The 57,671-nt window shown below is 58.7% G+C and carries 46 protein-coding genes, 2 rRNA genes, 1 other RNA gene and 3 pseudogenes (2 of these 52 running past the window's edge); 25 read left to right on the top strand and 27 right to left on the bottom strand.

Annotated elements, in window-relative coordinates:
* The 5 genes from carA to grpE all read right to left on the bottom strand — a co-directional run.
* Positions 1–1,053 carry the 5' portion of a glutamine-hydrolyzing carbamoyl-phosphate synthase small subunit gene (gene carA / locus ACYZTU_RS04950; protein WP_449643159.1) on the bottom strand. It extends 84 nt beyond the left edge of the window, so the window shows 1,053 of its 1,137 coding nt (coding positions 1–1,053); it begins with the start codon at positions 1,051–1,053; its stop codon lies beyond the left edge, outside the window.
* A 259-nt stretch (positions 1,054–1,312) separates the two neighbouring features.
* Positions 1,313–2,119: a 4-hydroxy-tetrahydrodipicolinate reductase gene (dapB, locus tag ACYZTU_RS04945; protein ID WP_461968449.1), complete on the bottom strand. Its 807-nt coding sequence runs from the start codon at positions 2,117–2,119 to the stop codon at positions 1,313–1,315.
* Between the two features lie 9 nt (positions 2,120–2,128).
* Positions 2,129–3,253, bottom strand: a complete 1,125-nt coding sequence (gene dnaJ, locus ACYZTU_RS04940; RefSeq protein ID WP_461968447.1) for a molecular chaperone DnaJ — start codon at positions 3,251–3,253, stop codon at positions 2,129–2,131.
* 297 nt (positions 3,254–3,550) lie between these two features.
* Positions 3,551–5,467, bottom strand: coding sequence for a molecular chaperone DnaK (dnaK, locus tag ACYZTU_RS04935; RefSeq protein WP_131060791.1), 1,917 nt, complete (start codon positions 5,465–5,467; stop codon positions 3,551–3,553).
* A 102-nt stretch (positions 5,468–5,569) separates the two neighbouring features.
* Positions 5,570–6,136: a nucleotide exchange factor GrpE gene (gene grpE, locus ACYZTU_RS04930; RefSeq protein WP_461968445.1), complete on the bottom strand. Its 567-nt coding sequence runs from the start codon at positions 6,134–6,136 to the stop codon at positions 5,570–5,572.
* A 241-nt stretch (positions 6,137–6,377) separates the two neighbouring features.
* On the opposite strand from grpE, the gene recN reads away from it, so the two are divergent.
* Positions 6,378–8,051: a DNA repair protein RecN gene (gene recN, locus ACYZTU_RS04925; RefSeq protein ID WP_461968444.1), complete on the top strand. Its 1,674-nt coding sequence runs from the start codon at positions 6,378–6,380 to the stop codon at positions 8,049–8,051.
* A gap of 75 nt (positions 8,052–8,126) precedes the next feature.
* On the opposite strand, the gene fur is transcribed toward recN, so the two are convergent.
* Positions 8,127–8,531: a ferric iron uptake transcriptional regulator gene (gene fur / locus ACYZTU_RS04920; RefSeq protein ID WP_458508468.1), complete on the bottom strand. Its 405-nt coding sequence runs from the start codon at positions 8,529–8,531 to the stop codon at positions 8,127–8,129.
* Between the two features lie 97 nt (positions 8,532–8,628).
* Here fur and ACYZTU_RS04915 point away from each other — a divergent pair, with 97 nt between their 5' ends.
* A complete protein-coding gene (locus ACYZTU_RS04915; protein WP_461968442.1) occupies positions 8,629–9,156 on the top strand; it encodes an outer membrane protein assembly factor BamE in 528 nt (175 codons plus the stop codon).
* 61 nt (positions 9,157–9,217) lie between these two features.
* Here ACYZTU_RS04915 and ACYZTU_RS04910 read toward each other — a convergent pair whose 3' ends face one another.
* The 3 genes from ACYZTU_RS04910 to ACYZTU_RS04900 are packed head-to-tail and all read right to left on the bottom strand — an operon-like array spanning position 9,218 to position 11,370.
* The gene (locus tag ACYZTU_RS04910) at positions 9,218–9,532 is read right to left on the bottom strand and encodes an RnfH family protein (RefSeq protein WP_461968440.1); all 315 of its coding nucleotides are present in this window, start codon (positions 9,530–9,532) and stop codon (positions 9,218–9,220) included.
* Positions 9,525–9,959: a type II toxin-antitoxin system RatA family toxin gene (locus ACYZTU_RS04905; RefSeq protein ID WP_461968438.1), complete on the bottom strand. Its 435-nt coding sequence runs from the start codon at positions 9,957–9,959 to the stop codon at positions 9,525–9,527. The genes ACYZTU_RS04910 and ACYZTU_RS04905 overlap by 8 nt, the downstream gene beginning before the upstream one ends.
* A 7-nt stretch (positions 9,960–9,966) precedes the next feature.
* Positions 9,967–11,370 carry a sodium-dependent transporter gene (locus tag ACYZTU_RS04900; RefSeq protein WP_461968436.1) on the bottom strand — a complete coding sequence of 468 codons (1,404 nt, stop codon included), beginning with the start codon at positions 11,368–11,370 and terminating at the stop codon, positions 9,967–9,969.
* Between the two features lie 118 nt (positions 11,371–11,488).
* Between ACYZTU_RS04900 and smpB the strand changes: the two genes are divergently transcribed.
* Positions 11,489–11,971 (top strand): SsrA-binding protein SmpB, encoded by a 483-nt coding sequence (smpB, locus tag ACYZTU_RS04895; RefSeq protein ID WP_076028704.1) that lies wholly within the window; start codon positions 11,489–11,491, stop codon positions 11,969–11,971.
* 68 nt (positions 11,972–12,039) lie between these two features.
* On the opposite strand, the gene ACYZTU_RS04890 is transcribed toward smpB, so the two are convergent.
* Complete coding sequence (locus ACYZTU_RS04890) at positions 12,040–12,807, bottom strand: GntR family transcriptional regulator (protein ID WP_008149047.1); 768 nt, start codon at positions 12,805–12,807, stop codon at positions 12,040–12,042.
* A gap of 261 nt (positions 12,808–13,068) precedes the next feature.
* On the opposite strand from ACYZTU_RS04890, the gene ACYZTU_RS04885 reads away from it, so the two are divergent.
* From ACYZTU_RS04885 to rimJ, 12 genes are all read left to right on the top strand, one after another.
* Positions 13,069–14,763, top strand: a complete 1,695-nt coding sequence (locus ACYZTU_RS04885) for a lactate permease LctP family transporter (RefSeq protein WP_449643150.1) — start codon at positions 13,069–13,071, stop codon at positions 14,761–14,763.
* A 146-nt stretch (positions 14,764–14,909) separates the two neighbouring features.
* Positions 14,910–15,734 (top strand): (Fe-S)-binding protein, encoded by an 825-nt coding sequence (locus ACYZTU_RS04880; RefSeq protein WP_461968435.1) that lies wholly within the window; start codon positions 14,910–14,912, stop codon positions 15,732–15,734.
* Positions 15,731–17,185, top strand: coding sequence for a LutB/LldF family L-lactate oxidation iron-sulfur protein (locus tag ACYZTU_RS04875; protein WP_461968433.1), 1,455 nt, complete (start codon positions 15,731–15,733; stop codon positions 17,183–17,185). The genes ACYZTU_RS04880 and ACYZTU_RS04875 overlap by 4 nt, the downstream gene beginning before the upstream one ends.
* Positions 17,185–17,856 carry a LutC/YkgG family protein gene (locus ACYZTU_RS04870; RefSeq protein ID WP_461968432.1) on the top strand — a complete coding sequence of 224 codons (672 nt, stop codon included), beginning with the start codon at positions 17,185–17,187 and terminating at the stop codon, positions 17,854–17,856. The genes ACYZTU_RS04875 and ACYZTU_RS04870 overlap by 1 nt, the downstream gene beginning before the upstream one ends.
* Positions 17,853–20,663 carry an FAD-binding and (Fe-S)-binding domain-containing protein gene (locus tag ACYZTU_RS04865; RefSeq protein WP_461968430.1) on the top strand — a complete coding sequence of 937 codons (2,811 nt, stop codon included), beginning with the start codon at positions 17,853–17,855 and terminating at the stop codon, positions 20,661–20,663. Before ACYZTU_RS04870 ends, ACYZTU_RS04865 begins: the two co-directional genes overlap by 4 nt.
* A 213-nt stretch (positions 20,664–20,876) precedes the next feature.
* A complete protein-coding gene (locus ACYZTU_RS04860) occupies positions 20,877–21,155 on the top strand; it encodes a hypothetical protein (protein ID WP_461968428.1) in 279 nt (92 codons plus the stop codon).
* Between the two features lie 95 nt (positions 21,156–21,250).
* Positions 21,251–21,644, top strand: a transfer-messenger RNA (tmRNA) gene (gene ssrA / locus ACYZTU_RS04855).
* 389 nt (positions 21,645–22,033) lie between these two features.
* On the top strand, positions 22,034–23,440 hold the full coding sequence (locus ACYZTU_RS04850; protein WP_461968426.1) for a DUF2252 domain-containing protein: 1,407 nt from the start codon (positions 22,034–22,036) through the stop codon (positions 23,438–23,440).
* A 250-nt stretch (positions 23,441–23,690) separates the two neighbouring features.
* Positions 23,691–24,125, top strand: a complete 435-nt coding sequence (locus tag ACYZTU_RS04845; RefSeq protein ID WP_461968424.1) for a hypothetical protein — start codon at positions 23,691–23,693, stop codon at positions 24,123–24,125.
* Positions 24,122–25,582: an ATPase domain-containing protein gene (locus ACYZTU_RS04840; protein WP_461968422.1), complete on the top strand. Its 1,461-nt coding sequence runs from the start codon at positions 24,122–24,124 to the stop codon at positions 25,580–25,582. The genes ACYZTU_RS04845 and ACYZTU_RS04840 overlap by 4 nt, the downstream gene beginning before the upstream one ends.
* A gap of 9 nt (positions 25,583–25,591) precedes the next feature.
* Complete coding sequence (locus tag ACYZTU_RS04835) at positions 25,592–26,614, top strand: sensor histidine kinase (protein WP_461968420.1); 1,023 nt, start codon at positions 25,592–25,594, stop codon at positions 26,612–26,614.
* 58 nt (positions 26,615–26,672) lie between these two features.
* Positions 26,673–27,260, top strand: a complete 588-nt coding sequence (gene rimJ / locus ACYZTU_RS04830) for a ribosomal protein S5-alanine N-acetyltransferase (protein WP_461968418.1) — start codon at positions 26,673–26,675, stop codon at positions 27,258–27,260.
* Positions 27,261–27,272: 12 nt separating this feature from the next.
* On the opposite strand, the gene ACYZTU_RS04825 is transcribed toward rimJ, so the two are convergent.
* On the bottom strand, positions 27,273–28,136 hold the full coding sequence (locus tag ACYZTU_RS04825; protein ID WP_461968416.1) for a phosphatase PAP2 family protein: 864 nt from the start codon (positions 28,134–28,136) through the stop codon (positions 27,273–27,275).
* Positions 28,137–28,162: 26 nt separating this feature from the next.
* Positions 28,163–28,834, bottom strand: a complete 672-nt coding sequence (gene pmrG, locus ACYZTU_RS04820; RefSeq protein WP_461968414.1) for a lipopolysaccharide core heptose(II)-phosphate phosphatase PmrG — start codon at positions 28,832–28,834, stop codon at positions 28,163–28,165.
* A 261-nt stretch (positions 28,835–29,095) separates the two neighbouring features.
* Between pmrG and ACYZTU_RS04815 the strand changes: the two are divergent.
* Together ACYZTU_RS04815 and ACYZTU_RS04810 are read left to right on the top strand one after the other, a co-directional pair.
* Positions 29,096–30,109, top strand: a pseudogene (locus ACYZTU_RS04815) (methyl-accepting chemotaxis protein); the annotation flags it as partial.
* 42 nt (positions 30,110–30,151) lie between these two features.
* Entirely contained in the window at positions 30,152–31,015 is an 864-nt protein-coding gene (locus ACYZTU_RS04810) for a methyl-accepting chemotaxis protein (protein WP_449643238.1), read from the top strand.
* A gap of 153 nt (positions 31,016–31,168) precedes the next feature.
* On the opposite strand, the gene ACYZTU_RS04805 is transcribed toward ACYZTU_RS04810, so the two are convergent.
* The 7 genes from ACYZTU_RS04805 to ACYZTU_RS04775 form a co-directional block, all read right to left on the bottom strand.
* Positions 31,169–31,537, bottom strand: coding sequence for a glyoxalase superfamily protein (locus ACYZTU_RS04805; RefSeq protein WP_461968412.1), 369 nt, complete (start codon positions 31,535–31,537; stop codon positions 31,169–31,171).
* A gap of 120 nt (positions 31,538–31,657) precedes the next feature.
* Positions 31,658–33,115, bottom strand: a complete 1,458-nt coding sequence (locus ACYZTU_RS04800; RefSeq protein ID WP_461968410.1) for an N-acyl-D-amino-acid deacylase family protein — start codon at positions 33,113–33,115, stop codon at positions 31,658–31,660.
* A 1-nt stretch (position 33,116) separates the two neighbouring features.
* The gene (locus tag ACYZTU_RS04795) at positions 33,117–33,977 is read right to left on the bottom strand and encodes a MurR/RpiR family transcriptional regulator (RefSeq protein WP_008149080.1); all 861 of its coding nucleotides are present in this window, start codon (positions 33,975–33,977) and stop codon (positions 33,117–33,119) included.
* Positions 33,978–33,992: 15 nt separating this feature from the next.
* The gene (locus ACYZTU_RS04790; RefSeq protein WP_111450494.1) at positions 33,993–35,342 is read right to left on the bottom strand and encodes a GntP family permease; all 1,350 of its coding nucleotides are present in this window, start codon (positions 35,340–35,342) and stop codon (positions 33,993–33,995) included.
* Between the two features lie 186 nt (positions 35,343–35,528).
* Positions 35,529–36,407: a SulP family inorganic anion transporter gene (locus tag ACYZTU_RS04785; protein WP_461968408.1), complete on the bottom strand. Its 879-nt coding sequence runs from the start codon at positions 36,405–36,407 to the stop codon at positions 35,529–35,531.
* Entirely contained in the window at positions 36,379–37,272 is an 894-nt protein-coding gene (locus tag ACYZTU_RS04780; protein ID WP_461968406.1) for an NAD-dependent epimerase/dehydratase family protein, read from the bottom strand. The genes ACYZTU_RS04785 and ACYZTU_RS04780 overlap by 29 nt, the downstream gene beginning before the upstream one ends.
* 91 nt (positions 37,273–37,363) lie before the next feature.
* Positions 37,364–38,128 (bottom strand): sulfite exporter TauE/SafE family protein, encoded by a 765-nt coding sequence (locus ACYZTU_RS04775; protein ID WP_461968404.1) that lies wholly within the window; start codon positions 38,126–38,128, stop codon positions 37,364–37,366.
* A 95-nt stretch (positions 38,129–38,223) separates the two neighbouring features.
* Between ACYZTU_RS04775 and ACYZTU_RS04770 the strand changes: the two are divergent.
* From ACYZTU_RS04770 to ACYZTU_RS04755, 4 genes and pseudogenes are all read left to right on the top strand, one after another.
* Positions 38,224–39,076, top strand: a pseudogene (locus tag ACYZTU_RS04770) (LysR substrate-binding domain-containing protein).
* A 45-nt stretch (positions 39,077–39,121) separates the two neighbouring features.
* On the top strand, positions 39,122–39,697 hold the full coding sequence (locus ACYZTU_RS04765) for an NAD(P)H-dependent oxidoreductase (protein WP_461968403.1): 576 nt from the start codon (positions 39,122–39,124) through the stop codon (positions 39,695–39,697).
* 48 nt (positions 39,698–39,745) lie between these two features.
* Complete coding sequence (locus ACYZTU_RS04760; protein WP_461968401.1) at positions 39,746–40,117, top strand: MerR family transcriptional regulator; 372 nt, start codon at positions 39,746–39,748, stop codon at positions 40,115–40,117.
* 108 nt (positions 40,118–40,225) lie between these two features.
* Positions 40,226–40,570: a cupin domain-containing protein gene (locus tag ACYZTU_RS04755; RefSeq protein ID WP_007946320.1), complete on the top strand. Its 345-nt coding sequence runs from the start codon at positions 40,226–40,228 to the stop codon at positions 40,568–40,570.
* Between the two features lie 47 nt (positions 40,571–40,617).
* On the opposite strand, the gene mmsB is transcribed toward ACYZTU_RS04755, so the two are convergent.
* The gene (gene mmsB, locus ACYZTU_RS04750) at positions 40,618–41,505 is read right to left on the bottom strand and encodes a 3-hydroxyisobutyrate dehydrogenase (protein WP_461968399.1); all 888 of its coding nucleotides are present in this window, start codon (positions 41,503–41,505) and stop codon (positions 40,618–40,620) included.
* Between the two features lie 10 nt (positions 41,506–41,515).
* Entirely contained in the window at positions 41,516–43,042 is a 1,527-nt protein-coding gene (locus tag ACYZTU_RS04745; protein WP_134422114.1) for a CoA-acylating methylmalonate-semialdehyde dehydrogenase, read from the bottom strand.
* A gap of 163 nt (positions 43,043–43,205) precedes the next feature.
* Here ACYZTU_RS04745 and ACYZTU_RS04740 point away from each other — a divergent pair, with 163 nt between their 5' ends.
* From ACYZTU_RS04740 to ACYZTU_RS04725, 4 genes are all read left to right on the top strand, one after another.
* The gene (locus ACYZTU_RS04740) at positions 43,206–44,156 is read left to right on the top strand and encodes a LysR family transcriptional regulator (RefSeq protein ID WP_461968397.1); all 951 of its coding nucleotides are present in this window, start codon (positions 43,206–43,208) and stop codon (positions 44,154–44,156) included.
* Positions 44,157–44,249: 93 nt separating this feature from the next.
* Complete coding sequence (locus tag ACYZTU_RS04735; protein WP_461968395.1) at positions 44,250–45,410, top strand: colicin E3/pyocin S6 family cytotoxin; 1,161 nt, start codon at positions 44,250–44,252, stop codon at positions 45,408–45,410.
* A 14-nt stretch (positions 45,411–45,424) separates the two neighbouring features.
* On the top strand, positions 45,425–45,667 hold the full coding sequence (locus tag ACYZTU_RS04730) for a pyocin S6 family toxin immunity protein (protein ID WP_461968393.1): 243 nt from the start codon (positions 45,425–45,427) through the stop codon (positions 45,665–45,667).
* 8 nt (positions 45,668–45,675) lie between these two features.
* Complete coding sequence (locus ACYZTU_RS04725) at positions 45,676–45,969, top strand: pyocin S6 family toxin immunity protein (protein WP_461968391.1); 294 nt, start codon at positions 45,676–45,678, stop codon at positions 45,967–45,969.
* A gap of 31 nt (positions 45,970–46,000) precedes the next feature.
* Here ACYZTU_RS04725 and ACYZTU_RS04720 read toward each other — a convergent pair.
* The 6 genes and pseudogenes from ACYZTU_RS04720 to ACYZTU_RS04695 form a co-directional block, all read right to left on the bottom strand.
* A pseudogene (locus tag ACYZTU_RS04720) lies at positions 46,001–46,114 on the bottom strand (OmpA family protein); the annotation flags it as partial.
* Positions 46,115–46,191: 77 nt separating this feature from the next.
* Entirely contained in the window at positions 46,192–48,300 is a 2,109-nt protein-coding gene (recD, locus tag ACYZTU_RS04715) for an exodeoxyribonuclease V subunit alpha (protein WP_461968389.1), read from the bottom strand.
* Complete coding sequence (recB, locus tag ACYZTU_RS04710; protein WP_461968387.1) at positions 48,297–51,983, bottom strand: exodeoxyribonuclease V subunit beta; 3,687 nt, start codon at positions 51,981–51,983, stop codon at positions 48,297–48,299. The genes recD and recB overlap by 4 nt, the downstream gene beginning before the upstream one ends.
* On the bottom strand, positions 51,980–55,432 hold the full coding sequence (recC, locus tag ACYZTU_RS04705; RefSeq protein ID WP_461968385.1) for an exodeoxyribonuclease V subunit gamma: 3,453 nt from the start codon (positions 55,430–55,432) through the stop codon (positions 51,980–51,982). Before recC ends, recB begins: the two co-directional genes overlap by 4 nt.
* A 156-nt stretch (positions 55,433–55,588) precedes the next feature.
* Positions 55,589–55,704, bottom strand: a 5S ribosomal RNA gene (rrf, locus tag ACYZTU_RS04700).
* A 154-nt stretch (positions 55,705–55,858) separates the two neighbouring features.
* Positions 55,859–57,671, bottom strand: a 23S ribosomal RNA gene (locus tag ACYZTU_RS04695) (it continues 1,079 nt past the right edge of the window).

Below are 57,671 nucleotides of genomic sequence, written 5' to 3'. Positions count from 1 at the left end.
CTGGAAGCTGAAGGCGCTCTTGTCGGTACGCTCGATCCCCTGCAGGGTGCCGTCGAACAGCGATTTGTGAATCGCACGAACATTGGCTGGCAGGGTGGCTTCGTCGACCGCAAAACCGTGGTTCTGACTGGTGATCATCACAACACCGCTGTCCAGATCCTGGACCGGGTGGTTGGCGCCGTGGTGGCCGTGACCCATTTTCAGGGTCTTGGCGCCGGAGGCCAGGGCCAGCAGCTGGTGACCGAGGCAGATACCGAAGACCGGAATCTCGGTTTCCAGCACATCCTTGATCGCCTGGATCGCATAGTCGCAAGGCTCCGGGTCACCAGGGCCGTTGGACAGGAACACGCCGTCCGGCTTCAGAGCCAGGGCTTCAGCAGCGGGTGTCTGTGCCGGCACCACGGTGACGCGGCAACCGCGCTCGACCAGCATGCGCAGGATGTTCAGCTTGACGCCGTAGTCGTAGGCAACCACGTGGTAGGGCAGCTCGGAGGCTGAGAGGGTCGCGTGGCTGTCGGTTTTCAGGTCCCAGACAGTCGAGCGCCACTCGTACTTCTCTTTGGTGCTGACAACCTTCGCCAGGTCCATGCCTTTGAGGCCAGGGAAACCCTGGGCTGCAGCGATGGCGGCTTCTTCGGAGATGTTGTCACCGGCCATGATGCAGCCGTTCTGCGCGCCTTTTTCACGCAGGATGCGCGTCAGGCGGCGAGTGTCGATACCGGCTATTGCCACAACGTTGTTGGCTTTCAGGTAGTCGGACAGGGACATCGTGTTACGCCAGTTGCTCGCAACCAGCGGCAGGTCACGGATGACCAGGCCAGCGGACCATACGCGGTCAGACTCGGCGTCTTCCGGTGTGGTGCCGGTGTTGCCGATGTGCGGGTAAGTCAGGGTAACGATCTGTTGGGCGTAGGAAGGATCGGTAAGGATTTCCTGATAGCCGGTCATGGCGGTGTTGAACACCACCTCACCAACGGTTTGACCGTCGGCTCCAATGGCTTCGCCGCGAAAAATGCTGCCATCAGCAAGGGCGAGTATGGCTGGCTTAGTCAAGAAGACCTCCCGTAAATAAAGCCTGAAAGGGCGATCGCAGGTTGTAAAAAAGCGGAGTGACGTATGGACACGTCACCCCGCTTCTTCACCGAATAATTCTGCGCGCTTTTAGTGGACACACTAAAGCTGTAGCTTACAGAAAAAGGCATTTTTGGTCTACCGCCAATGAGCCTTAAAGGCCGGAGAATGCGACAGGATGTCGCTTGGCGTAATAAAACCGGGTCCAAACAGTGTGTTGGAACCCGGTTTCGGGGGCATCTTAACGCAGATCGAGCACGTCTTGCATGTCGTAAAGACCCGGCTCACGACCCTCCAGCCACAACGCAGCACGTACCGCGCCCTTGGCGAAGGTCATGCGACTGGAAGCTTTATGCGTGATCTCCAGTCGCTCACCCTCACAAGCGAACAGCACCGTATGATCGCCAACCACATCACCACCACGAACAGTGGCAAAGCCGATCGTTTCACGCTCACGCACACCGGTGTGACCTTCACGCCCGTAAATCGCAACCTTTTGCAGATCACGATCCAGGGCGTTTGCGATGACCTCGCCCATGCGCAGGGCCGTACCTGAAGGCGCATCGATCTTGTGCCGATGATGAGCCTCGATGATTTCAATATCCGCCTCATCGCCCAACACACGAGCCGTCATTTCGAGCAGCTTCAGCGACAGGTTCACACCAACACTGAAATTGGCTGCAAACACAATGGGAATGTCCTTGCCCGCCTCGGTCAGCAACTGCTTCTGCGCAGCGTCCAACCCGGTAGTGCCGATCACCATGGCCTTGCCCGTCTTGCGGCAGAACGCCAGGTTTTTCAGCATGACTTCCGGGAGTGTGAAGTCGATCAGTACGTCGAACTCATCAGCCACCGCCTCCACATGACCGGACAACGGCACGCCGATACGCCCGAGCGAAGCCAGCTCACCGGCATCCACGCCAATCAGCGTGCTGCCGGGGCGTACGATAGCTGCCGTCAGACCGGTCAGCGGCGCGCGCTGCTGCACTGCCTCAACCAGGATCTTGCCCATGCGCCCGGCAGCGCCCATCACAGCTATACGTCGCATGCCGACTCCTTACAAATCGCCAAAGAAGCGCTTCACGCCTTCGAACCAACCGGTGGTTTTAGGCGAATGGCTGTTGTCATCCGCCAGGGAGCTGCGGAACTCTTCCAGCAACTCGCGCTGACGACGACCCAGGTTGACCGGGGTTTCGACCGCCACACGGCACATCAAATCACCAGCACCGCCGCCGCGCACTGGCGCAACGCCCTTGCCGCGAACACGGAACTGCTTGCCGGTCTGAGTCCCCTCAGGGATTTTCAGTTTGACTCGACCATCGAGGGTCGGAATCTCCAGCTCGCCACCCAGCGCAGCATCGACAAAACTGATGGGCACTTCGCAGAACAGGTGCTTGCCGTCGCGCTGGAAAATCGCGTGCTCGCGCACGTTGATCACCACGTACAGGTCGCCAGTCGGACCACCCTGAGCACCCGCCTCGCCTTCGCCGGACAGACGAATGCGATCACCGGTATCGACACCGGCCGGCACTTTCACCGAGAGGGTTTTGAACTCTTCGACACGGCCTTGGCCGTGGCAGGAATCACACGGATCGGAAATGATCTTGCCCTGACCATGGCAGCGCGGGCAGGTTTGCTGCACCGAGAAGAAGCCTTGCTGCATGCGCACCTGGCCGATACCGCCGCAAGTCGGACAGGTAATCGGCGCGGAGCCTTTCTTGGCACCCGAACCGTCGCACGGCTTGCAGTTGACCAGTGTCGGAACACGGATATTCACGGTCGTACCGCGCACCGCCTCTTCCAGGTTCAGTTCCAGGGTGTAACGCAGGTCGCTGCCGCGCTGAGCGCCGCCACGAGCACCGCCGCGACCGCCGCCGAAGAAGTCACTGAAGACATCACCAAAGATATCGGAGAAGTTCTGACCGCCAAACCCGGCACCGCCGCCGCCCATGCTCGGGTCGACACCGGCATGACCATACTGGTCGTAGGCCGCGCGCTTGCTGGAATCGGACAGCACTTCGTAGGCCTCGTTGGCCTCTTTGAACATATCTTCCGACGCTTTGTCATCGGGATTACGGTCCGGGTGGTGCTTCATTGCCAGGCGACGGTAGGCCTTTTTCAGGTCCGCTTCGCTTGAGCCGCGCTCAACACCCAATACTTCGTAATAATCACGCTTTGCCATAAGTCTTTGCACTCTTAAGGACGTTCGGCAAACCTCTCCTGAGCCTCGCCAAACTCGTTGAGCCCCAATACAGGCCCGGACCCAACTCACGTCAATTCAACGATCCTGGTCTTTGATTCAATGCGGTACTTTTGGCTCGAAAAGCAGGAGCATTCCCAGCCATACCATCAGCACCCGAGCGTTGTCGCATGCTGTAAAAATTCGCTAACTCCAGACATGCCAACGCGGGAGCAAGCTCCCGCGCGGCGACATCCTACCAGTCACCGCCTGAAGGCAGTCAACCGGGCGACCAACAACTTACTTGTGGTCTTTGACTTCTTCGAACTCAGCGTCGACAACGTCGTCAGCCTTTTCAGCTTTTTCGTCGTGCGGTGCAGCGCCTTCAGCGGGCTGAGCCTGCTCGGCGTACATTTTCTGAGCCACTGGCGCGGAGACTTTCGACAGCTCTTCAACCTTGGCGTCGATAGCAGCCTTGTCATCGCCTTTGACGGCGGCTTCCAGGGCAACTACTGCGGCTTCGATTGCAGTCTTCTCTTCAGCGGTCACTTTGTCGCCAGCGTCAGCGACCATTTTGCGCGTCGAGTGAACCAGCGCATCGCCCTGGTTACGAGCAGCGGCCAACTCTTCGAACTGGCGATCTGCGTCGACGTTGGCTTCAGCATCGCGAATCATCTGCTGAATCTCTTCCTCGGACAGACCGGAGTTAGCCTTGATCACGATCGACTGAGTCTTGCCGGTAGCCTTGTCTTTGGCACCTACGTGCAGAATGCCGTTGGCGTCGATGTCGAAGGTCACTTCAATTTGTGGCACGCCACGTGGCGCTGGCGGAATCTCGGCCAGGTCGAACTTGCCCAGAGACTTGTTCTGAGCAGCTTGCTTACGCTCACCTTGCAGCACGTGAATGGTCACAGCGCCCTGGTTGTCATCGGCAGTCGAGAACACTTGCGACTTCTTGGTAGGAATCGTGGTGTTTTTCTCGATCAGCGCAGTCATCACGCCACCCATGGTTTCGATACCCAGGGTCAGCGGGCTGACGTCAAGCAGCAAAACGTCTTTCACATCACCGGCCAATACTGCGCCCTGGATAGCAGCACCCATGGCAACGGCTTCGTCCGGGTTCACGTCTTTACGTGCTTCTTTACCGAAGAACTCGGTCACCAGCTTCTGAACCAGTGGCATGCGGGTCTGACCGCCCACCAGGATCACGTCATTGATCGCGCCAATGTCGATACCGGAGTCTTTCAGAGCGATGCGGCAAGGTTCGATGGTGCGTTGAACCAGGTCTTCTACCAGCGCTTCGAGCTTGGCACGGGAGATTTTCACGTTCAAGTGCTTAGGACCGGTGGCGTCTGCAGTGATGTACGGCAGGTTCACGTCGGTCGAATTGCTCGAAGACAGTTCGATCTTGGCTTTTTCAGCGGCTTCTTTCAGGCGCTGCATGGCCAGCGGGTCACCTTTAAGGTTCATGCCGCTTTCTTTCTTGAATTCGTCGACGAGGTAGTCGATCAGACGAATATCAAAGTCTTCACCGCCCAGGAATGTGTCGCCGTTGGTGGCCAACACTTCGAACTGGTGCTCACCATCGACTTCAGCGATTTCGATCACGGAAACGTCGAAAGTACCGCCGCCCAAGTCATAAACGATCACGGTGTGATCGCCTTTCGCCTTGTCCATACCGTAGGCCAGAGCGGCTGCGGTTGGTTCGTTGATGATACGTTTTACGTCCAGACCAGCAATACGACCGGCGTCTTTGGTCGCTTGACGCTGGCTGTCGTTGAAGTAGGCCGGAACAGTGATCACTGCTTCGGTCACTGGCTCGCCGAGGTAGTCTTCGGCGGTCTTCTTCATTTTCTTCAGAATTTCAGCCGAGATTTGTGGCGGCGACATTTTCTGGCCGTTCACTTCAACCCAAGCGTCACCGTTATCAGCCTTGGCGATTTTGTACGGGACCATCTTGATGTCTTTCTGTACGACTTCTTCGTCGAACTTACGACCGATCAAACGCTTCACCGCATACAGGGTGTTGTGCGGATTGGTCACTGCCTGACGCTTGGCCGATTGACCAACGAGGATTTCACCATCGTTGGCATAAGCGATGATCGACGGCGTGGTACGCGTGCCTTCAGCGTTTTCAATAACTTTGGCTACGCCGTTTTCCATCACGGAGACGCAGGAGTTGGTAGTCCCCAGGTCGATACCGATAATTTTGCCCATGTTCACTCTCCCGAAACTTTGGATTTGGATGCCGCAGCAGTGGTGGCTAACTGCGGTAGCACTTAAACGCTTGACTTCTAAATGGGGGCCTTGCGGCTAATTTCAAGCCTGCTCGTCAATCGAAGGCGAAACCGGCGCCGGGGCCTTGCTGACCACGACCATGGCCGGACGCAGCAGGCGACCGTTGAGCTGATAGCCCTTCTGGAACACCTTGAGCACGCTGTTCGGCTCGACGTCGGCGCTTTCCTGCATGGCCATTGCCTGATGCTGAACGGCATTGAACGGTTCGCCATGCGGATCGATCGCTTCCAGCTGATAACGCTTCAGGGTGTCCTGGAACATTTTCAGGGTCAGCTCAATGCCTTCGCGCATTGGACGGATGCTTTCGTCATCCGGATTGGACAACTCCAGACCGCGCTCCAGGCTGTCGATGATTGGCAACAAGTCACCAGCGAATTTTTCCAGCGCGAACTTGTGAGCCTTTTCGACATCCTGTTCGGCGCGACGGCGGACGTTCTGCAGATCAGCCGCTACACGCAAAGCCTGATCATGAGCGCCAGCCAATTGCTCTTCGAGCACTTGAACACGAACCGCCAGCTCATTACCCGAATCCTGGGCAGCCTGATCGGCGTCTAGATTTTGCGTATCCACTGTCTGTTCGTCAGCCATAGATTTCTCCTTTCAATATCTTCCGCGAGCTCAACTCGCGCTTCTGCCCAGCTATATGGGGCCGCAAAATTCAGCTTCAAGGGGCGCTTATTTATTAACCTTACAAAAAACAGCTGCATTGTCATTCCCGGGCGCACTAAGGATTTCGTCGGATCAAGCAAATCAAGCTAAGGGAGGGCATTGTCAGCCAGAAACAAAACACTGTATAAATAACCAGACCTAAAGCCTGGGAGCGGCCTTTATGCTGGTGCACCTGTCCGTACATAACTACGCCATCGTTGAACATCTCGATCTCGAACTCGATCGCGGGATGAGCGTGATCACAGGAGAGACCGGCGCCGGCAAGTCGATCATGCTCGACGCCCTGGGCCTGACCCTGGGCGATCGCGCCGACAGCGGCGTGGTCCGTCCCGGCGCAGACAAGGCCGATATCCTGGCAACCTTCGACCTGGTCGATATTCCGGAAGCCAGCGCCTGGCTGGCCGAGCGCGACCTGGAGAGTGACGGCCCGTGCATCCTGCGCCGGGTGATTACCGCCGAAGGGCGCTCGCGCGGCTACATCAATGGCACGCCCTGCCCCCTCGGCGATCTCAAGGCCCTGGGCGAGTTGCTGATCGACATCCACAGCCAGCATGAACACCAATCCCTGCTCAAGACCGACACGCACCGCCGTCTGCTCGACGAGTACGCCGGCGCAACGGACCTTGCCCGTCACGTACATCTGGCCGCCCAACGCTGGCGCCAGACCCGCCAGGAACTGGAACGCCTCTCCAATTCCGGCGACGAACAACGCGCTCGCCATCAATTGCTCAGCTACCAACTCGAAGAGCTGGAAAACCTCGGCCTCGGCGAAAACGAGCTGGAGCGGCTGGAACAGGAACACAAGAACCTGACCAACGCCGAAACCCTGCTGGGCATTTGCCGGCAAGTGGTCGAGCAATGCAGCGAAAGTGATTCCGGCAATGTGCTGAACGCCCTCACCGCCAGCCTCAACCGCCTTTCGAGCGTCAACAATTCGATTGGGGCCCTGGGTGAAGCCAGCAGCCTGCTGACCAGTGCGCAGATCCAGGTCGAAGAAGCCGTGGGGGAACTGAACCGCTTCCTTGATAACTTCGATGCCGATCCGGCGCGTCTTCAGTACCTGGAGGAACGCCTTGATGCGATCTACACCATGGCGCGCAAACACCGCATCCAGCCGACCGAAGTGGCGGAGATGCAGCAGAAGTTGCTCGATGAAATCGAGACCCTGAATGCCAACGACGAATCCATCGAGCGCCTGAGCGATGAACTGGCCTCCTATGCCCGTCACTATCAGGAAAAGGCTCGTGAGCTGAGCGATTTACGCCATCAGGCGTCGAGCAGCCTGGCTAGCGCCGTGGAGCAGGAAATTCAGCGGCTGGGCATGCCCGGCGGTCGCTTCACCATTGAACTGCGCCCCAACAGCAGCGATGAACTGCTGCCCAATGGCCTTGAGCAGGTAGAACTGCTCGTGAGCGCCAACCCGGGGCAACCGCTGAAAGCCCTGGCAAAAGTCGCATCCGGCGGCGAGCTGTCACGGATCAGCCTGGCGATTCAAGTGATCACCGCGCAAACCTCGCGTGTACCGACCCTGGTGTTCGACGAAGTGGACGTGGGCATCGGCGGCCCGACCGCCGAGATCGTCGGCCAGTTGCTGCGTCGACTGGGGGAGCGCGGGCAAGTTCTGACCGTGACTCACTTGCCGCAAGTAGCAGCGCAGGGGCATCAGCATCTATTCGTGCACAAAGTGCGCGGTGAGGATGCCACTCACACAGCCGTCTCCAAACTGAGCAAGAATGATCGTGTCGAAGAAGTGGCGCGGATGCTGGGAGGCATCGACCTCACCAAGGAATCTCTGGCTCATGCCAGGAAAATGGTCGTCACTGCGAAAATTTAAGATCCGCAGAAAGCACGAAGGCGACCCTGGGGTCGCCTTCGCTCGTTTCGCGAACCTTAAGTTCGCGCGACATGCTTACTTTTTCTTGCGCACGTACAGCACAAGGTTGTGATCAACCATCTCGAAGCCATACTTGTCGACGACTGCCTTCTGCAGACGCTCGATTTCTTCGTCGAAGAATTCGATCACTTCACTGGTCTCGACGTTGACCATATGGTCGTGATGCTTGCCGTCGTCCAGCTCGAAGACCGCATGGCCTCCGTCGAAGTTGTGCCGCACCACAAGGCCAGCTGCCTCGAACTGAGTCAGAACACGGTAAACCGTGGCCAGACCGACGTCCTCACCAGCCTCCATCAGCGCCTTGTAGACATCCTCGGCACTCATGTGGCGTTGCTCGGCGGAATCGAGCATTTGCAGAATTTTGACCCGTGGAAGGGTCACTTTGAGGCCAGCTTTGCGTAGTTCGCTATTTTCAACCATGGTCAGCTTTCTCGCGATGCTGCTTCGCAGCTTCTCTTAATGCGGGTATGATCGGCGTTTACGTTGTCCCAGCCAAGATAGTGGAAGTCGCCCACCGATGCAAAACACCAAGCTCTTGCTAACCAGTTTCACCTTTGTGGGACTGCTCGCACTCGCCGGTTGTTCATTCCCCGGGGTTTACAAAATCGACATCCAGCAGGGCAATGTCGTCACGCAGGACATGATAGACCAGTTACGCCCGGGAATGACCCGTCGGCAAGTACGGTTTATCATGGGCAACCCTCTGCTGACTGACACGTTCCATGCCGATCGCTGGGATTACTTGTATAGCCTGCAACCAGGTGGTGGTGAACGCCAACAGGAACGCATTAGCGTTATCTTCAACCCTAATGACCAACTTGTCAGCCTTTCTGGTGATTTCATGCCAGGCGTGAGCCGGGACGAAGCCATTCTCGGCAAGGACAGCGGCACTGAAGTTGCTGCGCCAGCAGAAAACGTCGAGAAGCCAAAACCAGAAAAACCGGTCAAGCCAGGTTCGTTGCTGGATCAGATCCAGAAGGACGTCGACGGTGTAGAAACCGTTCCTGTCCCGACTCCAGAACCCCTGGAAACCTCGCCGCAATAATTTGCGACGCAATAAAAAACCCGGCGAGTCCGGGTTTTTTATTGTCCAGCATTTGAGCGAATCACTGATTCCGGGTTTTGGCCTCAGCAGCTTTGGCAGCACGCAACCGGCGAACCTCTTTCGGATCAGCCAGCAATGGCCGGTATATTTCGATGCGATCACCTGCCTGGACAGGATGATTGTCTGGATCTGCGACCACTTTGCCGAAGATCCCTACCGGGCAATCGGCCAGATCCAGCTCCGCAAACGCCTCGCCGACACCTGACATCAGCAAAGCCGCCCGCACGGTTGTTCCTGCCGGCACCGTCAGCGACAGGAGCACCTGACGATCAATGGCGGCATAGACCACCTCAACGTCGATCACAGTCTCAACCATGCATCTGTTTGGCACGCTGGCAGAAGGCATCCACCAGCGTATTGGCCGCCTGATTGAACAACGGCCCCAAGGTAGCGCGAACAATCGGCCCGGCGTAATCAAACGACAGGTCCAGGCTGATCTTGCAGGCCTTCTCCCCCAACGATTTGAACACCCAGACGCCATGCAACTGATTGAATGGTCCCTTTTCGAGGTTCATTTCGATCGAATGCCCGGGCACCAAGGTATTTCGAGTCACGAAATGCTGACTGAGACCACCCTTGGCTACGCCTACGCTGGCGCGCATATGCTCAGGAGAGCTTTCCAGCACTTCGGCCGTCGAGCACCACGGCAGGAATTCCGGATAATGCGCCACGTCGTTGACCAGGTCATACAGCGCTTGCGCCGGGTACGGCAGCAAGGCCGAACGTTGAATGTGTGTCGTCATGTCAGCGTCACTTCCACAGCTGGGCGGCAAACACTACAAGAATGCCGATGGGCGCCACATAGCGCATCAAGAACAGGGACAAGGCGAACAACGCAGGGTTGCGGATCGACAACTCGTCGCGTACCGCTTCACGGCCCATCACCCAGCCTGCAAACACCACGAAACACAAACCACCGAGTGGCAACATGATCCGCGAGGTGAAGAAATCGATCACACCAAAGAAATCCAGGCCTCCGGCCGCGCCCCACTGATAGAGGTGGAACAAATCGCCTTCGTTCACGAAAAATTTGGCTTCCTTCCAAATATTGAAGGAGAACACCGTGCCCAGACCGACGAACCAGCAGGTGAATGCCAGCCAGAAGGTGACCCACGCGCGGCTGACTTTCGTGCGCTCAACCAAGTAAGCCACCATCGGTTCGAGCAAGGAAATCGCCGAACTCCACGCGGCAATCGCTACTAGCACGAAGAACACTACGCCCATCAACTGTCCGAACGCTACGTTACCAAAGGCAAAGGGCAGGCTGACGAACATCAGGCCAGGGCCTTCGCTCGGGTTCAGGCCCGCGGCAAACACAATCGGAAACAATGCTAGACCCGCCACCAGGGAAACGAAGGTATCGAGCAGTGCCACGCCGACGATGGTGCCGGAAATCGATGAATTCTTTGGCATGTAGGCGCCGTAGATCATGATCGAACCGACGCCTACGCTCAGGGAAAAAAACGCGTGTCCCATGGCGGGCAGCAAGCCGTCGAGTACTTTTTCCGGGTGGAAGTCGAACATAAAATGCACGCCCTCCATGAAATGGCCGGTGGTCATGCTGTAGCCCAGCAGAACAATCACCATCACGAACAGCAGCGGCATCATGATCCGCAGGCTGCGCTCCAGGCCGGCGACCACGCCCTTGGCGATGACCACGGCCGACAGCAGCATGAAAATCGTGTGCCAAAGTGTCAGGCGCCATGGGTCGGAGATAACGTTGCCAAAGTACGCGCCGACCTGATCAGCCGTCACCCCCTGGAAGTCCCCACGGCCCATGTTGATGATGTAATCCAGCGACCAGCCGCCGACCACACTGTAGAAAGACAAGATCAGCAACGCCGTGATCATCCCGGCGAATGCGCCCCAGGACCATTTACCCGAATGCCCGGCTTCCAGCGCCAATACCTTCAGGGCGTTGGCCGGGCTCTGCCGGGCACGACGGCCGATCAGGGTTTCGGCCAGCATGACTGGCACGCCGATCAGCGCGATACAGGCCAGGAACATCAGCACGAAGGCGCCGCCGCCGTAGACGCCGACCATGTACGGGAATTTCCAAATGCTACCCAGGCCCACGGCCGAACCGGTCGCGGCGAGTATGAAGACCCAGCGGCTAGCCCAACTGCCGTGGACAGAAACCTTGTCTGTCGACATCGTTATCACGCCCAAGCGTTAAAAAAAGAGGGCGCATTGTCCGGGATTCAATCAACCTGCTCAAGCACGTAGCGACACCGTAGCCGACTTGCTTGCAACTCCCTATAATGCCGCCCCTATGGCTAAACAGAAGAAACACCCAACAGGGACCATCGCGCAGAATAAAAAGGCGCGACACGATTACTTCATCGAGCATAAGTTCGAGGCTGGTCTGGTCCTGGCCGGCTGGGAAGTAAAAAGTCTGCGGGCAAGCAAGCTACAACTGGTTGACAGTTACGTACTGCTCAAGGATGGCGAAGCCTGGCTGCTCGGCAGCCACATTACGCCCCTGATGACCGCCAGCACCCACGTCATCGCTGATCCGACCCGCACCCGAAAGTTGCTGCTCAACCGGCGCGAGCTGGAAAAGCTGGCCACCGCCGTGCAGCAAAAAGGTTACGCCTGCGTGTGCCTGTCCTGGTACTGGAGCAAGCACATGGTCAAGTGCGAGATCGCTCTAGGCAAGGGCAAGAAGGAATACGACAAGCGTGATACCGAACGCGAACGCGACGCCGGTCGCGAGTTGCAGCGTGCGGTGCGCAACAAGGGCAAGGAAGAGTAATCCTTCACCTTGATCATTCCCACGTCGAGGCGTCGAACCGTCCGCGTGGGAACGATCATCACCCAGACCTACATCCCCTTGCGCCGCTCCGCCCGGGCCATGCGCTGCACTTCCTGACGCACTTCTTCCAGCACTTCCTGCACGTACAAAATGTGTCGACTGGAGACTTCTCGCGCCTGTTCTGCCCTTCCTTCGATAATCGCCAGGTACAACTCACGATGCTGGGTGATGAGCATGTCGCGGGTTTCGGTGCGCTGCTTGTACATCCCGCCGATATTGGTCACCACGTTGCGCTTGAGCAGGTCGAACAACCCACGAATGGTGTGCAGCAACACCGCGTTGTGACTGGCTTCAGCAATCGCCAGATGGAATTTCGCATCCGCCGCGCCCTCTTCCGCACGGCTCACTTCATCATGACGCGTATAGCAGTCCTGCAATTCGTTGAAGGCCGCGGTCAACCGCTCGCGGTCAACGTCCGTAGCGCGCATGGCTGCGTAATAGGCGCAGGAGGCTTCCAGGGTGTGGCGAAATTCCAGTAGATCGCGCTGCGCTTCAGGATTGCTTTCCAACAGATGCAGCAGCGGATCACTGAAGGTTGACCCCAGCGACTCCACCACGTAATTGCCGCCACCCTGGCGACTGACCAGTAAGCCCTTGGCCGCCAGTTTCTGAATCGCTTCGCGCAACGACGGGCGTGACACGCCGAACTGCTCGGCCAACGCACGTTCGGCCGGCAAGCGCTCACCCGCCTTCAGCGTGCCCTCGAGGATCATCCCCTCGAGCTGCTCGACAATATCGTCAGACAAACGGCGCTGACGAATTTGATCAAACCCCATAATTCCATTCTCCACGATCCGACGACTCGCCGGGCTCTCTATTCTGGCCTATCAGCGCTATGCCAGCACCTACCAGACGGCATTTTGTCGAGCGGACCAGATGCCCTCTGCACCGCTTATTCGACAAAAGTTTTAGAACGTCAAATTGACATGCCGCCTACAAGGCTTTTACCCTAGCCAACAGTGATTGTAAATTGGTATTACCAATTATCCAAGAACACTGACCAGTGCCTGACCAACAACAATTAGGGGCCACCCCATATGCAAACCTGGCAACAGCTCTATTCCCCGCTCGGCAGTCTCGGCGTGTCCGCGCTCGCGGCCGTTATCCCCATCGTGTTTTTTTTCCTGGCATTGGCCGTGTTCCGGCTCAAGGGGCACGTGGCCGGCAGCATCACGCTGGCCTTGTCCATTGCTGTGGCGATCTTCGCCTTCCAGATGCCGGTCGACATGGCCTTCGCCGCCGCCGGCTATGGCTTCGCCTACGGTCTGTGGCCGATTGCCTGGATCATCGTGGCGGCGGTGTTCCTCTACAAACTGACGGTCAAGAGTGGTCAGTTCGAAGTGATCCGCAGCTCAGTGCTGTCGATCACCGACGACCAGCGCCTGCAAGTGCTGCTGATCGGCTTTTGCTTCGGTGCCTTCCTGGAAGGTGCAGCCGGCTTCGGTGCGCCGGTAGCGATTACCGCCGCACTGCTTGTAGGACTGGGCTTTAACCCGCTGTACGCCGCCGGCCTGTGCTTGATCGCCAACACCGCGCCGGTTGCCTTCGGCGCCTTGGGGATACCGATCATCGTCGCCGGGCAAGTGACCGGAATCGACGCCTTCAAGATCGGCGCCATGACCGGTCGCCAACTACCGCTGCTGTCGTTGTTCGTGCCGTTCTGGCTGGTGTTCATGATGGATGGCCTGCGCGGCGTGCGGGAAACCTGGCCGGCAGCACTGGTCGCCGGCCTGAGCTTTGCCGTCACCCAGTACTTCACCTCGAACTTCATCGGGCCGGAACTGCCGGACATCACCTCGGCCTTGGCCAGTCTGATCTCCCTGACGCTGTTCCTGAAAGTCTGGCAGCCAAAGCGCGCCGCAGGGCAACACATCGTCGGCGCCGTCTCGGCTTCCGTGGTCGGCGCCAGCGCCGGCGGTTTCGGCCAGCCGCGCAGCACCGTGGCTTCGCCCTACAGCCTTGGTGAAATTCTCAAAGCCTGGTCACCGTTCCTGATCCTCACCGTGCTGGTCACTATTTGGACCCTGAAACCCTTCAAGGCAATGTTTGCCGCTGGCGGGTCAATGTACAGCTGGGTGTTCAACTTCGCGATCCCGCATCTGGACCAAATGGTGATCAAGGTCGCACCGATCGTGGCCGCCCCGACCGCTATTCCGGCGGTGTTCAAACTCGACCCGATTTCCGCGACCGGCACGGCGATCTTCTTCTCCGCGCTGATCTCGATGCTGGTACTGAAGATCAATCTCAGAATTGGTCTGACCACTTTGAAAGAAACCTTCTACGAACTGCGCTGGCCGATTCTGTCCATCGGCATGGTGTTAGCGTTTGCCTTCGTCACCAACTTCTCGGGCATGTCGTCGACCATGGCCCTGGTGCTGGCAGGCACCGGCGCAGCGTTCCCGTTCTTCTCGCCGTTCCTCGGCTGGCTGGGCGTATTCCTGACCGGTTCCGATACATCGTCCAACGCGCTGTTCGGTTCGTTGCAAGCGACCACTGCGCATCAGATCGGTGTCAGCGACACCTTGCTGGTAGCGGCAAACACCAGCGGCGGCGTGACCGGCAAGATGATCTCGCCCCAATCGATCGCCGTGGCCTGCGCAGCGACTGGTCTGGTGGGCAAGGAATCGGATCTGTTCCGTTTCACCCTCAAGCACAGCCTGTTCTTTGCAACGATCGTCGGCCTGATCACCCTGGCTCAGGCCTATTGGTTCACCGGCATGCTGGTGCACTAAGACCTACAAGCAGCACGGAAAAAACCGACGCTGGACCACGATTCCGGCGTCAGCTATTCACACCCCGGTCTGTAAGGCTGCTGAAAGCTTCCCTCTCTATATTCAGCAGCCTCAACGGACGGATAACCGGCCGAGAGACACGCCTGATGAGCGAGCAATTTTATAACGCTGTGCCGAACGCGACCCGCGTCGCCCCGCCACTGCCCGAGCCTCGGCAATACCCCAGCAAAAAACCGTCACGGGTCTACCTGTTCGGAACCTGCGTGGTGGATTTGTTCTACCCGGAAGCCGGGATGGATGCGATTCATCTGCTGGAACGCGAAGGCATTCGTGTCGAGTACCCGCAAGGGCAAAGCTGCTGCGGGCAACCGGCCTACACCTCGGGTTACACCGAGCAGGCAAGGACCGTGGCGCGCTCGCAACTGGCGTTGTTTGGCGGGGATTATCCGGTGGTGGTGCCGTCAGGATCGTGTGCCGGCATGTTGCGCGAACACTATGCCGATTTGTTCAAGGATGAGCCGCAAACGCTGAAACAGGTTCAGGCTCTGGCCGCCCGGACCTACGAGTTGGCTGAGTTCCTGTTGTTTGTCTGCAAGGTGCAGCTCAAGGACAGCGGCACACCGGTAAAAGTGGCGCTGCACACCTCGTGTTCGGCACGTCGTGAGATGAACACCCATTTGCACGGCCGTGAGTTATTGGCGCAGCTGAGTAATGTGGAGCGAGTCGACCATAGCCATGAAAGTGAATGCTGTGGCTTCGGTGGGACTTTCAGCGTCCGTATGCCAGACATTTCCGGCGCGATGGTGGCTGACAAGACCCGGTCGTTGAAGGAATCCGGCGCGCACAAGGTACTGAGTGCCGACTGTGGCTGCCTGATGAACATCAACGGCTCGCTGGAGAAACAGAAGGAAGCGTTGCGCGGCCAACACTTGGCCAGTTTCCTTTGGCAGCGAACCGGAGGTGTTCTATGAACGCTTCCGCGATTATTCCTACGGTTGCCGTAGAAGAAGATTTTCGCACCCGGGCTCATAAGGCGTTGGGTGACAAGCAACTGCGAAATAACTTTCGCACGGCGATGGATTCGCTAATGACAAAACGGGCAGCGTCCTTCAGCGATGCCCACGAAAGAGAACATTTGCGAGCGCTGGGCAATGCTGTCCGCGCCCGTGCGTTATCCAAGTTGCCCGACCTGCTCGAGCAGCTTGAACAGAACCTGACCCGCAACGGTGTGACAGTGCACTGGGCGGAAACGGTGGACGAGGCCAATGGCATCGTCCTCTCGATCATCCGCGCTCACGAGGGGCGGCAAGTGATCAAGGGCAAATCGATGGTCAGCGAAGAGATGGAAATGAATCACTTCCTCGCTGAACAGGGCATTGAATGCCTGGAATCGGACATGGGCGAGTACATCGTCCAGCTCGACCACGAGAAGCCTTCACACATTATTATGCCGGCGATCCACAAGAATGCCGGTCAGGTCGCGTCCTTGTTCCACGACAAACTTGGCGTGGAATACACCAAGGACGTTGACCAACTCATTCAGATCGGTCGCAAAGTCTTGCGGCAGAAATTCTTCGAAGCGGACATCGGCGTCTCCGGCGTCAACTTCGCCGTGGCCGAAACCGGCACCTTGCTGCTGGTGGAAAACGAAGGCAACGGACGGATGACCACTACGGTGCCGCCAGTGCACATCGCCGTCACCGGCATCGAAAAAGTCGTGGAAAACCTGCGCGACGTGGTGCCGCTTTTGTCTCTGCTGACCCGCTCGGCACTCGGCCAGCCGATCACCACCTACGTCAACATGATCTCCGGCCCACGCAAGGAGCATGAACTCGACGGCCCTCAGGAAGTGCACCTGGTATTGCTCGACAACGGTCGTAGCCAAGCCTTCGCCGACAGCGAATTGCGTCAGACCCTGAACTGTATCCGCTGCGGCGCGTGTATGAACCATTGCCCGGTTTACACCCGAATCGGCGGCCACGCCTATGGGGAGGTTTACCCTGGGCCTATCGGAAAAATCGTCACCCCGCACATGGTCGGTCTGGCGAAAGTCCCGGACCACCCGAGCGCCTCGTCGTTGTGCGGCGCTTGCGGCGAAGTCTGTCCGGTAAAAATTCCAATCCCGGCACTGCTGCGTCGCCTGCGGGAGGAGAACGTCAAGGCTCCGGACAGTCCGCATCAAGTCATGCGCGGCCAAGGCAGCAAATATTCGCGCAAGGAACGCTTTATCTGGAATGCCTGGGCCAAGCTCAACAGCTCGCCAACGCTCTATCGCCTGTTCGGCTTCTTCGCCACTCGCCTGCGTGCCCTAGCACCGAGTAATGTTGGTCCTTGGACGCAAAACCACAGCGCACCGAAACCCGCTGCCCGCTCACTGCATGACATGGCCCGCGAGCATCTGGCCAAACAGGGAGAACGCTGATGAGCGCCAAGCAAAATATCCTCGCCAAGTTGCGCAAAAGTCTGACAGGCACCACACCGGTGCCTGACGAATTCGACGTCGAACTGGTAACAGCGCCGTACACCTACACCGCTGAGCAACGCATCCCGCAACTGCGCAAATTGATGGAAGCGGTGCACACCGAAATACATCTGACGTCCGACGAAGGCTGGCCAGAGTTACTGGCTCAGTTACTGCGGGATCGTACGATACCGAGCCTGTTGATCGCGCCGACCACAACTCACGGTCAACGTGTCACTCAGCATTGGGCGAAAAATCCTGACCTGCCCACGCTCAAAGCCTACGACCGACCGGTTGAAGAATGGAAAGCCGAGCTGTTCAACGACACCCCGGCGAGCCTGACCACCACCCTCGGTGCAATCGCCGCGACAGGTAGTCTGATTCTCTGGCCGACGCGGGAAGAACCGCGCCTGATGAGTCTGGTACCGCCGGTGCATTTCGCCCTGCTCAAGGCCAGTGAAATCCGCGACAACTTCTATCAGGTGCAGCAGGAATTCGAGTGGGCCCAAGGCCTGCCGACCAACGCCTTGCTGGTGTCCGGCCCGTCGAAAACCGCTGACATCGAGCAAGTCCTGGCTTACGGCGCGCACGGTCCGAAAGACCTGGTGGTTCTGATCCTGGAGGACCAATGAGTCTACCGGCAGCTTTTCTGCGAGATGCGCAGCAACTGATTCCCCAAGAGCGACGTTTCGACGATCCGCTTTCGACCCTGGCCTTCGGCACCGACGCCAGTTTCTACCGGCTGATTCCGAAACTGGTGATCCGTGTCGAGTCGGAAGATGAAGTGGTGGCGCTGCTGAAACTGGCGCAACGGGATCAAGTCCCGGTAACGTTCCGCGCCGCTGGCACCAGCCTGTCCGGCCAGGCCATCAGCGATTCGGTATTGATCGTCCTCGGGGATAACTGGAACGGTCGCGAGATTCGCGGGCAAGGCACACAAATTCGTCTGCAACCGGGCGTGATCGGCGCACAGGCCAACGCATGGCTGGCACCCTTTGGACGCAAGATCGGTCCCGATCCGGCCTCGATAAACGCCTGCAAAATCGGCGGCATCGTCGCCAACAATGCCAGCGGCATGTGCTGCGGCACGGCGCAAAACACTTATCACACGTTGGCGGGCATTCGTCTGGTGCTGGCCGACGGCAGCCGTCTCGATACCGAAGATGCGGCGAGTATTGCCGCGTTTCGTGAGAGCCACGCTTCGCTGCTTGAACGTCTGGCGTGCCTGGGCCGTGAGACCCGCGCCAATGCCGAACTGGCAGCAAAAATTCGCCACAAATACCGTCTGAAAAATACCACCGGCCTGTCACTCAATGCCCTGGTGGATTTCGACGAACCTGTGGATATCTTGAGCCACTTGCTGGTGGGCTCCGAAGGCACCCTCGGGTTCATCAGCGCGGTGACTTACGACACGGTGATCGATCACCCGAACAAGGCCTCGGCGCTGATCGTGTTTGCGGACGTGGAAACCTGCTGCAACGCCGTCACCGTGCTGAAAAGCCAACCGGTGTCGGCCGTGGAACTGTTGGACCGGCGCAGTCTGCGTTCGGTGCAGGACAAACCCGGCATGCCGGCTTTCGTACAGCATCTGTCGAACAATGCCTGCGCCTTGCTGATCGAATCCCGCGCCGCATCGACCACTTTACTGCGTGAACAACTGGCGCAAATCATGGCGTCCCTGTCCTCGTTCCCGGTGGAGAAACAAGTCGATTTCACCGAAGACCCGGTGGAAAACGCCCGCCTCTGGGCGATCCGCAAGGACACCTTCCCCGCCGTCGGCGCCGTGCGTAAAACCGGCACCACGGTGATCATCGAAGACGTGACCTTTCCAGTGGAACAACTGGCCATCGGCGTGAATCGGCTGATCGAGTTGTTCGACAAACATCACTACGACGAAGCGATCCTTTTCGGACACGCCCTGGAAGGCAATCTGCACTTCGTCTTCACCCAAGGCTTCAACAACCCGGAAGAAGTCGCACGCTATCAGGCGTTCATGGACGACGTCGCGCAGTTGGTGGCGGTGGAGTTTGGTGGTTCGCTGAAGGCTGAACACGGCACCGGTCGCAACATGGCGCCCTTTGTCGAACTGGAATGGGGCAGCGATGCCTACCGGTTGATGTGGCAGCTCAAACGCCTGCTCGACCCGAACGGCATTCTCAACCCGGACGTGGTGCTCAGCGAGGATCCGCAGATCCATCTCAAACACCTGAAACCGTTGCCGGCCGCCGACGAGATTGTGGATAAGTGCATCGAGTGCGGGTTCTGCGAACCGGTTTGCCCGTCGAAAGGCCTGACCCTGAGCCCGCGCCAGCGCATCGTGATCTGGCGTGATATTCAGGCGAAGAAACGTGCAGGTGTGGACACCACCGAGCTCGAAGCCGCTTACGAATACCAAGGCATCGAAACCTGCGCCGCCACCGGCCTCTGTGCGCAGCGTTGCCCCGTAGGCATCAACACCGGCGAGCTGGTGAAAAAGCTCCGCGGCCAGAAGGCAACTCATACGAAAACCGCCCATTGGCTGGAAGGTAATTTCGCCACTGCGCTGCAAGGTGCACGTTTCACCCTGCACGTGGCCAACGGCGCGCGGATGCTGTTGGGGGCGCCACGATTGGCAAAGCTTTCGGCAACGTTGACGCGTTTATCCAAAGGTCAGGTCCCGCAATGGACCAACGCCATGCCGCAACCGGAAAAAGCCATTCGCTTCAGCCCGACCGTGTCGGACGAACGCCCTCGCGTGGTGTACCTGGCCGCCTGCGTGTCGCGGGCAATGGGCCCGGCGGCGGGTGATAAAGAGCAAATGTCGCTGTACGACAAAACCCGTGGGCTGCTGGAAAAGGCCGGTTACCAAGTGGTCTTCCCGGACAATCTGGACAACCTTTGCTGTGGTCAGCCGTTCTCCTCCAAGGGCTATGCCGAACAGGCCGAACACAAACGCCAGGAACTGATCGGCGCGTTGCTGCACGCCAGTCGCGGCGGGCTCGACCCGATCTACTGCGACACCAGCCCGTGTACGTTACGGCTGGTTCAAGACCTGGGTGAAGTGCGACTGGACTTGTACGACCCTGTGCGTTTCATTCGTACGCATTTGATGGATCGACTGGATTTCACGCCGCAGGAAGCGTCAATCGCGGTGCACGTCACCTGTAGCACCCAGCATTTGGGCGAGAGCCAGGCGTTGATAGATCTGGCGCGCAAGTGCAGTAAAAACGTGGTCATTCCCGAAGGTATTCACTGCTGTGGTTTTGCCGGAGACAAGGGTTTCACAACACCGGAGTTGAACGCTCATTCTTTAAGGACGTTGAAGGATGCGGTGCAACAGTGCAGCGAGGGGATTTCCACCAGCCGCACCTGTGAGATCGGTCTGACGCAACACGGTGGAATTGACTATCACGGGCTGGTCTATCTGGTGGATCGGGTCACCCAAGCCAAGTTGGCCTGACGCATTTTCACCCGCGAAAAGGGGCCGTCGCGCCCCTTTTTAGGGCACCCCTCAGCCGTCGAGCAAGTTTTTCATAGCCTTTCAAGAAAAAACCGAATTCCTGCGCAACGCCGTAGTCATTTAATTAGGCCTCAACGAACGTGGCTTATTAAGACTCGGCCGAGCCGCCAGCTCATACGGCAACACCGAGACCATCAGTTCAAGGAGATACCCATGAAACGTACCGCTCTTGCTGGTTTGTTTATTTCTGTTGCAATGCTGGCCTCTCCCGTTTTCGCAGCCGACACCAACCTGTGCACAGTGAAGCTTCAGGAGCTGAAGAACAAAGTCACTACGCTCCCGGCGACGTCCGAAAACACCACGATGGATATCAAGCGCATGCAGGCGGATGCCGAAATGGCGCAAAAGGCCGGTGATGACGATAAATGCGTCACTTCAGCCACTCAAGCGTTGTCCCGTGTGGACAAACTGGGCAGCGAGCCAGCCAAGTAAACCGGGCGGGCCAACCTTCGGGTTGGCCTTCTCTGCCACGTTGGCGTACACTGCGCAGGCTTGTTGCTCACTTTGATTCACAGAGCAACAGGCTCGGGGCCGTTTAGGATTCGACGCCGGTTGCGAAACTTTAGGTGCATGCCGAGTTGGTAACAGAACTCGTAAATCCACTGTTGCAACTTTCTATAGTTGCCAATGACGAAACCTACGGGGAATACGCTCTCGCTGCGTAAGCAGCCTTAGCCCTTCCCTCCTGGTACCTTCGGGTCCAGCAATCATCAGGGGATGTCTGTAAACCCAAAGTGATTGTCATATAGAACAGAATCGCCGTGCAGTACGTTGTGGACGAAGCGGCTAAAACTTACACAACTCGCCCAAAGCACCCTGCCCGTCGGGTCGCTGAGGGTTAACTTAATAGACACGGCTACGCATGTAGTACCGACAGCGGAGTACTGGCGGACGGGGGTTCAAATCCCCCCGGCTCCACCAATTGAGATACCAACGAAGCCCGCCCAGTGCGGGTTTCGCTGCATCTGGGGTTCGACAATCAATGCCCCTCCGCCCCCCCCTTTCAAGTCTAAACATACAAGCGGGCTTGTCCGCGAAGAGACCAGCCCTACCAATGCAAAAATACCCAGCGGCCACAGAGCCACTGTCGCCACATGGTTGGGCGGCGCATTTGCAAGTTTCGGCGGTCTAACGAAACGAGCATCGGAAGTCGATGCTGCACCCTCCAATAAAAAAGGCACCTGACGAGACTATCGCAGGTGCCTTTTTTTCGCCCTCACGGTCAATGTCCAAACACTTCGGATGAAGACACGAAGCCCTTCTACACTCATCTCTGAAACATCCGAAAAACACCCACCAAACGAGCCCCCATGACCACCCTCAAAGACCGTTTGAAGCAAGGCAAGGACGCTCGCAAGAACTGCTCCCGCAGTTCGCAGGCGTCCATGGGGAAGATAAATCGTGACCCGCTGCCGCTGATCAAATCGTCCAGTGAAGGCCGAATAAAGTCGCTGGTCGAGTTGCGTTACGGGCGCATGTTGGAGTCGCCGTTCACCTTCTATCGCGGCAACGCGCTGCTGCAGGCTCACGATCTGGCCGGAACATCCAGCATGGGCCTGGTTTCGCCAATCTGCGGCGACAGTCACCTGATGAACTTCGGCGGTTTCGCAACGCCGGAACGCAATCTGCTGTTCAGCGTCGCCGATTTCGACGAAGCCCATCCCGGGCCTTGGGAGTGGGACTTGAAACGGCTGGTGGCAAGTTTCGTGGTGGCAGCGCGCGATCTGCGCCATAGCGACACGGTCGAAGAAACGGTCTGCCGCCAGGTGGTCGGCGCCTACCAACAGACCATGCTCGAGTGCGCCGAACAAAGCACCCTGGAAACCTGGTACGAATCCATCAGTTACAACGACCTGCGCCAGCAAGCGAGCAAAACGACCCTGGAGCATTTAGAGCGAGCTATCGAGAAAGCAGAACAGCGCACTCACGCCGAGTTGCTGCCGAAAATCAGTGAACGTGACGCACATAGCCGATTGATCATTCGCGATGATCTGCCGGAAATTTTCCATTTACACAAAAACACTACGCTGCTGGATGCCGACGACGACTGGCTGCGCCTGTCGGACTGGCGACCGCTTTACGACGCGTTCATGCGCGACTATCCCGGCACGCTGCAAGCCGACCGTCGCGAGCTGTTGTCGCGTTTTCATGCCCACGACATGGCGTTCAAAGTGGTCGGTGTGGGCAGTGTCGGCACTCGTTGCCTGGTCGCGCTGCTGACCGATGACCAGGAAAACCCGCTGTTCCTGCAATTCAAGGAGGCACGTCGCTCGGTGCTTGCCGGTTACGTGAAGACCAAGTCCCGTGTGCGGCATAACGGTCAGCGCGTGGTCGATGGACAGCGGCTGATGCAAGCGGCCAGTGACCTGTTTCTCGGCTGGACCACCGGCCCCAGCGGTCGACACTTCTATGTGCGTCAGTTGCGCGACATGAAAGTCTCGGCTGAACTCGAGACGTTCGACGCGGACACCTTCGCCGCCTACGGACGCGTTTGTGGCCGCGCTCTGGCCCGCGCCCATGCCAAATCGTCCGGGCACGCCGCGCAGATCAGCGGCTACATCGGCAAGGGCGATGCGCTGGCCGACGCGCTATTCAAGTACGCGCAGAGCTACACCGCGCAGAATGAGCGCGACTTCGAACAATTCCAGCAGGCCTGCCGCAAGGGCCGTTTGCGGGCGCGCTCGGAAGCGGACTTTGCGGCTGATCATTTGCCTTAGGCGTGTTTCAGAGCGTGAAGCGGCGGACTCATCGAAATGAATTTTCTTCACCCCACAACCTCTCACCAGCGGGTACATTGCGCTCGCTCATTCAAAAAACTACGGTTTGCCCGCCCTCCCGCGGGCTTTTTTTTGCCTGTTGCTTTTTTTCATCGGGGTTCAGGCCCTCCCGCAATCCTCTGACGCAAATCACTCGCAACGACCCCATAGGGTGTACCATCTAGCTCTGTCCATCAGATATCAGTTAGCCATGTCAACGCTAAGCGAAGAGAGCCGCCAGATCGTAGCTTCTCTGGCGCACCGTGTTGGCCCCAACGCTGACATCGCAATGATCGCCCAGGCGATCATTTCAACCTTGCGGGATATGGATGTAGCCCTCACGCCCATCATCGGCCACCAAGGGGTTGCAGCGCTTTATCGCCGCAGCCTCCACCTGTGCGCCTCCACTCATCCGCGTCTGGCGCGCACCTATGACAGAGTGCCATCCGGCATGGATTTGACTGCCCTCAAGTCCGTAATCGTTGAGCAAAGCGACGCCGATGCGCTGTTTTTCGGTGAAGTGTTACTGACTACCTTTTACGAGCTGCTGACCACGCTCATCGGGCCCTCGCTCACCGAACGTTTGCTTCGTGACATGTGGGAACCTTCTTTGAGCGACACCCCTTCGCAGGAAATTTCGCCATGAGCACCAAAGTGACTATCAACCGTCTGGCCACCGGCGTGCCAGGACTGGACGAGGTGCTGGGCGGTGGATTGCCGGAGTTTTCGTTCAACCTGATCGCCGGCCCGCCTGGCTGTGGCAAAACCACCCTGGCGCATCAGATGATGTTCGCTCTGGCGACACCTGAGCGCCCGGCGCTGTTCTTTACCGTACTGGGTGAGCCACCGCTGAAGATGCTGCGTTATCAGCAGCAATTCGATTTTTTCGACAGCGAAGCGATCAACCAGTCGATCCGCTACATCAACCTGGCTGACGACACCCTCGCCGGGAATCTGGACGAAGTGCTGCGGCGCATCGTCAACGAGGTGGAGGCTCACTCTCCGTCACTGGTGTTTGTCGACTCGTTCCGTTCGGTGGTGCTGGCCAGCCAGACCCAGGACAACCCCAACAACAACCTGCCGCAGTTCGTTCAGCAATTGGGCATGTTAATGACTTCCTGGCAGGCGACGACCTTCCTGATTGGCGAATATTTCACCGAAACCGACACCAACCCGATTTTCACCGTGGCCGACGGCCTGATCTGGCTGCGCCAGAGCGTTCAGAGCAACTCCATGGTGCGCAAGATGGAAATCATGAAGATGCGCGGCCAGCCGACGCTGCCAGGGCTGCACACCTTCCGCATCTCGACGTCGGGGATCAAGGTCTTTGCGCCTGCGGCACTCAACCCGGTTGAAGCTCCGCCGGAGTTCCCGATCAGACGCCTGAAAATGGGCGTGCCACAGCTCGACGAGATGCTTGGCGGCGGCCTGCCCCGTGGTTATTCCTTGCTGGTGGCCGGGCCGTCGGGCTCGGGTAAAAGCATTCTGGCGGGGACCTTCCTCGCCGAGGGCGCGCGCAATGGTGAAACCGGTGTGATCGCGGTGTTTGAACAACGGCCTAATCACTCCCAGAACGCCACCCTTTCGGGCCTGATCGAGAGCGGACAGGTCGGCCTGGTGGACAGCCGCGCCCCGGACCTGTCCATCGACGAAATCGTGCATTTACTGTTGAGCGAAATCACCCGATTGAAAGCGACCCGCGTGGTCATCGATTCGCTGTCAGGTTTTGAACTGGCGCTCGCGCCGACCTTCCGCAAAGACTATCGCGAGTCGCTGTCGCGCATGGTCACTGCGTTGACGAGTGCCGGGGTCAGCGTGTTGATGACCTCAGAGCTGGAAGACCGCTACACCGACCTGCGCTTCAGCCCTTACGGCACGGCATTTCTCACCGACGCAATCATCGTTCAGCGCTACATTGAAGTGCAGAGCCGTTTGCTGCGCATCATGGCCGTGGTCAAGGTGCGGGCCAGCGCCCACTCCGATGAGTTGCGCCAGTACCACATCGACAATAACGGTTTGCATATCGGCGAGATGTTACCGGAGCAGGAAGGTTTGCTCGGGGGTCGGCCAACCCAACGGTCCCTTGGAAACGACAATGCGTGAGTCAAGGTCATGAGCACGGCCGATAGCAAGAACGAAGAAGCGAAGGCCACTGCCGCTCGCGAACTTTTCCTGCTCGGCCAGAAAACTGTTGAGGCACGGGCGGTGCTGGCGGCGCTGCAAAAAGAATTGAGCGAAGCCAATACCCGGCTGGTCGATAGCCAGCAGGTCGAGCAACTGATCGAGGCCAATCAGCAATTGGTGCTGGCGATTTTGCTGGCGCAGTCCGATGCAGAAAAACCAAAACGCACGCAAGATGAACAACGGCTGTTCCTGGAGATGCGTGAAGCCAACGCGCAGTTGGTGATCGCTGCCCTGAGCGCGCAAGACCTGCAAGCCTCAGCCGAACATACCCTGGAACAACAACGCAACATCCTCACCCTGGTGGCCCACGAATTACGCAACCCGCTGACGCCCATCAGCATGATCGCCGGGCGCATGGTGCGCGTGCCCAGTGAAGAATTGCCGCGCATGCAGGCACTGATCGAAAACCAGGTGCAACACATGTCGCGACTGGTGGACGATTTGCTCGACGTCTCCCGCGCCAGCACCGGCAAGTTGCGCCTCGATTGCCAAATCGTGGACATGGTGCAGATCATCCATCAGACCATCGACGTGTGCAGCCCGGTGATGACCGCTCACCATTTGCACTTCACCGCTGAATTGCCCGAGTGCGCGTTGGCGGTGGAGGGTGACCCGGTACGCCTCACGCAGATTCTCGGAAACCTGCTGGGCAACGCGGCCAAATACACGCAATCGGGCGGCAATGTCACGCTGTCGGTGAGCGCTGAAGCCGACGTGCTGCAGATGCGCATTTGCGATGACGGCATCGGTATTTCCGCTAAGGCGCTGCCGTTTATCTTCGAGCCGTTTGTGCAGGATGCTCACGCGATCGGCTTCAACGGTGCAGGCCTTGGCATTGGCCTGACGGTGGTTCGCGAGCTGGTCGAAGCCCATGGCGGCACGGTCATCGGCATGAGCGACGGTGACGGCAAGGGCAGTACCTTTATCGTGACGTTACCGCTGGCGATTTGAGTTTTTCCGCAGGCCACGTAATGCTTGCGCGACGATCCCCCGCGAACCGGAGCGCCCTATGCCGCTGCTGTCCCTGCCCTGTAAACGCTTGACGCTGGCGGTGCTCGACCCTGAACAGGCGACGCTGGAAAGCGACTTCTACCGGCGCAACCAGAGGCATCTCGCCCGGTGGTCGCCGATTCGCCCCGCCGATTACCACAGCCCTGAACACATCCGCCCGCGCCTTGAGGTGCAAGCCAGTGCTTTCCAGGCCGGCCTGGCCGTGCATTTCGCGCTGCTGGATCCGGACAACGGCCAGATGATCGGCGCCTGCAACTTCAGCAGCATCACTCGCGGAGCGTTTCAGGCCTGCTATCTCGGTTACCACATCGACGAATCTCATCAGGGCCAGGGCTTGATGCAGGAAGCACTGGAAGCGGGAATCGGCTACATGTTCGATGAGCAGAAACTGCACCGGATCATGGCTAATTACATCCCTGGCAATGAACGCAGTGCGCAGTTGCTGGAGCGTCTGGGATTTGAACGTGAAGGCTACGCCAAGGCCTACCTGAGTATCGCCGGGCGCTGGCAGGATCACGTGTTGACGGCGTTGATCAATGATCGCTTTGAAGCACCGGAACAGCGCTGGTCCAGACGTCTCTCGTAATACATCGTCTGCTCAAGCTTCCCGTTCCCTTGTTTGGACTTCATGAGTTTCTGAGCGGTTCAGCGATGAGTCGCGCAGCCGTGCAGCCTGTTGGAGCACCGGTTGCTCCAGCCGCGCTCGCCCATAGAACGCCAGCGCCGTCAGCAAACACGCGAGCCACACGAAGATTCCGGCCCAGAAGGTGTGGGACATGTAATGCCAGCCTTGCAGAACCCGCGTCGTGCCGTAGACGAACCCGAGCAGCAGCGAGCCGTACATGACCGCTTTGGAGTAGCGCCAGCGGTAGCGGCGCGCCACGAAGTACAACGCCAGCAGGGTGAAGCCGCCCGAGGCATGCCCGCCCGGCCAGCAGCGCCCATCACCTGCGACTTTCAGTAGATCGAAATTCTGATACCACTCCTTATGCTCGATTTTCCCCGCGTACTGGGTCGTTTCGATCGGGCAGTACACGCTGGTGTGCCCCTTGAGGTAGTGGATGACGCCGGTACTGATGGAAAACGCGAACACCACGTAAAGGAAGTCCCGACGGTGCTTGCTGGCGAACCGAAGCACCGGCGCGACGTTGATTTTTTCCAGGAACGCGATGATTTTCGAATGCTTTTCGGCCTTCAGACGCGGCCAGAGAAACGACAGCAACGCGCCGACGATCGCTAGCTCCCCGGTCCAGTTCGGGATGATTCGCGCCCATTTATGGGTGATCTTTTCGAACAGCTGGACATGATCCAGCGGAAACGTCTGCGTGACCGGGTCATAAAAAAGATCGTTGAAAGCAATGTCGATTTTGGTCAGGTCGAACAACAGGAAAACCAAGACCGCACAGGCCAGCGGAATGCCAAAGTTCACCCAGTAAAAGTGGTAACGGGAAGAAGTCAGCATCGTGCGTCCAGATCCAGAGAGTGAATTCATTCGGTGGTCACCGAGCGCCAGTCAGAAGCTTCGATAAACCCAAGCATGCGCGGCGCTTGAGGTCTTTCAGCCGAAATGAACAAGGAGGCGCCATAACCCAAAGTGGAGGCCGGCAACTTGAGGTCTTTCTCCAGTTGCGACATGCATTCGCTATGGGTCACCAGAATCAGGTTTCGCCCGGCAACCTTGTGCGCCAGAGCGTCACGCAGCATGGTGCCTTTGCAATTGATCAGCCATTCTTCACCGACCCCAATCTTGTTGAACATGTAACCGGCCGTTTGCGCCGTACGGATGATCGGGCTGTTGTAGATATCGGCGTGGCTCAGCCCGAGCTGTTCAAAATTCGCCCCGACCTCCACGGCCACGCTGCGAGAGCGATCGGTAATGCCATCGTTACCGTTCAGGCAGGCTGCGCTGGAGTGATCGCAGCGTTCGACGTGACGCACCAGCACGATCACATTGCCCTTGACCCAACCGGCCGCCAACGCCCGGGCGCCGGCCACATTGCCGTGGGCCAGGTCCGGTACAGCGGCCGGATGCAAAAGCCAAACCGTCAGAGGAATCACCAACAGCGCCGAGGCGAGCACGACAGCCGCATTGCGATAGCGGGCAAAACGGCTCAGATCAATCGAGCGTTTTATCCCGAACACACTCAGTCTCAATTCCACATCAAGCCGCCTCGCTGGCATGCATCACGTTCATTCGATGCCACGAGGGTAGAGAGGCTGACGTCGACGACCGGTGAAACTCATGTGAAAAAAAGCTTAAGGCCCACACAAAGGCCTTGTTACACATCAGTCCTGCAAAAACCATTCAGCTCTCGCAATGGCTGCCGATACAGGTCTGCTACTCACCTTGCTGGCGACCAAAAACAACAATCCTCCAGCCAACCGACGATCAAGAAGCACAACGTTCCTGGAGGACTTTTGATGAATAGCTGGTTCGGCAACATCAGCGTGAACATGAAGCTGGGTCTGGGGTTCGGCCTGGTCCTGGCACTGACCTGCGTCCTCGCCCTGACCGGCTGGACGAGCCTGGGCGGGTTGATTGACCGCAGCAACTGGATGAGCGACATCACCCAGCTCAACGCCGGCCTGACCAAGCTGCGCGTGGTTCGCCTGCAATACATGCTGACCAACGGCGACGAAACCGCAGCGCAGAACGTTCAGACCACGCTCGACGCGTTTTCCGCTCAGCAACAAGCGCTGCAGGTGAAATTCAAGAGCCCGGAAAACCTCAAGTTGCTCAAAGAGCAAGGCGCCGTCATCGATGCCTACAAGACGTCCCTGAACAAAATGCGCAGCGCGTACCGCACCGGTAACAGTGCTCGCGACGCCATGGGCGCCAACGCCGACACCGCCAACACGCTGATCAACGCCATCAACACCCGCGTTCAGCAAATGCCTCTGAGCGACCAACGCTTCGAACAATTCCAGGCCATCACGGCGGCCAAGGAAGCCTTCTTGCTGGCCCGCTACGAAGTGCGCGGCTACACCGCCACCACCAACGCCGAGACCGAGCAAAAAGCTGTCGGCCAACTGGACGTGGCCATCGCCAGCGTGAAACCCCTCAACGTGCATTTCGCCGACACTCAGCAAGACGCCCTGCGTCAGCTGGACACCGCGCTGACCAACTACCGCAGCGCGTTGCAGGCTTATAAAGCGGCGAACACCGATGCGGTGCAGGCGCGCAAGGAAATGACCGAACAGGGCGCCACCATCGTGACCCTGAGCGATCAGCTGTATCAAATTCAGGTCGACCGCCGTGACGCCGAAAGCGCCCAGGCCCGCACCCTGCAACTGATCAGCACACTGCTGGCGTTGCTGGTGGGCATCATTGCTGCCGTGATCATCACCCGTCAGATCACCGGCCCATTGCGCGACACGCTCGCGGTAGTTGAACGCATTGCCAGCGGCGACCTGTCCCAAGACGTCAAAGTGACTCGCCGTGACGAACTCGGTGTGTTGCAACAAGGCATCGCCCGCATGGGCGTGACCCTGCGCGACTTGATCAGCGGCATCCGCGACGGTGTCACCCAGATCGCCAGCGCTGCCGAAGAACTGTCGGCCGTGACCGAGCAAACCAGCGCCGGCGTTAACAGCCAGAAGATCGAAACCGATCAGGTGGCCACCGCCATGCACGAGATGACCGCCACCGTGCAGGAAGTCGCGCGCAACGCCGAAGAAGCTTCCCAAGCGGCCGCCGCCGCTGATGGTGAAGCCCGTGAAGGCGACAAAGTGGTCAATGAAGCCATCGCCCAAATCGAACGTCTGGCCACTGAAGTGGCGCGTTCCACCGAAGCCATGAGCGTGCTGCAACAGGAAAGCGACAAGATCGGCAGCGTCATGGACGTGATCAAGGCCGTGGCCGAACAGACCAACCTGCTGGCGCTCAACGCCGCCATCGAAGCAGCCCGTGCCGGTGAAGCCGGTCGTGGTTTTGCCGTGGTTGCCGACGAAGTCCGTGGCCTGGCCCAGCGCACGCAAAAATCCACCGAAGAAATCGAAGGCCTGGTGGCCGGTCTGCAGAACGGCACTCAACAAGTGTCGGCCGTGATGAACAACAGCCGCGCCCTGACCGACAGCAGCGTCGCGCTGACCCGCAAGGCCGGTGTGTCATTGGAAAACATCACCCGCACGGTGTCCAACATCCAGGCGATGAACCAGCAGATCGCCGCCGCCGCCGAGCAGCAAAGCGCCGTGGCCGAAGAGATCAGCCGCAGCATCATCAACGTGCGCGACGTGTCCGAACAGACCGCCGCCGCCAGCGACGAAACCGCCGCATCGAGTGTTGAACTGGCGCGGTTGGGTAATCAGTTGCAGATGATGGTGAGTCACTTTCGGGTCTGACATTCACTTTGCGGTGAATGAAAGAACCATTCGCGAGCAAGCCCGCTCCCACATTTGACCAAGTTGCCCGAGCGGACGCGGTTTAATGTGGGAGCGGGCTTGCTCGCGAAAGCTATCTAAAAAACAACCGAGAACTTCGGTTTCACCCCTCTCTCAAACACTAATCGCATTGGTAAACACCAACCGGTTCCCGAACGGGTCGGTCACGGTCATGTCCTGGCTGCCCCACGGCATGGCCTGGATCTGTGGGCGGGCGAACGGATATTCCTTGGCCAGCAGTTGCTGCAGGAATACCTCAAGTTCATCGGTCTCGATCCGCAACGCCGAGCCCGGCGTGCTGTCGCCGTGGTGCTCTGACAAGTGCAGCACGCATTCGCCGCGGGAAACTTGCAGGTACAACGGAAAGTTGGGCTCGAAACGATGCTGCCAGTCGATCTTGAAACCCAGGAAGTCGACGTAGAACTCCACGGCCTTGATTTCATCGAAAATCCGCAGGATCGGGGTGGTTTTGCCGAAGCTCATGGAGTTGCTCCCAGACTGATAAGGCCCAGAGTGTAGCTGGGCAAGATGTCAGCGCTTCGGCTTGGCGATGGCTTTCTTTAGTCTCAATGTGCCATCACTGTGACACAGCACTCGGAATGTTTACTGGAATCCGTCACGCAAATCCCCTTGCCGTGCCAGAAACCGCCCTTCCCTTCTTCCATTTGCCTGGCCTTCGCTGTAACTCAAGACACCGTTGACCCACACCCCGTCAATCCCTTCTGCCGCCCGTTGTGGATCATTGAAGTCCGCCACATCGCGTATCGTCACAGGATTGAACAACACCAGATCCGCCCAATGTCCTTCACGGATTTCGCCACGTTCCTTCAAGCCAAATCGCGCCGCCGACAACCCGGTCATCTTGTGCACGGCGGTGTGCAGCGGAAACAGCCCTACATCGCGACTGAAATGTCCGAGCACGCGTGGGAATGCACCCCACAAGCGTGGATGCGGAAACGGGTCTTCCGGCAATCCGTCAGAGCCCACCATCGACAGCGGATGCGCGAGGATTCTTCGTACATCCGCCTCATCCATCCCGTAATACACCGCGCCGGCCGGGTGCAGACGTCGAGCGGCATCAAGTAGCGGCACGCCCCACTCGGCGGCGATGTCCATCAGGTCACGGCCGCCCACTTCAGGGTGCGGCGTTGACCAAGTGATGGTGATGCGATGAGCGTCGGTGACTTGCTTGAGGTCCAGCGTCGATGAACTCGCCGCGTAGGGATAACAATCGCAGCCCACCGGGTGGGTTTTCGCGGCCTCTTCAAGCGAGGCCAATAGTTGAGGGCTACGCCCCCAGTTACCGGCGCCGGCGCATTTGAGGTGGGAAATGATCACGGGCGATTTTGCATGACGGCCGATCTGGAACGCCTCATCCATGGCCTCCAGCACCGGCTCGAATTCGCTGCGCAAATGGGTGGTGTAGACCGCGCCGAAGGCGGCCAACTCTTTGGTCAGTTGCATCACTTCATCGGTGGAGGCAGAGAAGGCGTTGGCATAGGCAAGCCCCGTGGACAGGCCCAACGCACCGGCCTCAAGGCTTTCACGCAGTTGCTCGCGCATCGCGGTGATTTCATCCGCAGTGGCAGTGCGAAACAGATCGTCGAGGTGGTTGCTACGCAGCGCCGTGTGGCCGACCAGTGCGGCCACGTTCAGCGTGGTGTTTGCCGCTTCGACGGCTGCGCGATAGTCGCTGAACCTTGGATAAACGAACGCAGCTGCGGTGCCGAGCAGGTTCATCGGGTCGGGAGGATCGCCGCGCAAACTCACCGGCGAAGCGCTGATCCCGCAGTTGCCGACGATCACGGTGGTCACGCCCTGGCTGAGCTTGGGCAGCATCTGCGGCTGACGGATCACCACGGTATCGTCGTGGGTGTGCACGTCGATGAAACCTGGCGCCAACACGCGGCCGGCGGCGTCGATTTCTTCGGCGGCGTTGGCATCGTGCAAGTCGCCGATGCGCTCGATGCGACCGTTCAGAATCGCCACGTCGGCGGGATAACCGGGCGCGTTGCTGCCGTCGATAATCAGGGCGTTGCGAATCAGCGTGTCGTACATCATGTCAGTCTCCCAGCGGCAAGTGATCGTCGCCGCCGCGGTAATCGTCCAGGGCGAGTTTGATCCGCCGCAGACGCTCTTGATTGTCTTCAGGATTGGCCAGCGCCAGCTCGGTGGCAAGCACGTCGATGGCCAGCAACATGCCGTAGCGTGCCGCCGTGGGTTTGTAGATAAAGGAGGTTTCGACGCCTTGCAGCGGCAGCAGCACATCAGCCAATTGCGCCAGCGGGGAGTCTGCCCGGGTGATGGCGAGAATTCGTGCGCCGTAACTGCGCGCCAGCTCGACGGCCTCGAGCAGTTCGGGCGTGATGCCGGTCAGCGAGCAGGCAATGACTGCGCGTTCGGCATCGAGGCTGGCGGCGGTAACGCGCATCATCACCGGGTCGTGGCACACCGCAATCGGGTAGCCGAAACGCACCAGCCGCACTTGCAGTTCATCACTGCACAAGGTCGAGCAACCGCCCATGCCGAAGGCGTGAATCATCCGCGCCTTGCCCAGCAATTTCACCGCGTCGGCGAAACGCGACTCATCGAACGCCGACAGATGCTGGCGCAGGGTCGATTCGATATCGCCAACGATCTGCCCATAAAACGCCGACTGCTCGGGTGTGCCCGCCGGGTCGAGGAACCGACTGCCGACACCGCTGGCCTGGGCCAGTTGCAGCCGCAGATCGCGCAAGTCGCGGCAGCCGACGGTGCGAGCAAAACGCGAGAGTGTGGCAGTGCTGACTTCCGCTCTCAGCGCCAGTTCATCAAGGCTGGCGGCGGAGGCAAATCCTACGTCGTCGAGCATCAGCCGAGCGATGCGTCCTTCGCCCGCGCTGAAGGAATCCTGACGGGCGCGGATCTGGTAGAGGATGTCCATGGCAGGCGGCTCCGGCTAAAGCAGATAAGAAAGACCCACGGTCAGACCGAAGGCGACCACCGAGATAATGGTCTCGAGCACCGTCCAGGTCTTGAAGGTCTGGGCGACGGTCATGTTGAAGTATTCCTTGATCAACCAGAAGCCGCCGTCATTGACGTGGGAAAAGATAACCGACCCCGCGCCCGTCGCCAGCACCAACAGCTCTGGATGCGGATAACCCAGACCAATGGCCACCGGCGCGACGATGCCCGACGCGGTGGTCATGGCCACCGTGGCAGAACCGGTGGCGATGCGCATCAGCGCAGCGAACAGCCAACCCATCAACAGCGGTGACAGGTGGAACACCTGGGCTAGGCTGACGATCTGGTCCGTGACGCCAGCGTCCACCAGAATCCGGTTCAAGCCACCGCCCGCGCCCACCAGCAAAGTGATGCTGGCGGTCGGTGCCAGACATTCGTTGGTGAACTTAAGGATCGATTCACGGTTGAAGCCTTGGGCCAGACCAAGCGTCCAGAAGCTCAGCAAGGTCGCCAGCAGCAAGGCGATCACCGAATTGCCGATGAACAACAGAAATTGATTGAAACCGCTGCCCGGCGTGGAAATCAGATTGGCCCAGCCGCCGATCAGCATCAGCACCACCGGCAGCAGAATGGTCGCCATGGTGATGCCGAAACCCGGCAGGCTGTCACGCGGTTCACGCTCGAGGAACTGACGCTCCAGCGGGTTATCTTCCGGCAGTTGAATGCGCGGCACGATGAACTTGGCGTACAAGGGACCGGCGATGATCGCAGTCGGAATCCCGATCAGGATCGCGTAGAGCAGGGTTTGCCCCACCGAGGCCTGATAAGCCTGCACCGCCAGCATCGCCGCCGGGTGCGGTGGCACCAGGGCGTGGACCACCGAGAGCCCGGCAACCATTGGCAAACCGACCATCAGAATCGAAACACCCACGCGCCGCGCCACGGTAAACGCGATCGGCACCAGCAGTACAAAACCGACCTCGAAGAACAACGGCAGTCCGACAAGAAAAGCGATGCAGACCATCGCCCAGTGGGCATTTTTCTCACCGAAGCGATCGATCAACGTACGCGCCATCTGCTCGGCACCGCCGGACTCGGCCATCATCTTGCCGAGCATCGTACCCAGCGCGACCACCAGCGCGATATGGCCCAGCGTCTTGCCGACTCCCGCCTCGTACGCCCCCACCACGCCCGACGGTGGCATCCCGGCCAGCAGCGCCAGGCCGATAGACACCAAGGTGATAACAATGAACGGATTTAGCCGGTAACGGGCGATCAGAACGATCAGCGCGATGATGGCGATGGCGGCGTAAACCAGCAGCCAATAGCCGAAGGAAGGTGTCATGCGGTACTCCTCGAAAGGGTCACGTCGAATGGATTGTGAAACTCATAAAACATTTCGAGGCGTGATTTTCAAACGAGGTGAAACTAATTTTCGTGGAGGGATAAGGGTTGTCGCTTAGGGACATGGGGAGTCGTAGGTTATGAAAATCGGGCAGGCGGATTTTCATCACTCCTGCCCTGCTCGCTTTCAGTCGTGATGCACGCGGGCACGCTTGAGGAGTTTCTTGCAGCGCTCGGACAAGTGCAGCACCCGCAAATGCTTGCCGGCCTTGGCGTAGCGCTCACGCAGTGCATTCAACGCAGCAATGGCCGAGTAGTCGACGAAGCTCAGGTGGCGACAGTCGAGGGTCACCTGGGACGGGGCATTGGCGGGATCGAACTGATTAAGAAAGGGTGTAGTCGAGGCGAAGAACAACGTTCCATGCACTCGGTAAAGCTTGCTGCCGTCATTCTCAAGATGACTGTCGGCGTACAACTGCCGAGCCTGCTGCCAGGCGAAATTGAGCGCCGCAATGATAATCCCGCAGAGCACCGCAGTGGCCAGATCGGTGAACACCGTAATGACCGTTACCGCGATGATCACCAACACGTCGTTCAGCGGCACCTTGTTCACCACCCGCAACGAAGCCCAGGCAAACGTCTGCTGCGACACCACGAACATCACCCCGACCAATGCGGCCAGCGGGATGCGCTCGATCAGCGGCGAAAGGAAGAGGATGAACAGCAAAATCATCACCCCGGCCATCACACCGGACAGCCGACCGCGACCGCCGGAACTGAGGTTGATCACCGTCTGGCCGATCATGGCGCAGCCGCCCATACCGCCGAATACACCAGAGACCATGTTGGCCGCCCCCAGCGCCACACACTCGCGATCCGGGTAACCACAGCTCTCGGTGATCTCGTCGGTCAGGTTCAGGGTCAGCAGGGTTTCCAGCAGGCCGACGAGCGCCATCAAAATCGCGTAAGGGGCAATGGGAACGAGCTTGCTCCGGGTGGCGTTCCGACGATGAACGATGACGCGGTCTAAAGCGAACTCACACCATCTCGTCCCGAATCCATTCAATCACCGATGTCCGCTTCGGCGCCCACCCCAGCAACTCCCGCGCATGTTTACCGCGAACCCGGCTGTTGGAGCCCAGGCCATAGTTGGCCATTTCATAACCCCACTCGGCTTCGGCGTCTTTCAGCGGCCAATCTTGTGGCTCCCCCAGATTCAGCGTTTGGGCAATCGCAGTAGTCATGTCGATGAACGACGCCTCACCGCTTTCGACGAAGTAGAAGGTGCCCGGTACGTTTTTGCTCAGCGCCAGCAGGTACAGGGGAACCACGTCTTCGATGTGCACGTTGGACCAAATGTTTTGGCCAGCACCCACATGCCGAACCACACCACTTTTTCGCGCCTGTTTCAGCAAACGCGGTAGCTGTACGCTGTCACGATTCACGCCCAGGCTGTGGCCGTAGATCAGCGTGTTGCAGATCACTGCCGAGTTCACCCCGTCTTTCGCAGCCGCAAGGATCAGGTTGTCGATGGCCACGCGAGCGGCCTTGTCGACCGTCGGCTCCGGCAGGTTGTCCTCAACATAGATAACGTCGCTGGATTTGCCGCCCGACGCATCGCCGACGATGCTCGAACCGCTGGTGTGCAGAAACACTTTATTGGAGCCGCGAAGCGCGTCCAGCAACGCGTCCACCGCGCCGCGATGGTCGCTGCTGGCGGCGTTGATCACGGCATCGGCAGCGTGGGCCTGTTCGGCCAGGAGTGCGCTGTCGTCAAGCGTGCCGATGACCGGGGTGATGCCCAGAGCGCTCAGTTCATTGGCTTGTTCTGCACTGCGAACCAGACCAGTAACCTTGTGGCCCGCCCGGACGAGACCGGTGGCGATGGAGCCGCCGATAAAACCAGCGGCACCGATAACGAATACGTTCATGGAGAAACTCCCTGCGTGAATAAGTGATGCATTGAGTACCTGGAACGGGATTTCGATATCCGCGCCATCGACATGCTCAACCTGTCGTCCGCTACCCGCTGATCAGCAAGTGGCCGCCAAGCACGCCGAGGCCGATGAAGAACACGCGCTTGAACAGCACGTCGCTGATCCGCCGGCGCAGCCATTGCCCCAGCAACATGCCGAGCACCGCCGGGATCAGCGCCAGCAACGACGCACTTAACTCGCCACCGCCCAGCGCGCCGCGCCATAACAGGCCGGTGGCCAAGGCCAGGGTCGAAACGGTGAACGACAGACCCAGCGCTTGCACCAGTTCATCTTTACTCAAGCCCAGCGCTTGCAGATAAGGCACTGCCGGAATCACGAAGACGCCGGTGGCCGAGGTGATGACGCCCGTCAACACGCCGCAAAGTGGTCCGAGCCAACGTTCGGTGTGACTGCCGACACGCAAGGTCGGCAGGAACAACCCGCTCAACGCATAGAGCAACAGCGCAGCGCCCAATCCCCGCACGACCCAATGACCACCGGCCATGCCGATCCACAACGTGCCGGCCCCGGTGCCGATGAAAATCGCCAGCAACATCGGCCACAATCGTTTGATCAAGCCTCGCAAATGCCCGCCGAATGCCAGTTGCCAGACGTTAGTGAGCGTCGCGGGGATGATCAGCAGCGCGGCAGCCTGCGATGGAACCATAGCCAGACCGAGCAAGCCCATCGCGATGGCCGGCAAACCGAGGCCGATCACCCCCTTGATGATGCCGGCCAGCAGAAAAGTGGCGATGACCATCAATGAAAGGGCCAGACCGAGGTTTTGATACAACGCGGCGAGTGTATTCATCGCGCTATCCTGAGCCCGGATTGGCGGTTTTGAAATCTGCCATATACTGAGGCAGCCTCTTGCCAGGCAAGAGGCACTGATCTTCGGGACATAACATGCACTTCGACCTGACTGACCTGCGCCTCTACTTGAACATCCTCGACAGCGGCAACATCACCGGCGGCGAGTGCGCGCATCCGTGCCATGGAGGCTTCGTTGGGTATTGAATTCCTGGACCGCGGTCGCCGTGGCGTCACGCCCACATCTGCCGGCAAAGCGTTGGCGCAACACGCCCGTGTCCTGTTACAACAGGCCGAACGCATGCAGCAAGACTTGGCCGAGTACGCTAAAGGCGTCAAAGGTCAGGTGCGACTTTTGTGCAACACCACGGCGATCACCGAATACCTGCCGGAGTTGCTCGCGGACTTTCTGCACGACCACCCCAATCTCGACATCGACCTGCAAGAACTGCCCAGTGCACGCATCACCCACGCCCTGCGCCAAGGTGCGGCGGACCTGGGTATCGTGTCCGACGCCGTGGACACCGTTGGCCTACAGACCCGCGCTTTTTGCGACGATCCGCTGGTACTGATCCTACCCCGTGACCATCCTTTGGCCGACATCGAATCTTTAAGCTTTGACGACACCTTGCACCACGACTACGTCGGTCTGAACGCCAACAGCGCGTTGGCCGTGTACCTCGAAGAACAGGCACTGCACGCAGGTGTACGCCTGCAGATCCGCATCCGCGCCGACGGTTTTGACGGCGTGATACGCATGGTTGCTCGGGGCGCGGGGCTGGCGATCGTGCCCCTCGCGGCGGTTGAGCGCTGGCGCGGTGGAAAATCCTTCAAGAGCCTCGTCCTGCAAGAACCTTGGGCTATGCGCAAACTCCTGCTCTGTGCCCGAGACTTTGCGGCGCTGCCCGGTTATGCCAAGGCCTTGCTGCACGCCTTGACTCTCCCCTGAGGGGCAGACTTTACCCTTGAGCTTTGATCTTCAAGGACAGAGACGATGGGCAAACGAATTCTGGTGATTCTTGGTCATCCGGCGAGCAACAGTTTCTGCGGCGCCCTCGCCGAGCGTTACGCACAGTCGGCGTTGCGCGCCGGGCATGAGGTGCGCCAGTTGTTTCTAGGCGCAATGGACTTTGACCCGGTGCTGCGTGAAGGTTATCAACAGGTCCAGCCGCTGGAAGCCGACTTGCGCCGCGCCCAGGCTGACATCCTGTGGGCCGAGCACCTGACGCTGGTTTATCCGATCTGGTGGGGTGGAGTTCCAGCGTTGCTCAAGGGCTTTTTCGATCGGGTGTTCCTGCCGGGTTTCGCATTCAAATACCGCGAGGGCAAAGCCTTTCCCGACAAATTGCTGCATGGTCGCAGCGCGCATTTACTGGTGACCATGGACACGCCACCCTGGTATTACCGCTGGGTTTATCGCATGCCTGGTCTGCATCAGATCCGCAAAACCACCCTCGCGTTCTGCGGAATCGAACCCAAGCGCACACTCACATTTGGCCCGATTCTCGGCGCCAGTGCCGGTCAGCGTGAAGCCTGGTTGCTACAAGCCCAGGCTATCGCCAGCCGCTGAGTCTGCCGATAATGCACCGGGCTTACCACGGCAAAAAAGGGACTTTCCATGTACATCGGCCAAGCCGCACAACGCTCCGGCACCACGATCAAGAGCATCCGCCATTACGAGTCGATCGGCCTGCTGCCTGCCGCTCAACGGTTGGGAAAGTACCGCGTCTACGACCAGCAAAGCGTTGACCTGCTGATCTTTATAAAGTGCGCGCAGCAGCTGGGTTTCAGGCTAAAGGAATTGCAGTCAATCTTCGCCGGACATCAAGGGTCGCAAATGCCGTGGGAACTGGCCCATCAGGTCATCGCCGCCAAGAAGCAGGAAATCAGCGAGCGGATCGCTACGCTGTCGCAGCAGCATTCGCAATTGATCGAGTTCGAAGCCAGCCTCGAACAGAGCAGGTTCGATTGCCCGCTGAAAAGTCTTTGAGGGTAATGCGCGTTTCTGGACAGCTCAATGTCGAGTACAGACAACTGACCGGTGGACGGGCGCTATAGGGTGCGACTTCAGTTCTTGAATCCACTGCCCGGAGTCCACATGACCGCACCTATTACCGTTCTTCGCGATACTCACCCGCTGCCGGTACTCGACGCCTGCAAATGGGAAAAACTCGAAGGCGACCCTCACACCGTCAACCTCAATGCCTACACCAGCGAAGACGGCAGCAAGATCATGGGCACCTGGATCTGCACGCCGGGCAAGTGGTATGTGGAATACGTGAAGTGGGAATACTGCGATTTCCGCGAGGGGTACTGCATCATCACCCCTGAGGGAAAGGAGCCGATCCATTTGCGCGCCGGTGATATTTTCGTCATTGAGCCGGGGATGAAAGGCACGTGGGAAGTCGTTGAAACCGTGCGCAAGTATTTCGTGTTTGCCTGATGCAAAAAACCGGGAACCCGCCCGACGCGGGTTCCCGGAAAAACCCCTTATTGGGGTTTGCGATAGCTGTTGATGATCGCCGAGAAGTCCTTGCCACCTTCCCCTCGCTGGCTCATTGCCTGATACAACTGCTGGGCCACCGCGCCGAGCACCACCGGTTGGTGCGCCTGACGTGCCGCTTCAGTGGCGAGCCCCAGATCCTTGAGCATCAGTTCGGCACCGAAACCACCGGTATAGCCACGCGAGGCCGGCGCCGTTTCGACGATGCCCGGCCACGGGTTGTACATCTCCGAACTCCAGCAACGCCCGGTCGAACTGTTGATGATCCCGGCCAACACCGTTGTGTCGATCCCGAGTGCATCACCCAGCGCCATGGCTTCACTGACACCGACCATGGAGATCGCCAGCAGCAGGTTGTTGCAGATCTTGGCGATTTGCCCGGTGCCGACTTCGCCGCAATGGACGATGTTGCGGCCCATCTGCGCCAGCACCGGTTGCAGGGTAGCGAACAATTCAGGGGTGGCGCCGACCATAAAAGTCAGGGTCCCGGCAGTTGCACCGCCGGTACCGCCAGAGACCGGTGCATCCGCCATGGCCACGCCTTGCTTGGCCGCCGCCGCGGCGACATCACGCGCCGTCTGCGGATCGATGGTGCTGCAATCCACTGCCGGCACGCCCTTGGCGATACCCGCCAGTACGCCGTCGTCACCCAACCATACGCTGCGCACATGCACAGCGGCTGGCAGCATGGTGATCACCAGCTCTGCACCTTGCGCGGCTTCACGTGCCGAAGCGCTGATGCTGCCGCCCAGTTGCTCCAGCTCTGCCAGAACGGTTTTGTTCAGGTCAACCAGCCGCAGTGAGTGGCCAGCCTTGATCAGGTTGCGCGCCATCGGCGCGCCCATGTTGCCGAGACCGATAAAAGCGATTTTCATGTCCGGCTCCTTAACGCAAGTTGATGGTGGTGTTCACACCGTCGTTGACGCTGTCGTCATCGAACCAGCGACTGGTGACAGTCTTGGTCTGAGTGTAGAACTGCACCACTTGCTTGCCATACGGACCGAGGTCGCCGAGTTTGGAGCCGCGCGAACCGGTGAAGCTGAAGAACGGGACCGGCACCGGAATCGGGATGTTGATGCCGACCTGACCGACGTCGATTTCCGTCTGGAATTTACGCGCCGCCGCCCCGCTTTGAGTGAACAGGCCCGTGCCGTTGCCGAACGGGTTAGCGTTGACCAGTGCGATGGCTTCATCGAGGGTATCGACTTCCAGCACCACCAGCACCGGACCGAAGATTTCCTGGGTGTAGATCTGCATCTCGGGTTTCACGCCGGAGAACAGGGTCGGGCCGACAAAGTTGCCTTTTTCGAAGCCTGGAACCGTAACGTCGCGACCATCCAGCTCAAGCTTGGCGCCTTCCTTGATGCCGCTTTCGATCAGATCGAGAATCCGCGCCTTCGCACGTTTGGAAATCACCGGACCCACATCAGTGCCCGGCTCACTGCCGGCATTCACTTTGAGTTTCTGTGCCAGTGCTTTCAGGTCTGGCAGCCATTGCTTGGCCGCGCCCACCAGCACCACCACGGACGTGGCCATGCAGCGTTGCCCGGCGGCACCGAAACCAGCACCCACCAGCGCATTGAGCGCTTGAACGCGATTGGCATCCGGCAGCACCACGGCATGGTTCTTCGCACCCATCATCGATTGCACGCGTTTGCCGTGTTTGCCGGCCAGGTCGTAGACGTGAGTGCCGACGGCGGTCGAACCGACAAAGGAAACAGCCTTGATGTCTTTATGTGTGCAAAGCGCGTCCACTACATCCTTGCCGCCATGAACGACGTTAAGCACGCCCGCTGGAACGCCGGCCTCGATCGCCAGTTCCACCAGCAGCATGGTCGACATCGGGTCCTGTTCGGACGGCTTGAGTACAAAAGTGTTGCCGCAGGCGATGGCCATCGGGAACATCCACAACGGAATCATCGCCGGGAAGTTGAACGGGGTGATGCCGGCGCAGACGCCGATTGGCTGACGCAGGGTGTAGGTATCGACGCCGCCAGCGACGTTCTCGGCGAACTCGCCCATTTGCAGGCTGCCGATGGAACAGGCGTGTTCGACCACTTCCAGGCCGCGGAAGATATCGCCTTCAGCGTCGGCGATAGTTTTGCCTTGCTCGTTGCTGAGCACCACGGCGATGCGCTTGGAGTGTTCGCGGATCAACGCCTGGAGCTTGAGCATGATGCGCATCCGCGCGCCGATCGGCGTCAGCTTCCAGGTCTGGAAGGCGCGATGGGCGGCGCTGATGGCGGCATCGACTTCCTGCGCGGTTGCGAACGGTACTTTCGCCAGCACTTGCTGGGTCGCCGGGTTGACGATGTCGTGCCATTCGGTAGTCTGGGACTCGACCCACTCGCCGTCGATCAACAGCTTTACCGTTTGGACAGTGGTTTCGTTTGGCGTGAGCGATGCGTTCATGTTGGGTCTCCGGGACGTTGTTCTTATTTAGAGAGCTATCTTGGGAGCCAAGGCGAGAAAGTCGCCTTGAGATGAGGCGTGTGTCGCGAATTGGTTGTCGGACTGTTTTTGGAGTATAGATGTGCAAACTTCTAATAAGAACGCACATAAAAGCCGGACCATCATGCAAAAAAACATCACGTCCTTAGGCTCATTGAACTGGGATGACCTCAAGTTTTTCCTTGAAGTCGCCCGCACCCGCAAGGCCAGCACCGCGGCCAAGCGCCTGGCAGTCGACTACACCACCGTGTCGCGGCGAATCAGCTCGCTGGAAGCGGCGCTGGGGACTTTGCTGTTCGAAAAATCCCGGACCAGCGGTTTTGTCCTGACCGCCGAAGGCCAGCGGTTGCTCGGTTACGCCGAGTCGATTGAAAGCACGCTGCACATGGCCTGCGAACAGGTTTCGGGCTCTGGCGTGGCGTTATCCGGGCATGTGCGAATGGGCTGCACCGAAGGCTTCGGCAGTTTTTTCATCACCCCGCAGTTGAGCCATTTCGTCGATGCCTACCCGGCGATCTCCGTGGACATCCTGCCGCTGCCGCACTTCATCAGCCTGTCCAAGCGCGAGGCCGACATCGTCATTGCCCTGGAGCGCCCGGAGCATGGTCCGTACGTCTGCTGCAAACTCTGTGACTACCGATTACAGCTCTACGCGACTCAGGATTATCTCGACAAGCATCCACCCATCCGCCGCCCGGCAGACTTGGGTAAGCATTCATTCATTAGTTACGTCGACGATCTGGCGTTCAGCTCGGAGCTGTTGTATCTGGCGAATGTGTTGCCCGGCGCCAGTGCCAATTTGCGCAGCACCAGTGTGATCGCGCAATTCGTGGCCGCGCAGCAAGGTCGGTCGCTGGCGATTCTGCCGTGCTTCCTGGCGGCCCAGGATCCACGGTTACTGCCGGTGTTGCCGGAAGAGATCAACATCACCCGCCAGTTCTGGATGTACTGCCGGGAGGACCTGAGGAAGCTCAAGCGGATCACATTGTTGTGGGACTACATCCGCGCGGTCACTGAGCAGAATCAGGGTCTGTTGATGGGAGAAAGTCGGGAGACGCTGTTCGCCGACTCGTAGCCCCTTGCTCCATGCATTTTCGGAAAAGGCCTACATAGTCTGTGCATACTCTCGCCGTAGACTGCGGGACTAACTTGTCAGGATGTTAGTTGTATGGCCGAAGGGAGCTGGGCAGGGCACCATTGCAAGGTCTGTTACGAACAAAACATGAAGGAGAAAGCGCGGCTCGATGCGCTTTTACAAGCTAAGCGAAGGCGGCTCCTCAAGGAACCACCGCCTCCTGTAGATCCCCCACCTATCCCAAAAAAAGCGCCACCACCGCAGCTCAAGGGCTGTGTCTTCGCCAAGTCCTGTGCATTGCCAGACGGGGTGATGAACCACAGCAGTCCGGGTGGATTTATACCGCTCGAATCGCTGAGTCAGTACGGAAACTTTGCAGTATTGGGCACTGGCACAGCCATGGTAGCCGGGGGGACTCCGCTGCAATGGATCGGTGGTTCCGGGAGTGCCGCGGCCCTTGTGAGCCGTCTGGGCGGTACCTTGGCGCTGGGTCTTGGCGGGGTATCAGCGGGTCTTGCCGCACCAGCGGCTGTGGGCTTCGCCGCGTTGCTGATGCCTGACACTACTTCACCTGATAGCGCCTTCTATACGTCCGAGCAATACGCTCAGTTGAGCACAGGAAATACTCGGGCACGGGTCAATGTGAAGCAATTGCCCGACGGCTCTGTGAGCGTTTACGGGTTTTATACCGGGACGAAGAGGGAATGGCAGACGGTACCAGTGATTGCAGCACAAGCGCGTGGCGAGTACATGGTCGCTGACCTTGGGAACGGCATCGAGCTTATCTGGACTCCGGCAACCAATCCCAACGCGGTGCTGGGCATTCCGGCGCTTGAGGGCGTCTCGTTGAAGCCAGGAGCCTGGGTGTACCCACCGACCGAACAGGCAGATAAGATCCTCATCAACCCCGCATATCCACCGGACTACCACGACGCACTTATCTGGTTCCCCGACACCGCTATTCAGCCAATTTACATCTCGCTGAGCGTAATGGGAGACCATCGCTATCACCCTGCACCTAAAGGACTGACGGCCTTTCCTGATGCCAGACGAGCAAAACAAAAATCGTCAGTCCAGGGTGGTGGCGGCAAGCGACACCGCTGGGTCGATAGCTCAGGAAAAATTTATGAATGGGACGCTCAGCACGGCGCGGTTGAAATGTACGACAAACAAGGTAAACACTTAGGGGAATTCAACCCTGAAACGGGGACGCAAACGAAGCCCGCAAAACCTGGCAGAACAACGCCAAAGTAAACATAGGAGTAGTTATGTTTTTATGTATTGAAGGCTTTTTTCCTGATGGTCACAAAGATGAATTCCTGCAGTTTGAGCTGGACGTTTCGCCTGAGTTTAACCAAGCCGTGCTTGATCTGGTTGGCTGGGAGTCCCTCGCAGATGGTGTGAGACATGGCGTTGTAGATTTAACAGCGGCGCAAGTGATGCAGATTGAAAATGTGCTTGGTAAACCCATACCGAGCGAGCTTGATATCTGTATCAGCGTCCTTGCATAACAATTACGATGTCGCTTATGTACCTATGTAGCACCGGATTTTTACCTGACAGCGCCGAAGATAGCTCGTTGAAATATGAGCTTGATGTAGCGCCAGAACTCGAACAAAAAGTAATGGAAATACTGGGTTGGAAGAGTCTCGCCGCCGAAGCTGATGGTGAAATGCCACTAACCAATGAGCAAGTCAGCCGAATCGCCGTTGCCATCAACGAATCCCTACCAGATACCTTGATATGTTTATTGGTGTTGTGGCATAGCGTCCCCGACCCGGGGAGGTCACTGAGCAGAATCAGGGCTTGTTGATGGGTGAAAGTCGGGAGATGCTGTTCGCCGATTAGTCGGCACTCACCACGATCGACACCCGGCGGTTCTCGGTACGGCCTGCCGGCGTGTCGTTGGAGGCGACCGGCTCACTGCTGCCGAGACCGCGCAGCTGGATGTTTTCTCTTTCATGCCGACTTCGGTTGGCCATGCTCCGCGCCCTACGGCACGTCGGACAGCTTCCGTCGTCTGGCGTCGTCCCTTTCAATTACTTGATTCAACACCCTCCTCCAGTTCCAGCATCAACCCGCTCAAACGCTTGACCTTGCGCCGCACCGCTTCTTCGAATACGCCGGGACGAGGCTCGATCAGGGTGAACCAGTTTTTGGCCCGGGTAATCCCGGTATAGATCAGCTCCTTGGTGAGTACAGGGTTCAGGGCGTCGGGCAAAATAAACGCCGTGTGGGCAAATTCCGAGCCCTGGGATTTGTGCACCGTCATCGCGTACACGGTTTCCACATCATTGAGCCGGCTCGGCAGAACAAACCGTACGCCGCCCTGACCATCATTGCGCGGGAACGCCACACGCAACACCTGCGTCCCTGACTCCGGCCCATCACGTTCCGGTAGCTTGAGCGCAATGCCGATGTCGCCGTTCATCAAACCCAGACCATAATCGTTGCGGGTCATCAGCACCGGCCGACCTTCGTACCACTGCTGGTCGCTGTCGATCAGCCGAGCCTTGAGCAGCGCGGCGGTCACGCGTTGATTCAAACCTTCCACGCCCCACGGCCCTTTGCGTACGGCGCACAACAACTGGAAGGCGTCGAAAGCTTGCAACACCTGCCGAGCCCAATCGGTCCAGCAGGGATCATTCAGCGTGCTGTCGAGCGGTGGTCGCATACTGCGCAAGAGACTCAGGTAATGCCGATAACCCTGTGGCCCATCGCCATACCCCTCAAGCAACAAACGCTCCAATGCCCGGTCCTGCTCCCCCTTGAGGAACAGGGAAAACACGTCGTCATGACTTCGAGCCCCCAACAACTTGCGAGCTTCTTCGGGTTGCTGCTGGTTGACCCAACGAGCCAGTTGCCCGATGCCGCTGCCCTCGCCGAACCGGCGTGAATGACGCAGCATCACCACTTGCTGGGCCAGGGGATGTGCCCCTTGGGTGTCTTCTTGCAAACCGCTGGCATCCAGGCTTTCACCACTGACAGCTTGCAGCCACAGGCGAGTCTGTGGGCTGTACCAACCGGCCTCGGCGTCGCGGCACAGGTCGCCCAGAACGGCGCCGGCCTCCACCGATGCCAGTTGATCCTTGTCACCGAGCAGTACCAGGCGGGCATGGGCCGGCATCGCATCGAGCAGATTGGCCATCATTTCCAGATCGATCATCGAGGCTTCGTCCACCACCAGCACATCCAGCGGCAAGCGATTACCGGCGTGGTGACGGAAGTGTCGAGTACCGGGGCGACTGCCGAGCAGACGGTGAACGGTGGTGACGTCTGACGGGATCTTCACCCGTACGGCTTCATCGACTTCCAGGGTCCGGACCTGCTGACTGATGGACTCCGTCAGTCGGGCTGCAGCCTTGCCGGTGGGTGCCGCGAGACGGATGCGCAACGGCTTGCCCGCCTCGACTGCCGGCGCCTGGAGCAACGCCAGCAAACGCACAACCGTCGTCGTCTTGCCGGTCCCCGGGCCGCCGGTGATGATGCTGAAGGCGCTGCGGGTAGCGAGGGCACAGGCGAGTTTCTGCCAGTCGATCACTTCGCCGGGCTTTGCTTGGCCGAACAAACGGGTGAGGCGTTGGGACACATCATCCGGCGTGGTTTCGTGTTCCGCCAGGCGTTGGCGCAGCGAGTTGTCGATACGCCGTTCATAAGCCCAGTAACGACGCAGGTACAGGCGTTTACCCGATAACACCAATGGCCGATGCTGCGCCGCCTCACGGCCGTCGGCCGCCAATGCGACCAGACTGCTGGAGGCCAGGACCTTGCACCAATGGGCACCGTCCAGCGCCTCTAGCAACTGCGACGGCAGCAACATCGCACCACTTTGCAGATCGCCTTCCGGTGGCAGCGAAAGAGCGAAGTCCGGTTCCTTGAGCGTCTCGAACACATCCAGGCACACATGACCGTGGCCCAGCTGATGACTGGCCAACGCGGCGGCCAGCAGCACCAGCGGATCGTCGCTGGGAGCCAGTTCATGAAGAAAAGCGACGAAGGCTTTGTCCAGTGCTCGCAGCCAGCCGCGCTCAACCCAGCGTGTCAGCAACAGCAGCAAATCATCGGCGCGACTCAACGGCGCCAGATCGGCCAGGCTTTCGGCTGTCAACGAAGTGGGCAGCAAATCAGCGAAGGTGCGACTCATAGCAAAACTCCCTGTTCCCAGGCGGGTTCGGCCTTGGGTTCTGGCTTACCCTGGAACAGCCGGTCCAGACGCTCGATCAGCTCTCTTGGAGGACGGGCGAAATACACGCCTTGGCTGGGTGCGCGCGTACCGCGCAGGAACAGGTACAGCGCACCACCGACATGCCGGTCGTAATCGTAATCGACAAGTCGCGCCTTGAGCTGGCGATGCAGGGCCAACAGGTACAGCACGTATTGCAGGTCGTAACGGTTGTCGAGAATCGACTGCTCCATGGCCTGCTCGGTGTAGGCCGCGTCATCGATGCCCAGCCAGTTGGATTTGTAGTCGGCGACGTAGTAGCGGCCGTCGTGCTCGAACGTCAGGTCGATGAAGCCTTTGAACATGCCATTGAGCAACACCGGCTCGGCAGCCACCCGAGCGACGCCGTTGTGGGTGTATTGGCGCACCAGTTCATCGAGCTTGAGCACATCGACCTTGTGGCTGGCGAACCAGAACTCCATCTCGACCCGGTACTGGGTCAGTTGCTCAAACACCACGGGGGACTGTCCGCCGCCGATACGCAGCGGGCACGCGAGCAGGTGCTGCAGCCAGTCGTTCAGGGCGGTTATCCAGCCCTCCCAGCCACGGCGGTTGCAGCGACGGGCAATAGCGTCTTCCACCGCTTGCGGGGTGGCGGTGAAACCTTCATCGCCGGCCCATTCGAGCAAACCATGGAGAAAGGTGCCGGGGTTCGGGCCACGAGGGAATCGATGGATATCAGCACCACCGGCCACCACTTCTCGTGGTGCTTGCGGATCGAGGCGTTCGTCGTCGAATAGCTTTTGCGCTTGCGGGCTCTCCGGTGCTTCATCAGTGCCCATGCTCATGCTGTCGCCAATGCGCAAGGCGCTGTAGGAGGCGATCCACCAGTTTTCGCTGGCCTTGCGTTTGGGTATCAGAGGAGCAAGCAACGTCACATCGTTGTGCGGCGGATGGTAGTGCTCGACGATCGCTTCAGGCATTTCACCGTAGCTCAGCGCAGGACAATCCCGCTGCAGGTCTTCCAGCCAACGCTTCAAACCTGCCGACTCGGGCAATGGTGCACCGCCCCCCAGTAGATAGCCCAATGCAGAAAGATGCAGCACCGAGCTGTTGTTATTGCCGCGCTTGAGATCAGTCACTCCCAGCCAACAGGCGTGTTGCGCACGGGTCAGGGCCACGTAAAGCAAGCGCAAATCCTCGGCAAGACGCTCATCATCCGCCTGAACAATCAACTCGGCCGTCGGCTTCAAGGTCACTTGGGCCTTGCCCGTGGCGTCGTGGTAATGCAACGGCAGGCGACTGCCATCCACCGGTTTCGCCGAGCAAATGAACGGCAGGAACACCAAGGGATACTCAAGCCCCTTGGACTTGTGAATGGTCACAACTTTGACCAGTTGTTCGTCGCTCTCCAGACGCAGGATCTGCTCTTCGCCGGCCTGACCGGACAACGCTAGATGCTCGGACAAATGACGGATCAGCGCTTGTTCACCATCGAGCTCGGCGGCCGCCTGTTGCAGCAACTCGGACAGGTGCAGCAAATTGGTCAGCACCCGCTCGCCGTCACTGCGCGTGATCAATGTCTGAGGCAGCTGGAAGTCATGCAGCAACCGCCGCAGCATGGGCAACACGCCCTGCTTGCGCCAGAGCTCGCGATAACCGCGGAATTGCATGACCCGCGCTTCCCAGGCCAATTCGTCCTGATTGAGCCGTTCCAGTTCAGCAAGCGACAGGTTCAGCGTGATGCAGGCCAACGCGGCTCGCAGTGGACGCTCGACATCTGGCTCGGCGCAGGCTTTGAGCCAGGTCAGCAGATCGTGGGCCTCCTGGGCGGCAAACACCGAGTCCTTGTCCGACAGATAGACGCTGCGCACGCCACGAGCGGAGAGTTCGCCACGCACCGCTTGAGCTTCTTTGCCATCGCGGACCAGGATCGCGATATCCGCTGGCAGCAGCCCTCTGAAGTGCTTGCCGTCCTGTATGAAACCCGCACGACCTTGTTGCCCGCCGTTGAGCAAAGCGGTGATTTGACTGGCGCAAGTGGCGGCCAGTTGTTGTCGGTAAACCGCGCCGGACAATGGTTGCTCGGCGGATAGATGCCAAATGTTCAGGCCGGGCACAACCTGACCGTCGATGTGTAGAACTTCTTTGCGTCCCTGGGATTCGACGGGCAGGAAGGGTACCGGGTTCTCGCCATTCTTTTCACGAAACAGGAACGCGCCGCGTCCGGTTTCGCGAGACTCGGCACGTTCGAACACATGGTTTACCGCACTGACCATGCCATGACTTGAACGGAAATTGGTGCCCAGGGTATGCAGACGGCCAGCGGTGGCCTGGCGAGCGCGCAGGTAGGTATAGATGTCGGCACCACGGAAAGCGTAGATCGCTTGCTTCGGATCGCCGATCAGGAACAGACCGCATTCGGGATTGTTGTCTTCGATGCGATAGATACTCTCGAAAATCCGGTACTGCACCGGGTCGGTGTCCTGGAACTCATCGATCAGCGCCACCGGGAACTGCTCGCGGATCAAGGTTGCCAGGCGCTCCCCGCCATCGGACTGGAGGGCGGCATCGAGTCGCAGCAACATGTCATCAAAGCCCATTTCCGCGCGGCGACGCTTTTCTTCTTCGAACCGTGTACCGACCCACTGGGCGGCGTGCTGCAATACGACGGCATCAGGAGTAGGCAATCCATCGAGACTGATCTTGAGGCCGGGCATGGCATCCAGTCCCGGATGACGGGGGACTTCGCCCTTCCAGGCTTCAGCCATACCCTCGGGAGTCAGGCGCGTGAATCCGGTGCCGATATCCAATTGCTCAAGGGATTCGTCTTCAGCCCAGGCCCTGAGCTTTTCGAACCAGGGTTCGAAATAGCGTGCCTGCATTTTTCGACCGTCGACACTCTTGCTCGCAACACCTTGGTGACAGATGGCAAGCAATTCGTCCGCCCACTGGCGCCAGGGCATCTTGAGTTCGAGCAAGGCTGCCCGTCGCTCTTGCAGACATTCCGTGATCAGTTCGGCAGGCTCTTTACCTTCAACACTGTCGCGCTCACTGGCGAACAAACCACGCAATCGCGGCAGCAATGCCGCCGGACCGCCCCAATTGCCGCGCACCCAGTTCAGCGCATCCCCTTGCATCGGGTAACAGAACCGCCGCCAGTAGTCGCGAAGGACCTCGCCCAGCAAATCGCTGTGATCGGTTTCCAGGGTCTGTGTAAACAGGCTGCCACTGTCGAACGCGTGCTCGCGCAACATGCGCTGGCACCAACTGTGGATAGTCGAAACTGCCGCCTCGTCCATCCACTGCGCGGCGATGTCCAGGCGGTTTGCGCACCCGGGCCACTGCTCGGGAAGGTACTCCGCACGAAGCTCCGCGATAAGGCTATCGGGCGCCGGTGTTTCATCGCGAAAAAAACGCGCAGCTTCAGCTAGACGTGTACGGATACGTTCGCGCAATTCTTTGGTCGCGGCATCGGTGAACGTCACAACGAGGATTTGCGGGGGCAGCAGGTCACGTCCGAAGCCACTCGACTCTGCGCCGTGGCCAAGGACCAAGCGCAGATAAAGCGCGGAAATGGTGAAGGTCTTACCCGTCCCGGCGCTCGCCTCGATCAGTTGGCTGCCGCGCAGAGGAAATGCCAAGGCCAGAGGTCTAGTGGTCATCGACGCGCCTCCTCGCTGGTCAATGAACGCCAAGGCGCTTCAAGCAGCGGCCGATACAATGCGTTGCACCAATCCGGGAACGTTTCGTCTGCGGTAAGCATGTCGTAGTCGGCGAACTGTCGTGCGAGTGCCGGGCTCTCGCGGCGCTCGCCGTCGGTGGTCAGTCTATCGCCCTCATAAGCCTTGCGTGCTGCCGCTTGGGCTTTGACCGGATCAGTTTGACCTAGCCATGCGAAGCCGGTCTTCACCGCAATCGGCAGGGGTTGGCGCATGCCCGTTTGCCAGGCCATTAACAGGTCGCCCAGAATCCGCAAGGCTGCATCCTCCTCCATCGGACCGAGCAGCAGACTGTCGTCACTGGCCACCAACGCAGTGGTCATCGCCATACCACTGGCGCAAGCAACCAGATGATTGACCCAGGGCCGTGTCAGCCGGTGCCATTTACGAGACTTGATCGAGCCGATGCTGTTGGGGATTGTAGTGACGGATAGCAAACCACCGTCCGCACGTTGATGCAGGCCGCTGAGCCAACCTTCCAGACGCAGACCCTGCAACTGCAGGTTCACTGGCAGGGCGTTGGTGAGCGGCGTCGGCCATAACGCCAAAAGCTGCTGGTAACGCTGCAGCAGATCCGGCAATGGTTCGATCAACTCTCGCTGAAGGCATTCACCGAATCCGGCCATGGGCAGAAGCCCACTGTTTTGCAGACGTTTTGCCTGTGCTTCCAGTACCTGGTCGGTGCTATCCAGATGTCCCAGCGCCGCTTCGAGCAAGCTGTCGCTGAGGCTGTAACGTTGCAACGCGTCGAGTACAAATGGCTCTTCATCAGCTAAGGGCACTTCAGCCGCTTCGAAGTACACCTTCAGTCGCTGACTGAAGAAATGTCGCACAGGATTACGCAGGAAATCCTGCAATTGACCGAGACTCAGCGGCTCCTCCTGAACGTAGGGATCAAGGACCTCGATATCAGTCGATCGCGCAAGGGTGTGATGAAGTACATGCCACTCATTCGCGTAGCTAAACAGGTCATCGCCTTCATGGAAGTAGCGGGCGCTGAAGGGTTGAAGTGGATGTTCCTGAGTGATGGCCTCAAGCAGATCTTCGTCGACATGGTGCAATCGCCAACCGCTGGCCAGATGGTCTCGTAATTGGCCAATCAGTACTGACGCGGGACGCTCACTGTTATCGCGAATGCTGCGGCCGACCCAACTGATATAGAGTTGGTCACGTGCCGACAACAGGGCTTCCAACAGCAGATAGCGGTCATCTTCGCGTCGGGAGCGATCGCCAGGACGGTAATCACTGCCCATGAGGTCGAAGTCCAGTGGCGGCTGTGCGCGCGGGTAGTCCCCATCATTCATGCCCAGCAGGCAGACCAACTTGAACGGGATCGCTCGCATGGGCATCAAGGTGCAGAAGTTAACTGCACCCGCCAGAAAACGCTGGGATAAACGGCCCTGGTCAAGACCGGCGAGCCAGGCTTCACGAACCACGGTCAACGGCAGTTCATCATGCAAGCCAACTGACTCACAGGTCTCAAGCCAGGTTTCACGCAGCTCCTCGAGTTGGGCCAACACGTAGTCGTCATGCTCGTTACTGGCCTGAAAGAACAACTGAACCAATGCATGCAATCGAAAACCCCATTGTTTTGGGGCAGCGGGTTGAGAGAGTTCCTGGTGGGCAATCTCCAATGCGTCCAGCAGCGCGACCAAAGGCCCAATGAGCGCGGCATCCAGACCACCGATTTCGTCGTAGGGCTCGATACCCTCGCAGGCACTGGCACTGCCCACGGCATAGCCGAGCAGCATCCGTCGCAGCCCGAAACGCCAACTGTTTTGCTCCAGCTCCTGCGGCAGACCGAGCCCCGCACGCTGCTCGGCATTCATGCCCCAGCGGATGCCAGCGCCTTCGATCCAACGGTGCAGGGTCGGCAGATCGCGTTCCTCTACACCGAAGCGAGCGCGCAGTGCAGGAACATCCAGCAGATCGAGGATCTCGCTCACGGGGAAACGGCTGTCGGGCAGTTTGAGCAGATGCTCGATAGCAATCAGTAGCGGATCACGGCCGCGTTGGCCTTGATCTGCGAGCGTGAAGGGAATGAAACGCGGGTCGTGGCGTTCAAGCTGAGCAAACACCGCACGAATATGGGGTGCGTAGCTGTCGATGTCAGGGACCATCACGATCACATCGCGAGGCCTTAAGTCCGGATCAGCACTGAAGCGTGCGAGCAACTGGTCGTGGAGAATCTCCACTTCGCGCTGGGCACTATGGGCGATTTGAAAACGGATCGACTCGTCGTTCGCCGGATCAAGGGCCGGCCAGCGCTCGCGAGTCTCGTTCAAGGGACGCAATTCAAGAATGTCGTCCTGCAATTGATTGAGCATGTTCCGTGGCTGGCTATCGCTGAACAGGTCGATACGACCATCGCGGAATGCCGAGCGGTAGCTGTTGGGATCGTCGTAGCTGTCGAGCAGATTGATGTAGTCTCGCCCCTGCTTGCCCCACGCCGCCAGTAGCGGATGGGCATGCTGATGGAGGGTTTGTGGATCGAGTACATCCGGCATTCCGCTCTTGCGAGCCTGACGCTTGTACTGATGCCGCAACAGATCTTTATCGGCGACGATGTCCGCCCAATGATGACGACACGGGTTATGTACACAAAGCAGAACCTGGCTGAACCGGGCCAGTCCCGCAAGTGCTTCCAGGGCTTGAGCAGGCAGTGAAGAAATCCCGAAAACGATCACCCGTGAAGGCAATCCGCTGGGGGCTACGTCGAGGCTGTTGATGCGCTCGATAAACCGTTGATGGACGCCGGCACGGCTTTGCGCCATGCCTTGTTCACCCACATCCAGCAACAGCGCACGCCACAACTCTGCTTGCCAGCAGTTAGCCGGGGTCAGCGGTTTGGTTTCGCCTCTGCCATTGCGTAATTGATGACGACCTTCTGCCCAGTCTTCAAGCCAGTCGGCCCGATACACCTGGTATTGGTCAAACAAATCCGCCAGCCGCTCGGCCAACTGATAGCGTTTGCGTAAATCGGTGTCATGGGTAAGGAAGCGCTGCAGCGGTTCGAAGTGCGGTTGATTGATCAACTGCGGAAGCAAGCGCATCAGACGCCAGGTCAGGGGAGCTTTATCGAGCAGGGATTTGACCGGGATTTCGTCACGTCCAAGCACCATGCGATAGAGCTGCCACATGAAGCTACCCGGTAACTGCACGTCGATGGCTGCGGCGATTCCGCAGCCGCCCATGTCGTCCTCTTCGGGGTCTTCCGCCAGTGCCAGCTTCAGCCATTGGGCGATCCCGTTGCTCTGTACCAGGGCAATTTCATTTTCCAAGGGAGCCAGCGGGTAACGCCGCATCCAGCCGACCACCAGGCTGCGCAACTCGTCCAAGCGGTTGCCGTGAACCATCATAAAACCAGCACTGAGGGACGTCGCGTCCGGCATAAAGGCTTCCTTGGAAAAATACAAAAGCTAGGGCCGAACCTTAGCATTGTCGGGAGACTGTGACAGCCGGGAGCCGTCCGGTATTGCTGTACGAACTTTCCTGCGGACAAAACAAAACCCCTACCTGCATACGCAGATAGGGGTTTCGGAATTTAATCTTGACGATGACCTACTCTCACATGGGGAAACCCCACACTACCATCGGCGATGCATCGTTTCACTGCTGAGTTCGGGATGGGATCAGGTGGTTCCAATGCTCTATGGTCGTCAAGAAATTCGGTAGCCAGGTCGTGGGCCTTTGCAGGTTCACGCTCCAGCGAATGGGTATGCGATAGTTTGGTGTTTTGTGAGTATCTCGAACTTTCGGTTCGTTTCGTCTTCACACACCGCAATCTGGCCTTTCGACGCAAATTGCTTGGGTGTTATATGGTCAAGCCTCACGGGCAATTAGTATTGGTTAGCTCAACGCCTCACAGCGCTTACACACCCAACCTATCAACGTCGTAGTCTTCGACGGCCCTTCAGGGGACTCAAGGTCCCAGTGAGATCTCATCTTGAGGCTAGTTTCCCGCTTAGATGCTTTCAGCGGTTATCTATTCCGAACATAGCTACCCGGCAATGCCACTGGCGTGACAACCGGAACACCAGAGGTTCGTCCACTCCGGTCCTCTCGTACTAGGAGCAGCCCCTCTCAAATCTCAAACGTCCACGGCAGATAGGGACCGAACTGTCTCACGACGTTCTAAACCCAGCTCGCGTACCACTTTAAATGGCGAACAGCCATACCCTTGGGACCGGCTTCAGCCCCAGGATGTGATGAGCCGACATCGAGGTGCCAAACACCGCCGTCGATATGAACTCTTGGGCGGTATCAGCCTGTTATCCCCGGAGTACCTTTTATCCGTTGAGCGATGGCCCTTCCATACAGAACCACCGGATCACTAAGACCTACTTTCGTACCTGCTCGACGTGTCTGTCTCGCAGTCAAGCGCGCTTTTGCCTTTATACTCTACGACCGATTTCCGACCGGTCTGAGCGCACCTTCGTACTCCTCCGTTACTCTTTAGGAGGAGACCGCCCCAGTCAAACTACCCACCATACACTGTCCTCGATCCGGATAACGGACCTGAGTTAGAACCTCAAAGTTGCCAGGGTGGTATTTCAAGGTTGGCTCCACGCGAACTGGCGTCCACGCTTCAAAGCCTCCCACCTATCCTACACAAGCAAATTCAAAGTCCAGTGCAAAGCTATAGTAAAGGTTCACGGGGTCTTTCCGTCTAGCCGCGGATACACTGCATCTTCACAGCGATTTCAATTTCACTGAGTCTCGGGTGGAGACAGCGCCGCCATCGTTACGCCATTCGTGCAGGTCGGAACTTACCCGACAAGGAATTTCGCTACCTTAGGACCGTTATAGTTACGGCCGCCGTTTACCGGGGCTTCGATCAAGAGCTTCGCGTTAGCTAACCCCATCAATTAACCTTCCGGCACCGGGCAGGCGTCACACCCTATACGTCCACTTTCGTGTTTGCAGAGTGCTGTGTTTTTAATAAACAGTCGCAGCGGCCTGGTATCTTCGACCGGCATGGGCTTACGCAGTAAATGCTTCACCCTCACCGGCGCACCTTCTCCCGAAGTTACGGTGCCATTTTGCCTAGTTCCTTCACCCGAGTTCTCTCAAGCGCCTTGGTATTCTCTACCCAACCACCTGTGTCGGTTTGGGGTACGGTTCCTGGTTACCTGAAGCTTAGAAGCTTTTCTTGGAAGCATGGCATCAACCACTTCGTCACCCAAAGGGTAACTCGTCATCAGCTCTCGGCCTTAGACTCCCGGATTTACCTAAGAGTCCAGCCTACCACCTTAAACTTGGACAACCAACGCCAAGCTGGCCTAGCCTTCTCCGTCCCTCCATCGCAATAACCAGAAGTACAGGAATATTAACCTGTTTTCCATCGACTACGCTTTTCAGCCTCGCCTTAGGGACCGACTAACCCTGCGTCGATTAACGTTGCGCAGGAAACCTTGGTCTTTCGGCGTGGGTGTTTTTCACACCCATTGTCGTTACTCATGTCAGCATTCGCACTTCTGATACCTCCAGCAAGCTTCTCAACTCACCTTCACAGGCTTACAGAACGCTCCTCTACCGCATCACCTAAGTGATACCCGTAGCTTCGGTGTATGGTTTGAGCCCCGTTACATCTTCCGCGCAGGCCGACTCGACTAGTGAGCTATTACGCTT

The sequence above is a fragment of the Pseudomonas sp. HLT2-19-2 genome, from assembly GCF_054898005.1.
This window is presented reverse-complemented; position numbering and strand designations above follow the sequence as displayed.

Excerpts from the sequence above, each read along its gene's own strand:
- dapB (WP_461968449.1), bottom strand. The coding sequence starts at position 2,119 with ATGCGACGTATAGCTGTGATGGGCGCTGCCGGGCGCATGGGCAAGATC.
- dnaJ (WP_461968447.1), bottom strand. The coding sequence starts at position 3,253 with ATGGCAAAGCGTGATTATTACGAAGTATTGGGTGTTGAGCGCGGCTCA.
- dnaK (WP_131060791.1), bottom strand. The coding sequence starts at position 5,467 with ATGGGCAAAATTATCGGTATCGACCTGGGGACTACCAACTCCTGCGTC.
- grpE (WP_461968445.1), bottom strand. The coding sequence starts at position 6,136 with ATGGCTGACGAACAGACAGTGGATACGCAAAATCTAGACGCCGATCAG.
- recN (WP_461968444.1), top strand. The coding sequence starts at position 6,378 with ATGCTGGTGCACCTGTCCGTACATAACTACGCCATCGTTGAACATCTC.
- fur (WP_458508468.1), bottom strand. The coding sequence starts at position 8,531 with ATGGTTGAAAATAGCGAACTACGCAAAGCTGGCCTCAAAGTGACCCTT.
- ACYZTU_RS04915 (WP_461968442.1), top strand. The coding sequence starts at position 8,629 with ATGCAAAACACCAAGCTCTTGCTAACCAGTTTCACCTTTGTGGGACTG.
- ACYZTU_RS04910 (WP_461968440.1), bottom strand. The coding sequence starts at position 9,532 with ATGGTTGAGACTGTGATCGACGTTGAGGTGGTCTATGCCGCCATTGAT.
- ACYZTU_RS04905 (WP_461968438.1), bottom strand. The coding sequence starts at position 9,959 with ATGACGACACACATTCAACGTTCGGCCTTGCTGCCGTACCCGGCGCAA.
- ACYZTU_RS04900 (WP_461968436.1), bottom strand. The coding sequence starts at position 11,370 with ATGTCGACAGACAAGGTTTCTGTCCACGGCAGTTGGGCTAGCCGCTGG.
- smpB (WP_076028704.1), top strand. The coding sequence starts at position 11,489 with ATGGCTAAACAGAAGAAACACCCAACAGGGACCATCGCGCAGAATAAA.
- ACYZTU_RS04890 (WP_008149047.1), bottom strand. The coding sequence starts at position 12,807 with ATGGGGTTTGATCAAATTCGTCAGCGCCGTTTGTCTGACGATATTGTC.
- ACYZTU_RS04885 (WP_449643150.1), top strand. The coding sequence starts at position 13,069 with ATGCAAACCTGGCAACAGCTCTATTCCCCGCTCGGCAGTCTCGGCGTG.
- ACYZTU_RS04880 (WP_461968435.1), top strand. The coding sequence starts at position 14,910 with ATGAGCGAGCAATTTTATAACGCTGTGCCGAACGCGACCCGCGTCGCC.
- ACYZTU_RS04875 (WP_461968433.1), top strand. The coding sequence starts at position 15,731 with ATGAACGCTTCCGCGATTATTCCTACGGTTGCCGTAGAAGAAGATTTT.
- ACYZTU_RS04870 (WP_461968432.1), top strand. The coding sequence starts at position 17,185 with ATGAGCGCCAAGCAAAATATCCTCGCCAAGTTGCGCAAAAGTCTGACA.
- ACYZTU_RS04865 (WP_461968430.1), top strand. The coding sequence starts at position 17,853 with ATGAGTCTACCGGCAGCTTTTCTGCGAGATGCGCAGCAACTGATTCCC.
- ACYZTU_RS04860 (WP_461968428.1), top strand. The coding sequence starts at position 20,877 with ATGAAACGTACCGCTCTTGCTGGTTTGTTTATTTCTGTTGCAATGCTG.
- ACYZTU_RS04850 (WP_461968426.1), top strand. The coding sequence starts at position 22,034 with ATGACCACCCTCAAAGACCGTTTGAAGCAAGGCAAGGACGCTCGCAAG.
- ACYZTU_RS04845 (WP_461968424.1), top strand. The coding sequence starts at position 23,691 with ATGTCAACGCTAAGCGAAGAGAGCCGCCAGATCGTAGCTTCTCTGGCG.
- ACYZTU_RS04840 (WP_461968422.1), top strand. The coding sequence starts at position 24,122 with ATGAGCACCAAAGTGACTATCAACCGTCTGGCCACCGGCGTGCCAGGA.
- ACYZTU_RS04835 (WP_461968420.1), top strand. The coding sequence starts at position 25,592 with ATGAGCACGGCCGATAGCAAGAACGAAGAAGCGAAGGCCACTGCCGCT.
- rimJ (WP_461968418.1), top strand. The coding sequence starts at position 26,673 with ATGCCGCTGCTGTCCCTGCCCTGTAAACGCTTGACGCTGGCGGTGCTC.
- ACYZTU_RS04825 (WP_461968416.1), bottom strand. The coding sequence starts at position 28,136 with ATGCTGACTTCTTCCCGTTACCACTTTTACTGGGTGAACTTTGGCATT.
- ACYZTU_RS04810 (WP_449643238.1), top strand. The coding sequence starts at position 30,152 with ATGGGCGTGACCCTGCGCGACTTGATCAGCGGCATCCGCGACGGTGTC.
- ACYZTU_RS04805 (WP_461968412.1), bottom strand. The coding sequence starts at position 31,537 with ATGAGCTTCGGCAAAACCACCCCGATCCTGCGGATTTTCGATGAAATC.
- ACYZTU_RS04800 (WP_461968410.1), bottom strand. The coding sequence starts at position 33,115 with ATGATGTACGACACGCTGATTCGCAACGCCCTGATTATCGACGGCAGC.
- ACYZTU_RS04795 (WP_008149080.1), bottom strand. The coding sequence starts at position 33,977 with ATGGACATCCTCTACCAGATCCGCGCCCGTCAGGATTCCTTCAGCGCG.
- ACYZTU_RS04790 (WP_111450494.1), bottom strand. The coding sequence starts at position 35,342 with ATGACACCTTCCTTCGGCTATTGGCTGCTGGTTTACGCCGCCATCGCC.
- ACYZTU_RS04780 (WP_461968406.1), bottom strand. The coding sequence starts at position 37,272 with ATGAACGTATTCGTTATCGGTGCCGCTGGTTTTATCGGCGGCTCCATC.
- ACYZTU_RS04775 (WP_461968404.1), bottom strand. The coding sequence starts at position 38,128 with ATGAATACACTCGCCGCGTTGTATCAAAACCTCGGTCTGGCCCTTTCA.
- ACYZTU_RS04765 (WP_461968403.1), top strand. The coding sequence starts at position 39,122 with ATGGGCAAACGAATTCTGGTGATTCTTGGTCATCCGGCGAGCAACAGT.
- ACYZTU_RS04760 (WP_461968401.1), top strand. The coding sequence starts at position 39,746 with ATGTACATCGGCCAAGCCGCACAACGCTCCGGCACCACGATCAAGAGC.
- ACYZTU_RS04755 (WP_007946320.1), top strand. The coding sequence starts at position 40,226 with ATGACCGCACCTATTACCGTTCTTCGCGATACTCACCCGCTGCCGGTA.
- mmsB (WP_461968399.1), bottom strand. The coding sequence starts at position 41,505 with ATGAAAATCGCTTTTATCGGTCTCGGCAACATGGGCGCGCCGATGGCG.
- ACYZTU_RS04745 (WP_134422114.1), bottom strand. The coding sequence starts at position 43,042 with ATGAACGCATCGCTCACGCCAAACGAAACCACTGTCCAAACGGTAAAG.
- ACYZTU_RS04740 (WP_461968397.1), top strand. The coding sequence starts at position 43,206 with ATGCAAAAAAACATCACGTCCTTAGGCTCATTGAACTGGGATGACCTC.
- ACYZTU_RS04735 (WP_461968395.1), top strand. The coding sequence starts at position 44,250 with ATGGCCGAAGGGAGCTGGGCAGGGCACCATTGCAAGGTCTGTTACGAA.
- ACYZTU_RS04730 (WP_461968393.1), top strand. The coding sequence starts at position 45,425 with ATGTTTTTATGTATTGAAGGCTTTTTTCCTGATGGTCACAAAGATGAA.
- ACYZTU_RS04725 (WP_461968391.1), top strand. The coding sequence starts at position 45,676 with ATGTCGCTTATGTACCTATGTAGCACCGGATTTTTACCTGACAGCGCC.
- recD (WP_461968389.1), bottom strand. The coding sequence starts at position 48,300 with ATGAGTCGCACCTTCGCTGATTTGCTGCCCACTTCGTTGACAGCCGAA.
- recB (WP_461968387.1), bottom strand. The coding sequence starts at position 51,983 with ATGACCACTAGACCTCTGGCCTTGGCATTTCCTCTGCGCGGCAGCCAA.
- recC (WP_461968385.1), bottom strand. The coding sequence starts at position 55,432 with ATGCCGGACGCGACGTCCCTCAGTGCTGGTTTTATGATGGTTCACGGC.